This window comes from Lachnoclostridium sp. An196 (assembly GCF_002160135.1).
Taxonomy (GTDB): domain Bacteria; phylum Bacillota; class Clostridia; order Lachnospirales; family Lachnospiraceae; genus Hominiventricola; species Hominiventricola avistercoris.
Map to the genome: position 1 here is coordinate 340,160 of NZ_NFJZ01000002.1, position 57,671 is coordinate 397,830.

At 51.8% G+C, this 57,671-nt stretch carries 48 protein-coding genes, 1 tRNA gene and 1 pseudogene (2 of these 50 running past the window's edge); 41 read left to right on the forward strand and 9 right to left on the reverse strand.

The features are described from left to right. From B5F29_RS04075 to B5F29_RS04085, 3 genes are all read left to right on the forward strand, one after another. Positions 1–143, forward strand: partial view of a hypothetical protein gene (locus B5F29_RS04075; RefSeq protein WP_087153391.1) — the end only. The gene continues 913 nt to the left of window position 1, outside the view; 143 of the gene's 1,056 nt are visible here — the last part of the coding sequence; its start codon lies off the left edge, out of view; it ends in the stop codon at positions 141–143. Between the two features lie 14 nt (positions 144–157). Continuing rightward, the gene (locus B5F29_RS04080; RefSeq protein ID WP_087153392.1) at positions 158–1,294 is read left to right on the forward strand and encodes a toxic anion resistance protein; all 1,137 of its coding nucleotides are present in this window, start codon (positions 158–160) and stop codon (positions 1,292–1,294) included. Between the two features lie 110 nt (positions 1,295–1,404). Then, complete coding sequence (locus B5F29_RS04085) at positions 1,405–1,758, forward strand: Hpt domain-containing protein (protein ID WP_162608360.1); 354 nt, start codon at positions 1,405–1,407, stop codon at positions 1,756–1,758. Between the two features lie 3 nt (positions 1,759–1,761). Here B5F29_RS04085 and B5F29_RS04090 read toward each other — a convergent pair whose 3' ends face one another. Together B5F29_RS04090 and B5F29_RS04095 are read right to left on the reverse strand one after the other, a co-directional pair. Beyond that, a complete protein-coding gene (locus B5F29_RS04090; protein ID WP_087153394.1) occupies positions 1,762–3,129 on the reverse strand; it encodes a sensor histidine kinase in 1,368 nt (455 codons plus the stop codon). Beyond that, positions 3,126–3,821 (reverse strand): response regulator transcription factor, encoded by a 696-nt coding sequence (locus B5F29_RS04095; RefSeq protein WP_087153395.1) that lies wholly within the window; start codon positions 3,819–3,821, stop codon positions 3,126–3,128. The genes B5F29_RS04090 and B5F29_RS04095 overlap by 4 nt, the downstream gene beginning before the upstream one ends. Positions 3,822–3,983: 162 nt before the next feature. On the opposite strand from B5F29_RS04095, the gene B5F29_RS04100 reads away from it, so the two are divergent. From B5F29_RS04100 to B5F29_RS04125, 6 genes are all read left to right on the forward strand, one after another. Next, positions 3,984–4,907, forward strand: a complete 924-nt coding sequence (locus B5F29_RS04100) for an ABC transporter ATP-binding protein (protein ID WP_087153396.1) — start codon at positions 3,984–3,986, stop codon at positions 4,905–4,907. Next, positions 4,900–5,703 carry an ABC transporter permease gene (locus B5F29_RS04105; RefSeq protein ID WP_087153397.1) on the forward strand — a complete coding sequence of 268 codons (804 nt, stop codon included), beginning with the start codon at positions 4,900–4,902 and terminating at the stop codon, positions 5,701–5,703. The genes B5F29_RS04100 and B5F29_RS04105 overlap by 8 nt, the downstream gene beginning before the upstream one ends. A gap of 13 nt (positions 5,704–5,716) precedes the next feature. Then, entirely contained in the window at positions 5,717–6,523 is an 807-nt protein-coding gene (locus B5F29_RS04110) for an ABC transporter permease (RefSeq protein WP_087153398.1), read from the forward strand. Positions 6,524–6,575: 52 nt separating this feature from the next. After that, on the forward strand, positions 6,576–7,034 hold the full coding sequence (locus B5F29_RS04115; protein WP_087153399.1) for a hypothetical protein: 459 nt from the start codon (positions 6,576–6,578) through the stop codon (positions 7,032–7,034). Positions 7,035–7,125: 91 nt separating this feature from the next. Further along, positions 7,126–9,882: a translation factor GTPase family protein gene (locus B5F29_RS04120; RefSeq protein WP_087153400.1), complete on the forward strand. Its 2,757-nt coding sequence runs from the start codon at positions 7,126–7,128 to the stop codon at positions 9,880–9,882. A gap of 5 nt (positions 9,883–9,887) precedes the next feature. Then, positions 9,888–10,523: a YkgJ family cysteine cluster protein gene (locus B5F29_RS04125; protein WP_087153401.1), complete on the forward strand. Its 636-nt coding sequence runs from the start codon at positions 9,888–9,890 to the stop codon at positions 10,521–10,523. A 5-nt stretch (positions 10,524–10,528) separates the two neighbouring features. On the opposite strand, the gene B5F29_RS04130 is transcribed toward B5F29_RS04125, so the two are convergent. After that, complete coding sequence (locus tag B5F29_RS04130) at positions 10,529–11,743, reverse strand: LL-diaminopimelate aminotransferase (protein WP_087153402.1); 1,215 nt, start codon at positions 11,741–11,743, stop codon at positions 10,529–10,531. Between the two features lie 166 nt (positions 11,744–11,909). Between B5F29_RS04130 and B5F29_RS04135 the strand changes: the two genes are divergently transcribed. The 5 genes from B5F29_RS04135 to B5F29_RS04155 all read left to right on the forward strand — a co-directional run bounded on the left by B5F29_RS04135 (position 11,910) and on the right by B5F29_RS04155 (position 16,134). Continuing rightward, on the forward strand, positions 11,910–12,749 hold the full coding sequence (locus B5F29_RS04135; RefSeq protein ID WP_087153403.1) for an HAD family hydrolase: 840 nt from the start codon (positions 11,910–11,912) through the stop codon (positions 12,747–12,749). A gap of 125 nt (positions 12,750–12,874) precedes the next feature. Further along, complete coding sequence (locus B5F29_RS04140) at positions 12,875–14,986, forward strand: serpin family protein (protein ID WP_087153404.1); 2,112 nt, start codon at positions 12,875–12,877, stop codon at positions 14,984–14,986. A gap of 75 nt (positions 14,987–15,061) precedes the next feature. Next, a tRNA-Val gene (locus B5F29_RS04145) sits at positions 15,062–15,134 on the forward strand. Between the two features lie 77 nt (positions 15,135–15,211). Further along, positions 15,212–15,478: an acylphosphatase gene (locus B5F29_RS04150; protein ID WP_087153405.1), complete on the forward strand. Its 267-nt coding sequence runs from the start codon at positions 15,212–15,214 to the stop codon at positions 15,476–15,478. A 14-nt stretch (positions 15,479–15,492) separates the two neighbouring features. Further along, positions 15,493–16,134 (forward strand): DUF3786 domain-containing protein, encoded by a 642-nt coding sequence (locus tag B5F29_RS04155; protein ID WP_087153406.1) that lies wholly within the window; start codon positions 15,493–15,495, stop codon positions 16,132–16,134. A 57-nt stretch (positions 16,135–16,191) separates the two neighbouring features. On the opposite strand, the gene B5F29_RS04160 is transcribed toward B5F29_RS04155, so the two are convergent. Further along, positions 16,192–16,917 carry a FadR/GntR family transcriptional regulator gene (locus B5F29_RS04160; protein WP_242955571.1) on the reverse strand — a complete coding sequence of 242 codons (726 nt, stop codon included), beginning with the start codon at positions 16,915–16,917 and terminating at the stop codon, positions 16,192–16,194. Positions 16,918–17,317: 400 nt separating this feature from the next. Between B5F29_RS04160 and B5F29_RS04165 the strand changes: the two genes are divergently transcribed. Continuing rightward, positions 17,318–18,457, forward strand: coding sequence for a glycerate kinase family protein (locus B5F29_RS04165; RefSeq protein ID WP_087153407.1), 1,140 nt, complete (start codon positions 17,318–17,320; stop codon positions 18,455–18,457). A gap of 47 nt (positions 18,458–18,504) precedes the next feature. On the opposite strand, the gene B5F29_RS04170 is transcribed toward B5F29_RS04165, so the two are convergent. Continuing rightward, positions 18,505–19,287, reverse strand: coding sequence for an N-acetylmuramoyl-L-alanine amidase family protein (locus B5F29_RS04170; RefSeq protein ID WP_087153408.1), 783 nt, complete (start codon positions 19,285–19,287; stop codon positions 18,505–18,507). Positions 19,288–19,482: 195 nt separating this feature from the next. On the opposite strand from B5F29_RS04170, the gene B5F29_RS04175 reads away from it, so the two are divergent. Both B5F29_RS04175 and B5F29_RS04180 read left to right on the forward strand, forming a co-directional pair. Continuing rightward, positions 19,483–19,905 (forward strand): MarR family winged helix-turn-helix transcriptional regulator, encoded by a 423-nt coding sequence (locus tag B5F29_RS04175; RefSeq protein WP_206414166.1) that lies wholly within the window; start codon positions 19,483–19,485, stop codon positions 19,903–19,905. A gap of 14 nt (positions 19,906–19,919) precedes the next feature. Further along, the gene (locus tag B5F29_RS04180; protein WP_087153409.1) at positions 19,920–20,576 is read left to right on the forward strand and encodes a YczE/YyaS/YitT family protein; all 657 of its coding nucleotides are present in this window, start codon (positions 19,920–19,922) and stop codon (positions 20,574–20,576) included. Between the two features lie 3 nt (positions 20,577–20,579). On the opposite strand, the gene B5F29_RS04185 is transcribed toward B5F29_RS04180, so the two are convergent. Next, positions 20,580–21,473 (reverse strand): MerR family transcriptional regulator, encoded by an 894-nt coding sequence (locus B5F29_RS04185; RefSeq protein ID WP_087153410.1) that lies wholly within the window; start codon positions 21,471–21,473, stop codon positions 20,580–20,582. 410 nt (positions 21,474–21,883) lie between these two features. Between B5F29_RS04185 and B5F29_RS04190 the strand changes: the two genes are divergently transcribed. The 14 genes and pseudogenes from B5F29_RS04190 (at position 21,884) to B5F29_RS04270 (ending at position 38,185) form a co-directional block, all read left to right on the forward strand. Then, positions 21,884–23,419: an ATP-binding cassette domain-containing protein gene (locus tag B5F29_RS04190; protein WP_087153411.1), complete on the forward strand. Its 1,536-nt coding sequence runs from the start codon at positions 21,884–21,886 to the stop codon at positions 23,417–23,419. Between the two features lie 89 nt (positions 23,420–23,508). Then, entirely contained in the window at positions 23,509–26,073 is a 2,565-nt protein-coding gene (locus B5F29_RS04195) for a PEP/pyruvate-binding domain-containing protein (protein WP_087153412.1), read from the forward strand. 152 nt (positions 26,074–26,225) lie between these two features. Continuing rightward, on the forward strand, positions 26,226–27,560 hold the full coding sequence (gene gdhA, locus B5F29_RS04200; protein WP_087153413.1) for an NADP-specific glutamate dehydrogenase: 1,335 nt from the start codon (positions 26,226–26,228) through the stop codon (positions 27,558–27,560). Between the two features lie 209 nt (positions 27,561–27,769). After that, entirely contained in the window at positions 27,770–28,705 is a 936-nt protein-coding gene (locus tag B5F29_RS04205; RefSeq protein WP_087153414.1) for a hypothetical protein, read from the forward strand. 279 nt (positions 28,706–28,984) lie between these two features. Then, entirely contained in the window at positions 28,985–29,455 is a 471-nt protein-coding gene (locus B5F29_RS04215; protein WP_162608361.1) for a hypothetical protein, read from the forward strand. Positions 29,456–29,967: 512 nt separating this feature from the next. Further along, positions 29,968–30,633, forward strand: coding sequence for a hypothetical protein (locus B5F29_RS04230; RefSeq protein ID WP_087153417.1), 666 nt, complete (start codon positions 29,968–29,970; stop codon positions 30,631–30,633). 62 nt (positions 30,634–30,695) lie between these two features. Then, positions 30,696–31,142, forward strand: a complete 447-nt coding sequence (locus B5F29_RS04235; protein WP_242955575.1) for a zeta toxin family protein — start codon at positions 30,696–30,698, stop codon at positions 31,140–31,142. Then, entirely contained in the window at positions 31,135–31,326 is a 192-nt protein-coding gene (locus B5F29_RS04240; RefSeq protein WP_206414167.1) for a hypothetical protein, read from the forward strand. The genes B5F29_RS04235 and B5F29_RS04240 overlap by 8 nt, the downstream gene beginning before the upstream one ends. A 32-nt stretch (positions 31,327–31,358) precedes the next feature. Next, a pseudogene (locus B5F29_RS04245) lies at positions 31,359–31,595 on the forward strand (hypothetical protein); the annotation flags it as partial. Between the two features lie 70 nt (positions 31,596–31,665). After that, positions 31,666–31,911: a hypothetical protein gene (locus B5F29_RS04250; RefSeq protein ID WP_087153419.1), complete on the forward strand. Its 246-nt coding sequence runs from the start codon at positions 31,666–31,668 to the stop codon at positions 31,909–31,911. Positions 31,912–31,980: 69 nt separating this feature from the next. Then, complete coding sequence (locus B5F29_RS04255) at positions 31,981–32,742, forward strand: alpha/beta fold hydrolase (protein ID WP_087153420.1); 762 nt, start codon at positions 31,981–31,983, stop codon at positions 32,740–32,742. 21 nt (positions 32,743–32,763) lie between these two features. Next, positions 32,764–33,156 (forward strand): DUF6483 family protein, encoded by a 393-nt coding sequence (locus tag B5F29_RS04260; RefSeq protein ID WP_087153421.1) that lies wholly within the window; start codon positions 32,764–32,766, stop codon positions 33,154–33,156. 190 nt (positions 33,157–33,346) lie between these two features. Next, positions 33,347–33,775, forward strand: coding sequence for a MarR family winged helix-turn-helix transcriptional regulator (locus B5F29_RS04265; protein WP_087153422.1), 429 nt, complete (start codon positions 33,347–33,349; stop codon positions 33,773–33,775). Between the two features lie 27 nt (positions 33,776–33,802). Further along, positions 33,803–38,185 (forward strand): acyl-CoA dehydratase activase, encoded by a 4,383-nt coding sequence (locus B5F29_RS04270; RefSeq protein WP_206414169.1) that lies wholly within the window; start codon positions 33,803–33,805, stop codon positions 38,183–38,185. On the opposite strand, the gene B5F29_RS04275 is transcribed toward B5F29_RS04270, so the two are convergent. Both B5F29_RS04275 and treR read right to left on the reverse strand, forming a co-directional pair. Next, positions 38,148–38,807, reverse strand: a complete 660-nt coding sequence (locus B5F29_RS04275; RefSeq protein ID WP_087153423.1) for a YoaK family protein — start codon at positions 38,805–38,807, stop codon at positions 38,148–38,150. The genes B5F29_RS04270 and B5F29_RS04275 overlap by 38 nt on opposite strands. Next, positions 38,804–39,538 carry a trehalose operon repressor gene (treR, locus tag B5F29_RS04280; protein WP_087153424.1) on the reverse strand — a complete coding sequence of 245 codons (735 nt, stop codon included), beginning with the start codon at positions 39,536–39,538 and terminating at the stop codon, positions 38,804–38,806. The genes B5F29_RS04275 and treR overlap by 4 nt, the downstream gene beginning before the upstream one ends. A 252-nt stretch (positions 39,539–39,790) precedes the next feature. Here treR and treP point away from each other — a divergent pair, with 252 nt between their 5' ends. Continuing rightward, entirely contained in the window at positions 39,791–41,755 is a 1,965-nt protein-coding gene (gene treP, locus B5F29_RS04285; protein WP_087153425.1) for a PTS system trehalose-specific EIIBC component, read from the forward strand. A gap of 18 nt (positions 41,756–41,773) precedes the next feature. Continuing rightward, complete coding sequence (treC, locus tag B5F29_RS04290; protein ID WP_087153426.1) at positions 41,774–43,423, forward strand: alpha,alpha-phosphotrehalase; 1,650 nt, start codon at positions 41,774–41,776, stop codon at positions 43,421–43,423. A 74-nt stretch (positions 43,424–43,497) separates the two neighbouring features. Here treC and B5F29_RS04295 read toward each other — a convergent pair whose 3' ends face one another. Then, entirely contained in the window at positions 43,498–45,609 is a 2,112-nt protein-coding gene (locus B5F29_RS04295) for a glutamine synthetase III family protein (protein WP_087153427.1), read from the reverse strand. Positions 45,610–45,849: 240 nt separating this feature from the next. On the opposite strand from B5F29_RS04295, the gene B5F29_RS04300 reads away from it, so the two are divergent. The 8 genes in view from B5F29_RS04300 to B5F29_RS04335 are tightly spaced (at most 17 nt apart) and all read left to right on the forward strand, a layout consistent with a single transcriptional unit that may run on beyond the window. Continuing rightward, positions 45,850–46,329: a complex I 24 kDa subunit family protein gene (locus B5F29_RS04300; protein ID WP_087153428.1), complete on the forward strand. Its 480-nt coding sequence runs from the start codon at positions 45,850–45,852 to the stop codon at positions 46,327–46,329. Then, entirely contained in the window at positions 46,326–48,197 is a 1,872-nt protein-coding gene (locus B5F29_RS04305; protein ID WP_087153429.1) for an NADH-ubiquinone oxidoreductase-F iron-sulfur binding region domain-containing protein, read from the forward strand. Before B5F29_RS04300 ends, B5F29_RS04305 begins: the two co-directional genes overlap by 4 nt. A 13-nt stretch (positions 48,198–48,210) precedes the next feature. Further along, positions 48,211–49,902 (forward strand): [FeFe] hydrogenase, group A, encoded by a 1,692-nt coding sequence (locus B5F29_RS04310; RefSeq protein ID WP_087153430.1) that lies wholly within the window; start codon positions 48,211–48,213, stop codon positions 49,900–49,902. Positions 49,903–49,919: 17 nt separating this feature from the next. Further along, positions 49,920–50,972: a [FeFe] hydrogenase H-cluster radical SAM maturase HydE gene (gene hydE, locus B5F29_RS04315; RefSeq protein ID WP_087153485.1), complete on the forward strand. Its 1,053-nt coding sequence runs from the start codon at positions 49,920–49,922 to the stop codon at positions 50,970–50,972. Further along, positions 50,965–52,383, forward strand: coding sequence for a [FeFe] hydrogenase H-cluster radical SAM maturase HydG (gene hydG, locus B5F29_RS04320; RefSeq protein WP_087153431.1), 1,419 nt, complete (start codon positions 50,965–50,967; stop codon positions 52,381–52,383). The genes hydE and hydG overlap by 8 nt, the downstream gene beginning before the upstream one ends. A gap of 12 nt (positions 52,384–52,395) precedes the next feature. Then, on the forward strand, positions 52,396–53,595 hold the full coding sequence (gene hydF / locus B5F29_RS04325) for a [FeFe] hydrogenase H-cluster maturation GTPase HydF (RefSeq protein WP_087153432.1): 1,200 nt from the start codon (positions 52,396–52,398) through the stop codon (positions 53,593–53,595). Positions 53,596–53,608: 13 nt separating this feature from the next. Continuing rightward, positions 53,609–57,046 carry a J domain-containing protein gene (locus tag B5F29_RS04330; protein WP_087153433.1) on the forward strand — a complete coding sequence of 1,146 codons (3,438 nt, stop codon included), beginning with the start codon at positions 53,609–53,611 and terminating at the stop codon, positions 57,044–57,046. A 6-nt stretch (positions 57,047–57,052) separates the two neighbouring features. Continuing rightward, positions 57,053–57,671, forward strand: partial view of an Hsp70 family protein gene (locus B5F29_RS04335; RefSeq protein ID WP_087153434.1) — the 5' portion only. The gene runs 1,076 nt beyond the window's last position; the window shows 619 of its 1,695 coding nt (coding positions 1–619); its start codon is at positions 57,053–57,055; the stop codon falls past the right edge of the window.

A 57,671-nucleotide genomic window follows, 5' to 3' on the forward strand; every position in this document is an offset into this window, starting at 1 on the left:
AAAAGCATGGATTCCGGACCAGCACTTACGGGGCGGCAAGCCAGAGTTTTGAAGGAATAATAGAAGAAATGGCGCCGGAGGTGACCAGAGTGATGCAGGTGCCGGATTATCCGGCCATGAGGCGGATCATAGACAGTCTGTAGAAAAGGAGAAGAAAATGGGAGAGATTACATTGGCAGATCTGGCGCGGGCCAGAGGACAGCAGGAGACTGCGGATACGGAACAGGGAGAACTCACAGAAGTAAAATCGCAGATGCCTGTTTTTACGGAAGAGGAACAGAAGAAGATCCGTGAAATCCGGGAATCGATTGATTTGATGGATTCTCAGGCGGTGATACAGTACGGCGTAGGCGCGCAGCGGAACCTCTCGGATTTCGCGGATACGGTTCTGGGGAATGTCCGCAGTAAAGATACCGGTTATGTGGGAGGTCTTTTATCCGATCTGGTTATCCAGGTGAAGGGTATGGATATCACGAAGCCGGGAGACGGGGAAGGGATCCTGGATAAAATCCCGTTTGTACGCAACGCCCGGAACAGTCTGGAAAAATTCCGGGAACGCTATGCGAAAGTGGAAGTTCAGATAGACCGGATTGAAGGCGAACTGGAAAAAGCCCGGGTCAGCATGCTGAAAGATATCGGCATGTTTGATGCCATGTATGAAAAAAACCTGGAATATTTCAGGGAACTGCAGATCTATATTGAAGCAGGGGAAGAAAAACTGACCGAGCTGCGGGAAAAAACGCTGCCGGGCCTCAGGGCGGAAGCAGAGCGTTCGGATGATCCTATGGCGGCGCAGCTGGTGAATGACTTTGAGGAGACGGTGAGCAGATTTGAGAAAAAACTGTATGATCTCAAACTGAGCCGTACGATTGCCATCCAGACGGCGCCGCAGATCAAACTGATCCAGAATAATGACAAACTGCTGGTAGAACGTATTCAGACGGCTGTCATGAACACGATTCCTGTATGGAAAGGCCAGATCGTCATCGCATTGGGACTGTACCGTCAGGAAAAGACCTTGAAGATGCAGAAAGAAGTGATGAATACGACGAACGAGCTTCTGAAAAAGAATTCAGAGCTGTTGAAATCCAATACGGTGGAGACGGCAAGAGCATCGGAGGCCGGGATCGTGGAAATCGATACCCTGCGCAAAGTAAACGAGAACCTGATCTCCACGATTGAGGAGACTCTTCGGATCCAGCAGGAAGGAAGACAGAAACGACAGGCGGCAGAACAGGAACTGGCAAGACTGGAAGACGAGTTAAGAAACAAACTGATGGCCGCAAGAGAATAACAAAGAATCAGAACGCTTGATACGGCCGGGGGAGCTTGAAAGTTTCCCCGGCCTGTTATATGATGAAAGAAAACGGACCGCAGATAAATGGTCCGGGATCGGAGAGAAAGATGACGCCGGAAGAATTCTATAAAGAGATTGGAGCGGATTATCAGACCGCGTTGTCCAGGATGATGGGAAATCAGGGGCTGCTTGCGCGGATGCTGAAAAAATTTGAGAATGACAGGAACTATGAGGCGCTGGAAAAAGCCATGGAAGAAAATGACTATGAAGGGATCTTTGCCGCCGCCCATACGCTGAAAGGTGTGGCGGGAAATCTGGAGCTTACGCCGCTTTATGAAACGTGTACGCGTCTGTCCGACGCCACCCGCGGCGGGAAAAAAGACGGCGATGTGCAGGGCCTTTTTCTCGCGGTACGGGAGGCATATCGGAATGTGATGGAGAATGTGAAAAAGCTGGCATAGCTTTCATGATTTTATAGGCAGGAAAACTTTTACAGTCAGCCCGTGAGGGACAGTATCAGAAAACTGTATCTTTCCCTGATGGGCGCGGACGATCTGCCGCACCAGTTTTAACCCCAGTCCATGTTCAAGTTTTCCGCCGCAGTTTCGGGTGCTGGAAATGTCCTGTCCCTGGTTCAGCGCGGCAAGCAGCGCCGGAGAAAGTCCGATACCGTCGTCCGATACCGTGTAGAGATAATATCCGTCTTCCTCTCCGGCAGAAAGGATGATCCTGCATCCCTGCGGATTGTGAATCACACTGTTTCGGATCAGATTATCTAGCATTCGCAGAAGAAGGCTGCTGTCTCCGGAAAAAGGAAGGCTTCGTCCCGGCCGTGCCTCGGAAAATGTAATCTCATACTGCTGCGGCAGACCGCTGTTAAGCGCCTCACCGGCAGCCAGACGGCCTGTTTCTGCCAGATCGACATTTTTGACCTGGACAGGCTGAAGCGCGTATTCCAGTTTGGTGGTCAGATTCAGATCATCGATCAGCCTTTTCATTTTTTCACTTTCCAGGCGGATAATCCCGGCCTGTTTCCTGGCTTCCTGCGGAAGTACATCGTTTTCTTCCAGCTCGCTGGCGTATCCCAGTACGATGGAAAGCGGCGTGCGGATATCATGGGACACGCCGCGGATCCATTCGGCTCTTGTATTATCTTTCCGGCTCATATAGTCGGCTGCCCGGTTCAGACCCCTGCTGATTTCAGCCAGTTCCCCCTGCTCTTCCAGATGCCGCGGTTTGCCGCGGCTCAGATCCTGAATGCCCTGTAAGATGGGAGTCATGGCTTTCTCTACTTTGCGGGTATTGCGCAGGATCAGAAAAATAATCAGAAACAGATTGCACAGGAAGACTGCGGCGATTCCGCCTGCCATAACTTCTATATAGGGCCATTCCAGAGAATAGTAAAATTTTACCAGGGTCCGGGGCTGCAGACCGGCTACCATCAGGCTGCCGTCCTCCCGCGCCCATATCTTTACCGGATAACTGTCCAGATACCAGCGGCTGAAGGAGGCAATGTCCGCGCTTGTATAAGACCGCGGCAGATCTTCCGGCAGATCCTGCTGCCAGACAACATTCCCGTTCTCATCCAGCAGCATGGCCCACGCGTCGTTTTCCCGCAGTATGGAAAGGGCGGCATTGTCGGCGGTCCAGGCGCTGTCCTGCCATACCACGCCGTCTGAAAGATCCCGGACAGAGAGAGAGGTCCCGGAACCGCTCATACTCCCTATGACCATGACTGCAAAAAAGAGCGCGATATTGATACCCAGGAATAAAAATATGATTCCGATCATGGAAAGAATATAACGTCGGAAGAAACGCTGTACAGAATTCATGATGCGCCCTCCTTAAGATGGAGACGGTAACCGATTCCTTTTACCGTCACCAGAGAAACCGGCCTGGAGGGGTTTTCTTCTATCTTTTCTCTCAGGTGCCGGATGTGGGTGGAAAGGGTAGTCTCGTATCCTTGCCAGAACTCTCCGCATATGGTCTCGCACAAGGCTCCTGTAGTGACGATTCGCCCTGCGTTTTCATACAGTTTTTCAAAGAGCTGCAGCTCTTTCGCCGTCAATGATATTCGTTCTCCGTTTTTCCATACTTCCGCATTCGCCATATCCACGGTGGAACCGGCCAGCGCCACCTGCTCTTTCCGCTCCGGGTAGGCGCGGCTTAAGATGGCGCCTGCCCGCAGGAGCAGTTCTTTCGGCAAAAAAGGCTTGGGAAGATAGTCGTCCGCGCCGTTTTCCAATCCCTCAATGCGGTCTTCGGCTTCGCCACGGGCGGTGAGCATCAGGACGGGAACACGGCTTGCGCGGCGTATCTCTCTCAGGACAGAAAATCCGTCCATACCCGGCATCATCACATCCAGGACAACCAGATCCGGCTGCTCTTCACGCCAGAGGCGGAGCGCCTCGAGCCCTGACGAGGCGGTGAGAAGGTCATGGTAGCCTGCCCGCCGGAAAATAGAGAGAAGCATTTCCAGAAGCCCCCGGTCATCATCGGCCAGTAATATTCTATAATCTGCCATAAATCATTCCCCTTTATCATCCGTTGTTATCTGTATTATACCCTCCCCAATGTCATTCGGCTATTCTTCGGTGAAAATCTCAGAGATAAATCAAGGTTGGCTCAGCGTTATCTCAGAACAGAGATGCTATCTTATAGGCAGCACGAAAGGAGATATCTGATTATGAGCAATTATATCATCGAGACCCGCGGTCTCACGAAAAAGTATGGAGAGCAGACCAGCGTATCCAAATTGTCTCTTCATGTGAGAAAAGGGCGTATCTACGGGCTCCTGGGACGGAACGGAGCCGGTAAAACGACAACCATGCGGATGCTTCTGGGGCTGACGGAGCCGACTTCCGGAGACGTGAAAATCTTCGGCAAACCGCTTCGCGGCAATGAGAAAAAGATCCTGCCCCGTATCGGCTCCCTGATCGAATCGCCGGGGTTTTATCCGAATCTGACCGGGACGGAAAACCTGCGGATTTTTGCCGATCTGAGAGGGTTGAAAGGTCCGAAATATATCAAGAATGCCATGGAACTGGTCAATCTGCCTTATAAAGACAAAAAATTGTTTTCCCAGTATTCTCTCGGCATGAAACAGCGTCTGGCGATTGCCCTGGCCGTCATGCACAATCCCGAGCTCCTGATACTGGACGAACCGATCAACGGGCTTGACCCCATCGGTATCGCGGAGGTGCGTGATTTCATACGGAATCTGTGCGACGCCACGGGAAAAACCATCCTGATTTCCAGCCATATACTTTCCGAGATCTCTCTGCTGGCCGACGATATCGGCATTATTGACCATGGCGTTCTGCTGGAGGAAGAAAGTCTGGAAGAACTGGAGAAGAAGAATGGAAAATATTTTCGATTTACGGTGTCCAACGCGGCGGCGGCATCCGGACTGCTTCAGGACAGGATGGGTATCCGGAATATGGAAATAGACAGTTCCACGAAACTGACCGTCCGGGATTCCCGGTTGGATGCGGGCACGGCTGTCCGCCTGTTTGTGGACGAGGGGCTGACCGTATCCGACGCGCATCTCTATGAGGATACTCTGGAGGATTACTTTAAAAAAGTTACGGGAGGTGAGGGTATTGCTTAGACTGCTGCGATGTGAATTTGCCAAGCTGAAACGCAGGCCCCTGTTCTTCGGGGCGGCGGCTGTCTCGGCCCTGATCCCGTTGGGGTGCGCGCTGTTCCTGCCGGATTTCAAAGCGTTTACAAGCGGCGCGGAAGCGGTGGACAGGATGATGGCCTCTTTATTCCAGATGAGCGCGTATATGCTGCTCATGCCCGCGCTGGTGGTGCTTGCTTCCAATCTGCTTTTTGAGGAGCAGGACAACGACACGCTGAAAAATTTGATTACCGTTCCGGTGAACAAGTCTGCTCTGGCACTGGCGAAGATGGCCCTGCTGTTCTTATTTGCGGCGGCTTTCATGGCGGCAGGCGGCCTGGTCATCCTGGTGATTGTGCTGGCGGCAGGATGGGAACCGGTGGGATTCTGGAGGCTTTTCTGGGTAGGCATCGGTCAGGGGATCATGATGTGGGCCGGGTCGCTGCCCTGTATCCTTCTGGTGGTATTTTTGAATCGCAGTTATATTATCTCTGTGATCATCACCTTCTTTTATACAACGGTCAATTACATCTGCAGTATGAATGATGCGTTCATCATGCAGCCGTTTGGATTCAACCTGGGCACGCTGCTGCCCGGTCCCTTAAGTTTTCGCTGGTATTATCAGTATTTTGATACATCAAAGATCGGCGCGGAGACGGCGGCGCTGGTGGAGCGGATCAGTCCTTATTTTGTAACCGTCCCGCAGGCGTTTTTCATAGTCTGCATAGAAGCGGCGCTGTTTTTGACTCTGATCGCGTGGGTCTATAAGCGCCAGGGCTGTTAAGGAGGTGAGAAGCATGCGGAGTATTATCAAAGGCGAATGGCGGAAGCTGCGGCGGTGCCAGATCCTGCTGGTAGGGATCGTGGCCCTGGCTCTCTGCCCTGTGGTGCAATACGGTTCCCAACTGGTCATGAATCCCGAGCTGCGGGACCCCGGTTATAATTTTGTAAGTCTTTTCAACAGTGTCATATGGGGAAACACCCAGATCTTTCTGCCCATCTCGCTTGTGATGATCGGAGGATGGATCATAGACCGGGAAAACACGAATGATACCATGAAAAATCTGCTTACGGTTCCGGTCTCTTATCCCAGACTGATGGGCGGAAAACTGACGATAACCGTAATCCTGTCGTTGATATTTGGAGTATACAGCGTATTTGTGACGCTTCTGACCGGAACCGCGGCAGGCCTGGACGGATTATCCCCGGCGGTTCTTGCAGGCCAGGGCGCGCAGGTGATCGGAGCCGCTTTCAACACCTGCCTGGTGTGCATGCCGGTCATCCTGATATTCGGCCAGATTCGGGGAGCTTATCTCGGAGGATCGCTTCTGACCTTCTTTCTCGGATACTGCATCCTGTTTTTTAAAAGCGGTTTCCTGCTCTCCGCCTATCCCTTTTCCGCGGCGCTGGTTCTCACCGGGTTCGATATGCAGGAGTATAACGGCGCCACAGAAGCCCCCGGTATCCCGCTGGCGTTTTTGGGGATGGCGGCAGTCATTGCCCTGACCATGGCGCTTCTGCTGTTTTCTCATCCCGGCAGCAAAACGGGGACGGCTAAGAAGAAAAAGAAAAGAGGGCGCGGGAGACGGTACTCGGGCAGATAAAGTGCGTTACAATTTTTTAAAAGCGGACGAAAATACCGGGAGGAGAATGGACATGAGGAAAATAATACTTTTACTGCTGATGATGTGCTGTCTGATATCCATGACAGCATGCTCGAAAGATGAAATCATTGAACAATACAATCAGGCATTGCAGGCACTGCCCGATACCGGGCTGACAGATAAGAAGGAGCTGCAGGGGAAACGCAGTCCGGGTACAGACAGCTATGTGGGAACTTACGAAGCGAACTATGAAGATTTTTCCGGCGAAGAGGTCCTTTTCGGAGGCACCGCGCTTGAACGGGACGGCGGAAACGAAATAGAAATCTCCTGTCATATGGATACGGAAAGCGGAACATTGAAACTGATCCTGCAGACAGGGGCAGACGAGCCGGAGATCCTGTGCGATACGGAAGATTCATATTCCGGAACAATTGATCTGCCCTCGGCAAGCAACTATATTACCGTGGTGGCGGAGCACTATACAGGGACATTGGAATTAGTGGTTCAATAAGATAAAAAGCCCTGATAAGCTTTATCGACTTATCCCCCTTTCTGTGATATGATTACGGATATACGATCATAAAACGGAAAGGGGTATTTCTATGGGAAATACGTCTGATAATAAAGATACCAGACCGGCTGCGCAGCAGCCGGTCAACATCGGCATCCTCGCCCATGTGGACGCGGGCAAGACTACGCTCTCGGAAGCGATGCTCTACCGCAGCGGCGCGATCCGCAGCCTGGGACGTGTGGACAACAGGGACGCGTTCCTGGATACTTATGAGCTGGAGCGGAATCGGGGGATTACGATTTTTTCCAAGCAGGCGAGGCTTCGTCTGGGGGAAAAGCCGGTGACGCTTCTGGATACGCCGGGGCATGTGGATTTTTCCGCGGAGATGGAACGGACGCTGCAGGTGATCGATTACGCGGTGCTGGTGATCAGCGGAGCGGACGGCGTCCAGGGACATACCAGGACGCTCTGGAAACTGCTGAAGCGGTATCAGGTGCCCACATTTTTGTTTGTCAATAAGATGGACCAGCAGGGGACAGACAGGGGAAAGCTTCTGGAAGAACTGCGCCGGCTGCTGGATGACCGGTGCGTGGATTTTGGCGCCGGACAGGACCGGGAGACTTTTCTGGAGAACATAGCGGTCTGCGGGGAAGAAGCGATGGAGAGTTACCTGGAGACCGGAGAGATCCCGCAGGATGAGATCAACCGGCTGATCTGCCGGAGAGATCTGTTCCCATGCTGGTTTGGATCGGCGCTGAAACTGGAAGGGGTGGACGAATTCCTTCACGGTCTGGAAATCTGTATGGCTGTGCCCGAGTATGGAGAACAGTTCGGCGCCAGGGTATATAAGATCGGACGGGACGAACAGGGAAACCGTCTGACTTATCTGAAAGTGACCGGCGGAGCCCTGAAGGTAAAGGATCTCCTGAGCGGAGGCCGGGGCGAAGACGCGTGGGAAGAAAAGGTCAACCAGATACGCCTTTATTCCGGATCCAGATATGAGACGGCAGGAGAAGCCGCTGCCGGTACGGTCTGTGCAGTGACCGGACTTATCCATACCTATCCGGGAGAGGGGCTGGGAGCGGAAGAAGGTTCTAATCTGCCGGTTCTGGAACCGGTATTGTCCTGCAGCATCCTGCTTCCCCGGGGATGTGATCCTGTGCAGATGGTAGGAAAGTTAAGGACACTGGAGGAAGAAGAACCGGAACTCCATATCCGGTGGGATGAAAAGCAAAGAGAGATCCAGGCGCAGCTCATGGGAGAAGTGCAGATGGATGTGCTGAAGACCATGATCCGGGAACGTTTTGATGTGTCGGTGGATTTCGGAGAAGGCAGCATTGTATATAAAGAAACCATTGCGGATACGGTGGAGGGTGTGGGGCATTTTGAGCCTCTGCGCCATTATGCGGAAGTGCACCTTTTGCTGGAACCGGGAGAGCCGGGCAGCGGCCTGCAGTTTGCTTCGGCCTGCAGCGAGGACCAGCTGAGCAGGAACTGGCAGCGCCTGATACTGACCCATCTGGAAGAGAAGACGCATGTGGGTGTGCTGACCGGATCAGAACTTACGGATGTACGGATCACGCTGATTTCCGGAAAAGCACATTTGAAACATACAGAAGGAGGGGATTTTCGGCAGGCGACTTACCGCGCAGTCCGGCAGGGGCTGATGCAGGCGCAGAATGTTCTGCTGGAGCCTTATTATGAATTCCGTCTGGAGATTCCGCTGGAAAATGTGGGACGGGCCATGACAGATCTGGAAAAGATGCACGCGTCTTTTGAACAGCCGGAGACGGAAGGAGAGATGTCGGTTTTATCCGGATCCGCGCCGGTGTCTGCCATGCGGAATTATCAGCAGGAAGTCACTTCCTATACAAAAGGAAGAGGGCATCTTTCCTGCATGCCCGGAGGTTACGCGCCATGCAGGGATGCGGAAGAGGTGATCCGGAGTATTGGCTATGATCCGGAGGCAGATGTGGAAAATACGCCGGACTCCGTATTCTGTTATCATGGCGCAGGCACGGTCATACCCTGGTATGAAGTAAAAGAACATATGCATCTGGCGGATCTGACAGACAGCGGGGCAGACGGAGGGAAAGCAGAGGCAGAACCGGCTCCCCGCCGGAGAGAACGCGCGCCGCTGGGAACCGCGGAAGAAGAAAAAGAACTGGAAGAGATCTTTGCGCGTACCTTTGGCGCTCCCAAGAGGAGGCTTCCCGGCGCGGAAGACAGGGTCCGCGTCTATGGAGCGGAAGAAAAAAGTAATTCGGAATATGTCCCGGGAAAGCACAGATCTTCCAGGGCAAAAGAAAATCCGGAAGAGTATCTTCTTGTGGACGGCTATAACGTGATCTTTGCCTGGGACGAACTGAGCGAGATGGCAAAGACCAATATAGACGGGGCCAGGGGAAAGCTCATGGACGTACTGTGCAACTATCAGGGATTCCGAAAATGCAACCTCATACTGGTATTTGACGCGTACCGTGTGGAGGGGCATGTGGAGGAAACGGTGAAATACCACAACATTTATGTGGTTTACACGAAAGAAGCAGAGACGGCGGACCAGTATATTGAGCGTACAGCCCATACGATCGGGAGAAAGTATCAGGTGACTGTGGCTACTTCCGACGGTCTGGAGCAGATTATTATCCGGGGGCAGGGATGCCGCACTATGTCTGCCAGAGAACTGAAAGAAGAGACAGAACGCATCAGCAGGGAGATACGGGCAGAGTATCTGGACCGTTTTCCGAACAGCGGCAATTATCTGTTTGATTATCTGCCGGAGGAACTGGCGGAACATCTGAATGATGTGAGGCTGGGCAGAAAAAGCCTGAGCGGGGAAGAGGAGTGAACGATATGGAACGGGAAATTGATATGAAAGAAGTATCTGACGGCAGGCTGTATACTTCCAATGATCTGGTGAAGGCGGACTGCGGCGGATGCGAAGGCTGTTCGTCGTGCTGTACGGGGATGGGCAGTTCCATTACACTGGATCCCCTGGATGTTTTCCGGCTGTGCGCGGCAACCGGGAAAGATTTTGAATCCATGCTGGACCGGCAGATAGAACTGAATATTGTAGATGGTGTGATTCTGCCGAATCTGAAGATGGCAGGAGACGGGGAGCGATGCCCGTTCCTGAATCCGGAAGGACGCTGCAGTATTCATGAATACCGGCCGGGCATCTGCCGGCTGTTCCCGCTGGGCAGGATCTATGAGGACGGAGATTTCCGGTACTTTCTGCAGGTCCATGAATGTCCGAAGAAAAAGACGAAAGTCAGAGTCAGAAAATGGCTGGATACGCCGGACCTGAAACGCTACGAACAGTTTGTGCGCGACTGGCATTATTATCTGAAAGACCTGCAGAAGGAGACAGAGAAAGCCCCGGATCAGATCAGGGAGCTGAGCATGAGCGTGCTCAGACTTTTCTACATGCTTCCCTACGACCGGAACCGGGACTTTTATGATCAGTTTTATGAACGCTTCCGCAGGTGAAGAGATCAGTTCTTTCCTGCAAACAATTCCTCGAAACGTTTCATGGCTTCAGAGGTATTTTCATAGGTGCCGAAAGAAGTCAGGCGGAAATAGTTTTTTCCGTTCTCTCCGAATCCTGCGCCGGGGGTGCCCACTACCTGAATGTTTTCCAGCAGGTAATCAAAGCATTCCCAGGATTCCATTCCGTTCGGGCACTCAAACCAGATATAAGGAGAATTGACGCCGCCGAAGAAACGGATGTTCAGACGGGTCAGCGTATCAGCGATCACTTTCGCGTTTTTCTTATAATATCCGATATTCTCCTGGCATTCACGGATGCCTTCCTCGGAGAACACGGCTTCCGCGCCTTTCTGCACAATATAGGATACGCCGTTGAACTTGGTGCTCTGACGGCGGTTCCACATGGCGTTCAGAGACATCTCCTGTCCGTTTGACGCCTGGAATACCAGTTCTTTCGGGACGACCGTGTAACCGCAGCGGGTACCTGTGAATCCTGCGGTCTTGGACAGGGAGCAGAACTCAATCGCGCATTTTTTCGCGCCTTCCACCGCGTAGATACTTCTGGGCAGATCCGGCTCGGATACGAAGGCTTCGTAAGCGGAGTCGAACAGGATGACCGCCTGGTTGGCGATGGCGTAATCCACCCATTCTTTTAACTGGGCCTTGGTGTAACATGCGCCGGTAGGATTGTTGGGCGAGCAGATATAGATGATATCCGCGTGCTGTGACGGATCCGGCATGGGGAGGAAATTATTTTCCGTAGTCCCTGCGATATAGGTGACCTGATTGCCGCACATAATATTGGAATCCACATAGACCGGATAAACCGGATCCGGAATCAGAATCACATTGTCATGGCCGAACAGGTCGGTGATGTTTCCGGTGTCGCTCTTGGCTCCGTCGGAGATGAAAATGTCGCCCGGATCCACTTCGATGCCGTTCTTTTTATAATAGGCGGAGATGGCTTCTCTGGTTTCCGCGTAACCCTGCTCCGGGCCGTATCCGTGGAAAGTCTCGGTTTTACCCATGGCGTCCACACCCTCATGGAGCGCTTCCAGTACTGCTTTTCCTAGAGGACGGGTAACATCGCCGATTCCCAGACGGATGATGCGGGCGCCTTTTTCCGGATTCTTTTTGGCATAGGCCGCTGTGCGGTGGGCGATCTCTGAAAACAGATAGCTTTCTTTCAGGTTCAGATAATTTTCATTTAATCTTGGCATATGTTCAATCCTTTCTCAAAAGAAATATTTTATAACAACGGTTCATGGGTATTTTAACAAAGCGTCCGCACAGGTGTCAATAAAACCGCCGGAAAACCTTGTAATTTGAAAAAATATTGCCTATACTGAATCTGGCGGCAAATGTCGTATTTTGGAGGATGTATGAATGGAAAACAGAACAGAAAAAAATATCCGGCTGGTAGCGCTGGATTTAGATGAAACAACGCTGCGAACAGGAGGAAATCTGTCGGAATATACCCGTCATGCTCTGGAAGAAGCAGACCGGAACGGAATACAGATCGTGGCAGCCAGCGGGAGGGCGTTTTCCGCTCTGCCGAAAGCGGTGACAGACCTTCCGTTTGTGGAATATGCCATCGCGTCCAACGGGGCCAATATCTATGAAGTAAAAACCGGAAAACGGGTAATGGCAAAGTTCCTGGAAAAGGAGGCGGCAGGCCGGATCCTGGATATTGCGCGGGAAGAGGGGCTGCTGGTGGAAGGATTCATCGACGGAGTTCCCTATTCCCAGCGGAATTATGTGGAAGATACAGACAGATTGAACCGGACCGGACGCAATGCCCGGTATGTGCAGAGTACCAGAAGACCGGTGGAGGATATTTTTGCTTTTCTGCGGCAGGCGGAGTGCCTGGACAGCGTTAATCTGCTGGTAGAAGAACAGGAGAGAAAACCCGCTGTCCGCAAGAGGTTGGAAGAAGTGAAAGGCATCTATCTGACCACATCTGCAGATGTGCTTCTGGAGACGGCCAATAAAGACGCCGGGAAAGGACCGGCTCTTCGGGATCTGGCTAAGATGCTGGGAATCGGTCGGGAGGAGATCGCTGCCTTCGGAAATGCCGAAAATGACATCGATATGATCCGTTTTGCCGGAACAGGAGTCGCGGTAGCGAACGCGGCAGAAGAGGTCCGGGCCGCGGCGGACGAGGTGACAGAGTCCAATGACGAAGACGGCGTGGCACGGTGGATCATGAGATATCTGGGAAAATAAGTATTTTGTGTAGTAAATGAACAGAAGCATACGTTTTATATGTAGGAATCACTATTCAGGACAAAACAGAATGGTGATTCTTTTTTACTTCTAAAATCACAGCCGTTCGAAAGGGAGGATGCAAAATGAAGAAAAAATGGATGAAAAGAGGTTCGGCAGCGGCGCTGGCAGCGGTTGTGTGTCTGAACGGATGCGGTATGCGGGCCGGGCAGGAAATGGAAAACGGGGGATACAAAAGTCAGACGAACGTGAAGGAGCCTGAGGCGATCGCTTTTGACGATGTGGAAGGAAGGATCGCCCGCCGCGAAGAAAACCAGGTGCCGGAAAGTTTTCTGGAAGCGGTCAGGCAGTTTTCCTGGGGCTCGGCGGCGCTGCTGTTGGAGGAAACCGAGGAAAACAGAAACTATTCTCCTCTGTCTCTCTATTATGCGCTGGCGCTTGCTGCTCAGGGGGCGTCGGGAACGACGGAACAGGAATTTTTAGACCTGCTGGGTGTGGGTGACAGGGAAGAGCTGGCGGAATCATGTGGAAAACTGTACCGGCTGCTGTATACGGATAATGAAATCGGACAGCTGAAACTTGCGGATTCTCTGTGGATGTCCGGAAAAAGTAAGTTTAAAAAAGACTTTATACAGAAGGCGCAGGACGACTTCTATTCGGACTTGTTCCTGGTGGACTTTGGCGATGAAGAGACCGGAAAAGCCATGGGAGAATGGATCGTGGAACACACGAACGGCACTCTGGCGCCGCAGATTGCCACCTCCGAAGAGGATGCGCTGGCGGTGCTGAATACAGTTTATCTGTATGACGAATGGTCGAGCCGGTTCGGGGAGGAACAGAATACAGAGGGAGCATTTACAACTCTTTCGGGAGAAGAATCGGATGTCACTTACATGAACCAGGAGTTTGATTTCCTTCCCTGGCTGATCGGAGACGGGTATACGGGAACCAGCCTGGGACTGAAAAACGGCGGAAGCATGGTGCTGATCCTGCCGGAGGAAGGGACGGATATCCGGGAACTTTTCACTGCGGAAAAACTGGAGGAAATGTTCGGGGATACGGAAGGAGAGACCGGGAAAGTGAATCTGTCTCTTCCGAAGTTTACCTTTGGGGACAGCATGGAACTGATCCCGGCGCTGAGAGAGATGGGAATGGAATCAGCTTTCGGAGACGAGGCGGATTTCTCTAATATGACGGACGAAGATATATTGATCTCGCAGATCCGGCAGGAGACACATATCGGCCTGGAAGAGGAAGGGGTGGAGGCGTCGGCTTATACAGAACTGATGCTCACCGGGACTTCGATGCCGGCGGAAGAAGCGGCGCTGCAGCTCTGTTTTGACCGGCCGTTTCTGTACGGAATCCTGGACAGCACAGGAGTGCCCCTGTTTCTGGGACTTTGCGGGAACCCGGATGACGCGGGCGGGGCGGAACCCGGAGAGGGGACGCAGAAAAATACGTCGGAGCCAGGGACTGCAGATACCGCCGGGGGATCTGACGGGCTGCCGGAGCATATGGGCGGAGCGGAAGGAGTGGACTTCGGGTGTGCCGGTTCTGCCAGGCCGTCGGGAGGAGAGTTCCGGTTTTCTTTAGCGGAAGGTCATGAAAACGAGGTCTGGTATTACGACGAATTTTTCTCCATAGAACAGTACGCGGACGGAGCCTGGGGTCCGCTGCCGGTCCAGGGCGGTTTCTGCGGCGTTACTTCATACTGGAAGATCGGAGAAGATCCGGAGACGGACTGCCTGAATATCGTCTGGGACTCCATCTACGAAACATTGCAGCCGGGAATCTATTGTGTGAGCAAAGAGGTGTTTCCGGAAGGAGCAGAGGGCGGGCCGGATCTGGAAAATGGAAAGCAGGTATATGCGGTGTTCGAGATCGAAGATCCTATGGGACTGAGTCTGGAGATCCGGGACGTGACGCCGACGGGCCTTACCATGCAGTTTGCGAGAAAGGGAGGGAATCCCACAGGCGAGCTTGAGTACGGAAAAGAATACTGGCTGGAACGACTGGAGGATGGACGCTGGGTGCGTCTGGATGGAGACATGAATTGGGAAGCCGTCGCGTTTCTGATCGGGGAGAACGGAGGAGAGAAAGAAGAGGTAAACTGGGAAAGGTACTATGGAACACTGCCGGAAGGGAAATACCGGTTCTGCAAGGAAGTGACGGATTACCGGGGAGCCGGAGATTATGATACTTATGTATACAAGGCGGAATTTGAGATAGGGATATGAGACCGTTTTTTGAAGACCGTTTTTTGTCCGGTTGGCTGTTGAAAACGAGAAAAAGTTATGTTATAATCGGCGCATGGAGATATAGCTCAGCTGGGAGAGCATCTGCTTGACGTGTAGAGGGTCACAGGTTCGAGTCCTGCTATCTCCATGCGGAAACCCTTTGAGAAATCAGAGGGTTTTTTGTTACACAGGGAAAATGCTTCTTAAACGTGAAAGGGAAAATCAATGGTAAGAAGACATATTTTTTTCTATGGACGGGTGCAGGGCGTAGGTTTCCGCTGGCATGCCGTCAGCAAAGCCAGGCTTTTGGGTTTGACCGGATGGGTAAGAAATCTTTCAGACGGCAGTGTGGAGATGGAAGTCCAGGGAACACAGACCCGGATCGGAGAATTGCTGGGATATCTGTATGAGCAGAGATACATCAGGATCGAAGATATTAAATCAGAGGACATGGAACTGAAAGAAGAGTCTTCGTTTCGGGAACGCTGGTAGAAGGAGAGACTGACATGAGCGTAAATTACCATGCCTTTCAGAGCAGAGGCGTATTGTTTTCCGAATATGAAAAAGTGTGCAGACAATGGAAGGACGCGTTTGCCGGACTGGATCCTTCCCGGCTGGAAGAGATCCTGCATCTGGAGTCGGATCCGGAATACTTGTATGTGGATTATTTCCGGACGCCGTACCGGTTGAAGCTGGCAGACGGAAGCCTGGAGAAAAAGCAGGAAGACGGCTGGACTTCCGAGCTGTATTTTAACGAATCTATGGCGATTTATCACCTGTTCTTTTTTACAAAAGACCATCCGGTGATCTCCGGGAAATGGGTGCCCAGCCATACCATAGACGGGGTTGTATCAAGAACCCGTGTGCCGGATCCGCTGCTGGATCCTTTTGCCCGCCGGTATACCGGGCATTTACAGGAATTGGAAACGGCTTGTGAAAAAATGGGAGGAAAGAAGATTCCCAAGGGTGATGCGGGATATGAGTTTGAGGCTTTCCCTTGTATGCATCTTTGTCTGGTATTCTGGGATGCGGATGAAGATTTTCCTGCGCAGGCGCAAATTCTGGTGGATCAGAATGTGACGGATTTTCTGCACTACGAGACGGTTGGCTGCGTGATTTCGGATTTGCTGGAGAAGCTGGAAGTGTAAAAAAGGACTGCCCGGCGGCCTGAGAGGCCAAAGGGCGGTCCTTTTTTGACGAGAATTTTAGCGCTGGGGATCGTTTTCGGGCTGCAGGACGGACCAGGTATCGACAGAGTCGGTGATGACCTGATTAATCCGATCGTAGTCCCGGGCTTTGATCACGTCAAGGATAGATTTATGTACCTGATAGACAATTTCGCCTTTCTGATTTTTGTGACTGGCGATGATAGAAGGCTCCATAAAGTCTATAACGAAACCATACACCCGTTCCATCAGGGGATTTTTTGTACAGCTCCCCAACAGACGGTGAAATTCCAGATCATTTTCTCTCAGGTCCTGGGAAGTCGCACCGGTTTTCATCATTTCTTTCAGGCTGTTCAGATTGTTTTCCAGAGCGGTCCGTTCGGGCCCGTTTTCATCGTAGTGTTTTAATATCATTTCCAGCACGTCAATCTCAAATACATGGCGAAATTCATACAGATTTTCCAGATCAGGATTAGAAACAAAAAAGCTGAACAGAAGAGAGTCCATCAGAGAATTCCCGGGAGTTTCGCAAACATAGGTACCATTTCCGATTTTAATATCCACCAGTCCAAAGGCTGAAAGTATTTTCATGGCTTCCCGCACGGATCCGCGGCTCACATTCATACCTTCTGAGATTTCCAGTTCGCTGGGGAGCCGGTCGCCGGGTTTCAGTTTTTTTTCTATCAGGAGCTGTTTGATATTGTTGACAACAAGATCAACAGCAGATTCCCGCTTATTAGCACGAAATAATTCATTCACTTCCATATTTCGAATCCTCCCTCTATATGTAATCGATACCACTCAAATTATGTGCTTATTATAACATGAAAAAGTAAAACGTCAAACAACGATTCTATAGGTCTTTGAAAAAACACTCTCTTTTATAGAAAAGATGCACAACAAATAACTTATGAATAGATGCATTATTCATAAAAAAGTTTTTTAAAAGATTATTTATTTGAAAACTATTTATAAATCTGATATTTTGTGATATACATAAAACATCAGATGTTTAATGAATTTGGAAAAAGGAACAGTATCTGTACGAAGAATTGGAAAGCGGGAAAGAATTATGCAGACGACCGCAGAAAACATACAGTCTGTAATTGACGGCACACCCAGGAATGTGGTAAATAAGTAGTAAAACAGACAGGCGGGTAATAGGATGAAAATAGTGATTGCGATCGATTCTTTAAAGGGGAGCCTGAGCTCCATGGAGGCGGGAAATGCCATCAAAGAAGGCGTCTTGAAGGTGTCTCCGGAGGCACAGGTCCTGGTAAAACCACTGGCGGACGGAGGGGAAGGCACGACGGAGGCTTTATCGGAAGGACTGGGCGGAGAAATGGTGCAGGTGGAAGTGCATGGGCCGATGGATGTCCCGGTGACTGCCGCGTATGGCTGGATCAGGGAAAGCAAAACAGCGGTGATGGAGATGGCAGCCGCAGCGGGTGTCACTCTGGCAGGAAAGGAAAAACAGCCGCTGCATGCTACGACTTATGGGGTCGGCGAGATGATTCGCGACGCGGTGAAACGGGGATGCCGCAATTTTGTCATCGGAATCGGCGGGAGCGCTACCAACGACTGCGGGATCGGTATGCTGACGGCGCTGGGGTTTGAGTTTCTGGATGCGTCGGGAAATCCTGTGGGAATCGACGCGGACGCGCTGAAAGATGTGGCGCGGATCCGGACAGACCATGTCATGCCGGAACTGGAGGAGTGCAGTTTTCGCGTGGCATGCGATGTGACCAATCCTTTGTGCGGTTCAAACGGCGCTACCTTTATCTACGGACCTCAGAAGGGCGTGACGGAGGAGATGAAGGAAAAGCTGGATCAGGATCTGGGACATTTTGCGGAAGTGACGAAAAGATGCCTGAACGCAGACTGTGCCGACGTGGAAGGCGCAGGCGCGGCGGGCGGGCTGGGATACGCGTTTATGGCTTATCTGAAAGCTGATCTGAGACCGGGGATTGATCTGGTGCTGGAAGCGGTGGATATGGATGAGGCGATGAAAGGCGCGGATCTGGTATTTACCGGGGAAGGACGGCTGGACCATCAGACTGCCATGGGGAAGGCTCCGGTTGGAATTGCCGCGCTTGCAAAGAAGCATGGAGCGGCGGTGATCGCATTTGCAGGATCAGTGGCAGACGGTGCAGAGGCGTGCAATGAGAAAGGGATCGATGCGTATTTTCCCATATTGCGCCAGGTAGTAACGCTGGATGAAGCCATGGAGCCGCAGACAGCCCGCCGGAATATGATAAAGACAGCGGAACAGGTCATGCGGCTGGTAAGAGCTGTAAAGAAATAAGGATAGGGTTTGTTGCCGCGAAAATAAAGAGACAGAAGATGAGACCATCACTGCGGCATGTCTGTAACCGCCGCGGCGATGGTCTGTTCATTCATGACCGCTTCCGCAATATTTTCCGCAAGCAGGGACTGATATTCGGAAGTAGCCAGTTTCCTGCACTCTGATGAGTTGGAAAAGTATCCCAGTTCGATCAGGACAGCGGGCATTTCTGTGCGGAGAAGGACCCGGTAGTCGGCCGTCCTGGCGCCGCGGCTGACTGTCTGATCTATAGTATCCATCTGATCGGAGATAGTTTCTGCCAGGATCTGGCCGCCTGTACTGTCTTTGCTGTAATAGCATTCCAGACCCTGTACGGAAGCGTCGTCTTCGCAATAATTGCAGTGGACGCTGATAAAAAGGTCTGCTTTTGCATCATTTGCCAGTTGAGCCCGTTCTTCCAGCCCTATATAGGTATCGGCTGTTCTGGTCATAATCACCTGTGCGCCGGCTTTTTCCAGATTTTTGGCGAGAAGCCTGGCCACAGACAAATTCACATCTTTTTCCAAAATGTCCTGCGAGTTGGTTCCCTGGTCTTTGCCGCCATGCCCGGCATCCACTACAACTGTCAGAGTGTCGGAGGAGCCTGTATCCGATAAAATGCGGGAAGCGCCGGCAAATACAGGTTCTTCTTCCTGAAATTTCCGACTGATGAGAATCACGCTTTGCGCTATTGCACAGATTATTAAAAGCGACACGGACAAGAAGAAAATTCTGGCCGTCCATGCGCGGATAATCCTCTGCCGTCTTTTATCTTTTCTGGTTCTTCCTGCATGTCTTTTCCTTTGTTTCATAGAGGGCGTTCCTTTTCTTTTTCTTGTGAGTCAGGTCTATTGTACACCAGTAAGAGCTATTTTGTTTCTTAAATTTTATGAAGGTTTTGTATCTGAAAAGTATCTTCCCATGAAATGATTCTTGACAGGTGTAGAAAAACTTATATAATAAGCATTGTTATTATAAGAATTCTTATAGTGAGGTAGTTTATTTCTATGGAGAGTCTGCATTATTTATTGATGAAATCGCATTTAATGCTTTCCAGGAAGATTCTGGCGGAAGCGGCAAAAATCGGACTTACGGCAGGGCAGCCGAAAGTGCTGGATTTTTTACGGGTTCATGAAGAGGCAGATCAAAAAACGATTGCCTCTTATTGTGAAATCGAGCAGGCGACAGCCGGGAGTATTCTTCTGCGGATGGAGAAAGCCGGTCTGATTGTCCGCAGACAGCATGAAGGAAACCGCCGCTCCCTTTTTGTGTCCCTTACAGATAAAGGTAAAGAGGCGGCCCGGCAAACGGAACTTATTTTCCGACAGGCTGAAGAACCTGTTGCGGCTGTGCTGACAGAGGAGGAGCAGGAGATGCTTAAAGAACTTTTGATAAAAGTGAACAATGCGATTTCAGATCACACATCTTGAGGAGGACATAAATTATGAAAGAACAAAAAAATCTGAATCACATACTGGCACGCATCGTTCTCTTATGTGCCGGTTTGTCGGTTATGGCTATTGGCGTGGCGTTTTCCATTAAGGCGGCACTGGGGACTTCACCCATTTCCAGCGTACCTTTTGTAACCGGAACGATTTCCGGCCTTTCAGTGGGAACAACCACAGTCATTATGAACTGTGTGTTTGTGCTGATTCAGATTCTTATCCTGAGAAAGCGGTTTGATTGGTTCCAGCTGCTCCAGATTCCTGCATCTTTTCTGTTTGGAATAATGATCGATGTGGGAGGAGTTGTCCTTCGGATAATTCCCTGCAATAACTATCTTGAACAATGGGCGCTTTGTATTGCAGGGATTGTACTGCTTGCTTTCGGCGTGAGTATGGAGATCACAGCCCGCCTGATCACCAATGCCGGAGAAGGCGTGGTGTTGGCGGTCTGTAAAGTGCTGCCGGTTAAATTTGGCGATATGAAAGTTATATTTGATTTGACCCTTGTCTGTATCTCCATACTGATCGGGCTGCTTTTGCTGGGCCATCTGGAAGGAGTACGGGAAGGGACCATCGCAGCAGCTCTCTGCGTAGGACTTATCACGAAAAGGTTTAACAAACCTATGGCTCGTCTGGAAGAAAAATATCTGATGTAACAGTCAGTTCTTTTTTTTCAATATAAGATTATAATTGGAATCATAATACAATCCTAAATCCTGGCAGATCCGGTCATTCAGGCTCATAAGAGCTTCTCGATATTCTCTGTATTTTGGAGACAGTTCCACCATGGCGGGTATAAAGATGTCGTAATATCCGCAGTCCTTCAGGCGCTTCATAAACCGTCTCTGCGCGATGAACGCCGGATGATATTTCATGGGGCCGGTTTTCAGACGGACATTCTGCAGTGTTTTTTTCTTCAGCGCGGCATATTCTTCCGCAGTGGGATTCAGATACATCCGGATCTGATCGTCCATCTTCCGAATCATCTGATCCAGCGCCGGCCTGGGAGTCAGACGGTACATGGGCCATGTCATAAGCGTCATAAAAAGCGGGGGATGAAGCCGGGTCTGGTCCCAGAAGTCCAGAATCGTCCGGTATGCTTCCTGCTGTTCGGGCGTGGAGATCCGGATCTGCAGATAGGGCTGGAAATGCTGCATAAAATAGTAACCGTAATAACCGGGGACCATATCCAGCATGGCCTGACCGATGGTCTGATAGTCCACCTCCTGGTAAGCAGCTTCTATGTCATGGCCTTCGATAAATGCTTTCAGTGCATCCAGTTCTTTCGTCTCTGTCTGAAGAGACGCTTTTTTACTTTCATAGATATTTTCCAGGAGTTTTTCTTCTTTCCCTTCCAGAATTCGTTTGATATCGGGGATGCTGATCCCCAGTTTCCGGTAGACGGAGATTTCTTTCAGGCGCTGTATATCTTCTTCTGTATAGTTGCGGTATCCGTTGGAGTCCTTGGACGGCTTTATAAGTCCCTTTTCCTCATAAAATTTGACCGCGCGGCGGGTCAGATCCACCTGCCGGATGACTTCGTTGATCAACATGTATGGTGCCTCCTTTTCTGATTATGAGTTCAGTATATACGTGTACGCTGCGTACAGGTCAAGAAGATTCTGAAAAATTTCAGAAACCGACTTGCCATATCAGCTGCACTATGTTATAGTGGCGAAAGATGCGGTGGGAAGAATTTCACTGTAAATATGAAGAGAAAAGGGTGAAAAGATGAGGAGATAATCCGGATTTCGCGTAAACAGAAACATGATTACAGGACTGTCTGCAGACAGCCCCGGGTTTCTGTTGCCGGATGTCGGATGTATCGCCTTGTCTGCTCTGTTTTCGGATCATTTGCGGTCGGAGAACAGGGCGGCTCTTTGCGCGCAGACTGCTTCCGGGACAGAATCCGGAAGCAGTTTTTGTATGGGAACCTTGCGGACAGTCGGATGGGAGGGATTCGATGTTACAGATTCAAAATCTGACGATTACACATAAAAAAGACCTGCGGGAACTGGTGAGGGATTTTTCATTCTGCCTGAATCCGGGGGACCGGGCGGCGTTGATCGGGGAGGAAGGAAACGGAAAGTCCACACTGCTGAAGCTGATTTATGACGAGCATCTGACGGAAGGTTATGTAGAGTTCACAGGAACCATCTCAAAAAACGGGATGAAGCTGGGATATTTGCCGCAGGAGCTGGAAGCGGAAGAGAAGGAACAGAGCGTTTATGAATTCTGTTCCGGAAGGCCGGGGTTCCTGGAATGCTCGCCGAAAGAGCTGGCGCGTACGGCGGGAAAAATGGGCCTGGATCCGGGTTTGTTTTATTCAGAACAGAAGATGGGCAGCCTGTCCGGCGGCGAGAAGGTAAAGCTGCAGCTTGCCTGTATTCTTCTGGACGGGCCGGACGCGCTGCTCCTGGATGAGCCGTCCAACGATCTTGACCTTCCTACGCTGGATTTCCTGGAAAAACTGATTCTGGAGAGCCGGGTTCCGGTGCTTTATATCTCCCACGACGAGGTGCTGCTGGAGCGCACTGCAAATCTGATCATTCACATGGAGCAGGTGCGGCGCAAGACGGTGTCCAGAGTGACTGTGCAGCGGAGCGGTTATCGGGAATATGTGGAGCGCAGGCTGACGGTCCTGGAGAAGCAGGAGCAGCAGGCGAAAAATGAGAGAAAGGAATATGCAAAACAGCAGGAACGTTTTCGGCAGATCCAGCAGAAAGTAGAACACGGACTGCGGTCGGTCAGCCGCCAGGATCCGCACAGCGGTTATCTGATGAAAAAGAAAATGCGTGCGGTGAAAGCGCAGGAGAGACGTTTCGACAAGGAAGCGGAGACGTTCACCGAATTTCCGGATACGGAAGACGCCATGTTTATCCAACTGGGCGGACAGATGCAGATGCCGAACGGAAAGCGGGTTCTGGAATACGAAAAACAGGAACTGGCCGTGGAAGGGCGCGTGCTGTCCCGCCATATCCGGCTGGAAGTCCGGGGACCGGAGAGGGTCTGCATCATCGGGAAAAACGGGGCCGGGAAGTCCACGCTGCTGAGAGAGATCGCAGAACAGCTTCTGGCGCGTACGGATCTGCATGCGGGCTATATGCCGCAGAATTATGAAGACCTGCTCGATCTGTCACAGACGCCGGCGGAGTTTCTGGCGGTCAGCGGGGCGAAAGAGGAACAGGACCGGATCCGTACTTACCTGGGGAGTATGAAGTATACAGCGGATGAGATGGACCGCCCGATCCGGGAGCTGTCCGGCGGACAGAAAGCCAAGCTTCTGCTTTTGAAACTGTCCATGCAGACGTGCGACGTGCTGGTTCTGGATGAACCCACGCGCAATTTCTCGCCGCTGTCCGCGCCGGTGATCCGGAAGATACTGAACGCGTTTCCGGGAGCGGTCATCAGCGTGTCCCACGACCGAAAATTTATTCAGGAAGTATGCACGGCGGTCTATGAACTGGACGGGGAAGGACTGCACCGGAGAGAACCGTAAATTTTATGTTTTTTAAAAAGAAGGAGAGGCGGCGTTGCCGTCTCTTTTTTCGGCCTTTATAATAGAAGAAAAACAAGGGGGACGGCAGTATGGCGGCATTTGACAGGGTAAAATCCGGGATCCCGGCGATGGACCAGGCGTTGGATTATATACGTCTGGGTGATAATGTGGTGCTTCAGGTCAGCAGGATGGAAGAATTCTGTTTTTTTGTGGAGCCCTATGTGAGACAGGCGAAAGAGGACGGGCGCAATCTGATCTATTTTCGCTTTGCCGGACATGCGCCGCTGGTAAAAGAGGAGGATGCGAAACGGTACTGCCTGGACCCGGGAGAGGGATTTGAACAGTTTACGGTAAAGGTACACCGGATCATTGAAAAGGAAGGATATGACGCGTTCTACGTATTTGACTGTCTGTCGGAGCTGCAGGAGGTCTGGGCGGCAGATCTGATGATGGGAAATTTTTTCCGGGTGACCTGTCCGTTTCTGTTTCAGCTGGATACGGTAGCCATGTTCCCGCTTCTGAGAGGAAACCATTCCTATGAGGCAGTGGCGAGGATTCAGGAGACGACGCAGCTGTTTCTGGACATATATTCGGATGAAGAAAATATTTATTTACACCCGGTCAAAGTATGGAACCGGTATTCTGCGACGATGTTCCTGCCCCACAGGGCGGATCGGCAGACCGGAGAGTTCCGGACACTGACCGACGCTGTGGGGATGAGCAGGTATTATGCGGCGGTCAGCCGGTACCTGAATGAGGAAGACCAGAATCTGGACAGCTGGGAGCGGTATTTTCAGAAATGTTCCAGAGAGCGAGGCGAGATGGATCATCCGGAGACCTACCGGCGGCTCTGCGGCATGATGATGACGAAGGACGAACAGATCGGCCGGATGTTTGAGAAATTTTACCGGCTGGAAGATTATCTCCGGGTAAAAAAACGGATGATCGGCACGGGGAAAATCGGCGGGAAATCTTGCGGTATGCTGCTGGCGCGGAGCATTGTGGAAAAATGTCTGCCGGATCTTGCGGAGCGTTTGGAGCCCCATGATTCCTTCTTCATCGGGGATCATGTGTTTTATACCTACCTGGTTTACAATGGCCTGTGGGACCTGCACATCGCGCAGAAGGACGAGGACGGCTATTACCGTCTGAGCGACCAGCTGTCCGAGGGCATCATGAAAGGCGTGTTTCCGGAAAACATCCGGGAACAGTTCCGGCGGATGCTGGAGTATTTTGGCCAGGCGCCGATCATTGTGCGGTCCAGCAGCATCCTGGAGGATGGGTTTGGAAATGCGTTTGCCGGGAAATATGAGTCGGTTTTCTGCGCGAATCAGGGAAGCGGGGAAGAACGTCTGAAAAAACTGGAGGAAGCGGTGCGCATCGTATATGCCAGCACGGTGGATCCGTCTGCGCTGGAATACAGGGAGACCCGGGGGCTGGACGGTGTGGAAGAGCAGATGGCGATTCTGGTACAGCGCGTGTCCGGATCTCTGCACGGGAAATATCTGTTCCCGTCGGCGGCAGGAGTCGGATATTCTTATGACACTTATGGATGGAGCCAGAACATGGATCCGGAAAAAGGGATGCTCCGGATGGTGCTGGGACTGGGCACCCGTGCCGTGGACCGGACGGACCGGGACTATCCCAGGATCATTCACATCGACCAGCCGGAGCATACGTATCTGACCACAATGGATGAAAAGGTGCGGTTCTCCCAGCGAAGAGTGGATGTGATCGATCTGGAGAAAAACAGCCTGACGGAAGTACCGCTGGAAGAGATCATGGCGTGCACCCCGTACTGGTACCATAATCTGGTGCTGGAACATGATTATGAAGTGGAGCGCCGTCTTTATGACCAGGGCAGACGGCGGGATGTGTGTTTTGGTACCTGCCGGGGATATGTGAAGGACCCGCGGTTTATCTCCGACATGGGAAGGATCCTGGCGGTGCTTCAGAAGGAGTACTCTTATCCGGTGGATATTGAGTTCACCGTCAACTCCAATGAGAAGAAGGAGTATGTGATCTGCCTGCTCCAGTGCCGCCCGCTGCAGACTTTTTCCGAACGGACACGGGTAGAGATCCCGCCGGCGGCTGAAGATCAGACGCTGTTCCGCGTCTGCCATGCATCCATGGGAATCCCGCAGAAAAAGCGGATTGACCAGGTGATTTATATCGATCCGGCGGCCTACTATGCGTATCCGTATCCGCGCAAAGCTACGGTGGCGGCCATGCTGACAGACATAAATCTGAGTTTCCGGGACAGCGGGAAAAATATTCTGCTTATGGCGCCGGGACGCATTGGGACGTCTTCTCCGGAACTGGGAGTCCCGGTGAAATTTTCCGGGATCTCGCATTTCTGCGCGATTGTGGAGATGGATGAAGAAGGCTCCCTGTATGCGCCGGAACTGTCTTTCGGAAGTCATATGTTTCAGGATCTGGTGGAGGCGGAGATCTTTTACACGGCTCTGTTTCATGTGACCAGAGAGGATGAAGCGCTGCGAAAAGAGTTTTTCCGGAAGTATGCGAAAACACTCCCGCTGCCGGAACAGTTTGCGGAGCTGTCACATATGGTGAATATTTATGATTTTTCGGGAAGCGGGCTCATGCTGTATTACGATATCCGGAGCGGTGAAACGCTCTGTGCGGTTGTATAAAAGAGACAATATATTTCCTGAATTTGCACGCGGTACCAAAAAATTTAAGAAGTTTGGGTATTTATGCAAAAAATATTGCATATCCGGGAAATTCGTACTAAAATAAAAAGCTGAAATCCGTAAACACAAAATAACTGAGGAGATTGAGAAAAATGGGTTATGTTGATGAGGTACTCGCAAGAGTAAAAGAGAAAAACGCATCGGAACCGGAGTTCCTGCAGGCAGTGGAAGAAGTGCTGGAGTCCCTGCGTCCGGTGATCGAGGCAAATGAAGAACAGTATAAGAGAGAGGCTCTGTTGGAGCGTCTGGTAGAGCCGGACCGTCAGATCAAATTCCGTGTGCCGTGGGTGGACGACAAAGGACAGGTACAGGTGAACACCGGATACCGCGTAGAGTTCAACAATGCGATTGGACCGTACAAGGGAGGACTTCGCCTGCATCCGTCGGTAAACATCGGTATCATCAAGTTCCTGGGATTTGAGCAGATCTTCAAAAACTCCCTGACCGGACTTCCGATCGGCGGCGGTAAAGGCGGTTCTGATTTTGACCCGAAGGGGAAATCTGACCGCGAAGTAATGGCTTTCTGTCAGAGCTTCATTTCTGAACTTTATAAATACATCGGAGCAGACAAGGACGTACCGGCAGGCGATATCGGAACCGGCGCCCGTGAGATCGGTTATATGTTCGGACAGTATAAGAGACTGACCGGAAGCTATGAAGGCGTGCTGACCGGAAAAGGTTTAAGCTACGGCGGATCCCTGGCCCGTACGGAGGCTACCGGCTACGGACTTCTGTACATCACCCGCGAGCTGATGAAGTGCCATGGCATGGATATGAAGGATAAGATCTGCTGTGTATCCGGATCCGGAAACGTGGCAATCTACGCAACCGAGAAAGCGCAGCAGATGGGCGCGAAAGTTGTGACGGTGTCCGATTCTACCGGCTGGATCTACGATCCGGAAGGAATCGATGTGGAACTGCTGAAAGAGGTAAAAGAGGTAAAACGTGCGCGTCTTACCGAGTATGCTGCTGCAAGACCCAGCGCTCAGTATCATGAGGGCCGCGGCGTATGGCAGATCAAATGCGACATCGCTCTTCCGTGCGCAACTCAGAACGAGCTGCTTCTGGAGGATGCAAAACAGCTCGTTGCAAACGGCTGTATCGCTGTATGCGAGGGCGCAAATATGCCGACCACTCTGGATGCGACCGAGTATCTTCAGAAGAACGGCGTGCTGTTCATCTGCGGTAAGGCTTCCAATGCAGGCGGCGTAGCTACCTCTGCTCTGGAAATGACCCAGAACAGCGAGCGTCTGAGCTGGACCTTCGAGGAAGTGGATGCGAAGCTGGAGCAGATCATGGTCAACATCTACCACAACATCGACGACGCTGCAAAACGCTACGGCATGGAAGGAAACTACGTGGCCGGAGCAAATATCGCCGGTTTCGAGAAAGTGGCGAACGCAATGCTTGCACAGGGTGTATGCTAAGAGATTTTTTTGAATCATAATGAGAAAGTCCTGGGAACGGCTGGTTTCCGGGGCTTTCTTTTTGCTTTCAGGTGATTGAGAAACAGGTCTGTCATTTTACGGTCTGCGTGCAGTTCAATATAAACTTTACCCAGATTTTACATGGAAAAGATAGCGCGGGAAAACACATATGGTACAATGATACCAGATTCTATACAGGGAGAAGAGCGATGACGGTTTTCTGGGTTGTTTTGATTTCATTTCTTTTATTTGCCGTTTTTCTGTGTCTGGGCGTCAGCGGGTTCCGGCGTGCGAAGGAGTGGTATGGTACGGTCAGGACCAACGCCGTAGTGACGGATATCAAGTATCAGGAAACAAGGGAGAGCGCGGGCGTCATTTCGGACGCTTCCTCCTATACGGAGGTGAAGTTCCAGTTTATGTGCGAGGGCCTGGTCTGTGAGCGGACGAAAAAATATGATGGGATCATGGACGCGCCTGGTTACATAGGCCAAAAGATACCGATCCGTTTCAACCGCAACACAGGCGCCTGGATCCTGCAGAAGGAGCTGCGTCCATACTGGGTCTTTGCATTCATGCTGGCTCCGGTCTGTCTGTTTTATACGGTGCTTTTCCTTACGCAGGGCGAAAGGTTTCTGTCTTTGCTTGAAGAGTTTACAGTGGAATCGCCGAATATGGCGGGCGAGATCCTGTATGTGACGTTTGGGAGTGCCTGCTTTGCGGCAGGATGCCTGTGCCTTCGGTATTTTCTGCCGCATATGTTCAAACCGGTCCTTGCCCCGGCCTGGCGGCTGCTGAAATACATAACCGGTTCTTTTGAACAGGTGGAGGGCAGGTATGTGGGCAGCGTGTGCCAGAGCACCTCTGACAGCAGCAGTTATTTTCCCATGTTTGCGGTGCCGGGGGCGGAAGGGGAAGCCCGGTGGGTCTCCCTGGATGAAATGCCCAGGAAAAAATATAAGATCGGAAAAAACTATCCCTTGTACCGTGACCGGCGTTCCGGCAGATATTATCTGAAATCGTCGGGAACGGACATATCCGGCATGATCTTCGGCCTTCTGCCGCTGGTTTTCAGCCTGCTGTTTGTCGTCTCCCTTCTGGTATTCGGGGCTGGTCTGACCGTGATGGGTGTGCAGCTTGCACTATGATTTTGGGTGTGTACAAACCTTCCGCCTGATTCTGTAACAGGAATTGGACGGAAGTTTTACTGTATTTATTACGGAAATAGAGTATAATGAGCGCAAGGCGCGAATGAAGGCTTTCCGGTCCTGTTTGCCTTGGATGAAGTGTTCGGAGAGATGACTGACAGAATGTATATGAGGGAAAGCGGTCTGTGACGGGCAGGAAGAAAATCTGACTGCCGTCTGCTGCCATATCCGCAGGAAAGGGCCGGAACACAGCATCATCAATACCGGAAAAGAAGATCTGTGTTTGTTAACGATAGTTGTGGAGAGATAAGATTTATGAAGCAGTTTTTCGTTCAGATGATAGATAATTCCATGTCGTCACAATGGTGGAAAGAGATAATTGAACATTTTGTGAAAGCTGGCGACACATTTGAAATCCGCTGTTGGCGGGAAGAAGCTGCCGAGATTGGGGAAGCCTCTTTATATGGAACTGTCGTTGCTGATGGATATGAAGTGTCTGTCAAAGGTTCCGTGACAGAAGAACTACTTGGGAAATTATTGGCAGAAGCTCCCGCGGATAAGAGTATATATAATAAGATGACAAAGTATTTTACAATTCATGTAAGAAATGATCTATGTGATATCTGGAGCGAACATTATGGCACGGAGATGGTCATAGATATCATATCAGATGCAGATATAGAGTTTTTTGAACAGGTAATGGGACAATATCCCGGAAGTTTCAGCATCGGGGAGAGCAAGAATGGATAGGAATTTTTTCTTAACGACAAACCAGATAGGTTTTTCCAAGCGGCGGAAAGGAGATATTCAATTAGCAGAGCTATTATGGGACGATCCTGACGTTGCAAGAATAATGAATTTGCTTTGACAATTTACTTTGTTTTTACATTATTGAGATTGCAGGATTCCCTCAGCAATATATAATAAATTTATTAAAGCTGACAGGGAGGTATTATGCGCTATTTATTGATATTTTTCTTGATTTCAATTATCGTCTCATTGATTATTTCATTGCTCCTGGAAAAATTACTGGAGAATGGGGAAAAAATAGACGAGGGCTTTGCCTTTTGTTTTTGGAATCTAAGTAATAGAAGAAAATTTATCAGAACTTTCTGGCTGCTGCCGCTTTTAGCAGTAGTGATATGTTATCTCCACATTACATACAAATCATATTTACTTACATGTATTGTCGGGGTGATATTAAGTGCCATATTTATTCTTCAAGCTGTTTATTATTATAGAAAATGGAAAATGGAGAAAAAATGAATAATGCCCTGATCAATGCAAAACTAAAGGCCTTATATGACGAGTATACGCCGGCTTTCCTTTCCGCATGGTCTGATGCGTTTGAGGAGGCGGCCCCTTGCAGGATGAATGAGTTCGGCATTATTGATATTCGCTGTTATGATCCAGAGAATGGAGTTTTATTTATAGGCCGTGAGACAAACGGGTGGGACGATAAAGATTATGCGGATGGCTGCCTGTTCCGTGAATGGCTGTGTGATATTTCCCGGAATGGCATTCAAGGACGGGGACATATTTCAAAACATCCGAATATGTGGTACAACATCGGCCGTTGGGCACTTCTTCTGCAGAACCCTGAAGTGCCCATAGATTCTCTTGCGTATCTGAAAGAAAAAGCCGTCGATGCGCTGGGCACGATTGCCTTTACAAATATAAATAAGGTGAGAGGCAAAAATAAGATCGGCAAAGAATATTATAAGCTGGCAAATACCGACATTGCAAAAAAGCTCATACAAAAAGAAGTTGATATTTTGAAACCAAAGACAGTAGTTGCCTGCGGTACCTGGTGGCCGGCGGCTTCGCTTCTCTCAGACTGTAATTGCAGAATGATCCGCATGAACCATCCCGGAGCAAGAAAAAGTTCCAGAGCTATGCTGCAAGAATTAAAGGCGCAGTTGGGATAAGCGGATTATTCTCATTTATTGGGGAGTTGAGCAGAGCGACAAATCGGAATTAGGAGCAAATGATGATTATTTTAATAACAGGTGCGTCACACACAGGTAAAACTGTGCTTGCTCAAAAACTACTTGAAAAGTACAAATATCCTTATTTATCGATAGACCATTTGAAAATGGGTTTAATTCGCAGCGGTTATACCAAACTCACACCCGAAGATGACGACAAACTCACGGAGTATCTATGGCCTATTGTTCGCGAAATAATTAAAACCGCCATAGAAAATAGGCAAAACCTTATTATTGAAGGGTGTTATATCCCTTTTGATTGGGCAAATGATTTTGCAAAAGAATATCTTGATAACATCAGATATTTTTGCCTTATAATGAGCAAAAATTATATTAAAAATCATTTCGACAGTATTAAGAAGTATGCAAGTGCCATAGAAAATCGCTTAGACGATAAATGGTGTACTATGGAAATTCAGAGCGTGCTGTGCAATTTCACAAATGGGTAAATCAAATTGCGAAAGAATATGGAATGGACGTATGAAGGCCTGTCGTGGTGTTGGCGCATCTCTTTCTAAAGAAAAACTAAAAGAATGGGAATCTGAACACCTAAAAATGCTTTCCGAAATAGCGCCGGAAGAATTTGATATAAAGCATTATGCAGCACTCGTTGAACTGCAGGCTTGGAAGTAAGTAGATTATTATTTGGAGGTGTGCAGAGATTGTTTGAAGGATTTGATTTTGCGAATTTTTGGGAAGACAGTGCATATGCGCTGAAAGAATATGTCAGTGAAGCGCCTTCCGATGAACTGATAGCCAGCGTTGAGCAGGAACTAGGCTACAAGTTGCCGTGCGGCCCACAAGGGGAACCTAAAGTAGTGCATATCGATCAAGAACGGGATTACGAAATCACTCCTTTAGCAGATAGTTTTGAGAACTTTATTCGTGGCCTTGTAAACGAATATGATTTTGAGTTAGAAGATTAGCGATTTCTCATTACCAGACACGATAAACTCAGGAGGAAACTCGGAAATGAAAAAGATACAATTAAAACATGTACGCATTGTAGGCGGTATTTCCCCCATACTGGGCATTTTTCTTATTTTACTGGGCTGCTGGCTGAAGATTGTTTGGTTGATTTACGTTGCAATTTTTGTGATGCTCGCGGCGATTATTTTTCTGGCCGTTTTTAACCGCTGTCCACACTGCGGACGATTTTTAGGTCATGCCGGCGGAGCTGCATTCTGTCCTCATTGTGGGGACAAGCTGGATGAGTAGACTATGGAAGAAGCAGATATGTGATCTGCTTTATTTGATGAAAGAGATATAAAAAGCGGGGGAGGAATAATGGCATTTTTTCAATATGAGGGGAAATCTGTATTTTATACAGAATATGGAAGTGGAGAGACACTGATTTTTTTGCATGGCAACACGGCATCTTCTAAGATGTTTGAACTGCTTATGCCGTTATATGTGGAAAATTTCAGATGCGTTCTGATTGATTTCCTGGGAAACGGAAAATCTGAAAGAGTGGAAAGTTTTTTGCCGGACATGTGGTACGATGAGGCATTGCAGACGATTGCGCTTGCGGAGCATTTACAGTGCGGGAAAGTCAGCCTTTGCGGAACCAGCGGAGGCGCATGGGCGGCTGTCAATGCCGCGCTGGAGCGTCCGGATCTTTTCCGCACGGTGACGGCAGACAGTTTTGACGGGCGGACGCTCAATGATCATTTTGCCGGAAACTTGCTGACTGAAAGAGAGATGGCGAAGGCTGATCCTCAGGCGAGGCAGTTCTATGAATGGTGTCAGGGGGCGGACTGGGAAAAGATAGTAGATCTTGATACCAAGGCGCTGATGCGGTGTGCGGAAGAAAGGCGGCCGTTGTTTCATAGACCTCTGGAGAGCCTGAAAGTTCCGGTTTTATTTATGGGCAGCAAGGAAGACCAGATGTGCCGGAGTAATATGGAAGAAGAATACAGAGAAATGGCAGCGCTGATTGAGAATGCACAGGTACATATCTTTCCAAACGGAGGACATCCTGCGATCGCTTCCAATGCGGAAGAGGCGGCACGGCTCATAAAAGATTTTGTTTATATGCATGTTAAATAAAATATATAGAAGGTGGAAACCATGGGACTTGTTGACGAAAAAGATTATATTATGCGGTTAATTAAAGAAATGGTAAGGGTGCTGTTTTCTTTGCTGTTCGGGAAAGAGTATGTTTCGGTTGAGCCGGAAAAAGAGAACAAGTATGAGGTGTCGGGAAAACCATTGGGAAACTTTTTAGACATGATTGATGCGGGACAGATTAATGAAGCGGAAAATATGCTTCTGGAGAATATTGATTACACAGATAAGGAAGATGTGATGGCGGCAGCTCTTTTTTACCAGTATTTAGGGGAGAAAGACGATAAGTTTCTGGAGGATAACTGCTATTCTATGGAAGAAGTGATTTTCGGATTCCGGCAATTATTTGAAAATTCCGGATACGGAGATCTGCTTTATTTGATGAAAGAGATATAGGTAATTAGTTTAGATATATAACAACCCTGGCTGTGATACCTGTCACAGCCTTTTCCTTGCCCATTTTCATTCTCACAGGACGATGACAAGGAAATAAGAAAACTTTGGAGAAAACTTTGATTGATAGCAAGGTATTGATTTGAACGTCAAAACATGTTATACTCCTACTTACGTTCAAGGAGGTACGGACATGGCAGAATGTGAGATGTATGGAGTATTTATCAAGCAGATTCACGATGAACTGGAAAAACAGATTAACAATCAGCTCAGGTCGGAGGATCTGACTATGGCCCAGGTGGGAACGCTGGTGATACTGAACCGCACGTCGGAAAGCCGGATGCCTCTGAAGGAACTGGAGAGAAAGCTTCACGTGGCGCAGTCCACGGCGCTGGGCATTGTATCGCGTCTGGAGAGAAAGGGCCTGGTGGAGTGTTTTGGAGATCCGGCGGACCGCCGGGTCAAGATGGTGCAGATTACCGACAATGGCATACATTGCTGCCATATGGCGGTGAGGCATGTGAAGATGGCGGAGGAGCATCTTCTCGCCGGACTGGCCGATGAGGAGCGTGCCGTCTTTTATACCCTGCTTTTAAAACTCTGTAAATCATTTGACAGATGAATACAGCAAGATACGGAGGATAAAGTTTTGGAAAGAGAGAGACTTCAGATTGGGATTGACATCGGTTCAACCACGACGAAAATCGTGGCCGTGAATCAGGACACAGATGAGATTACATATTCCGATTACCGGAGACACAGCGCGCAGCAGGTGCAGAGCGTGATCGACTGCCTGAAACGCCTGAAAGAGCGTTTCCCGGCGGCGGAACTCCGCATGGCGCTGACCGGTTCCGGAGCGAAGAAGCTGGCGGACCGGCTGGGCCTGTCTTATGTGCAGGAAGTGGTCGCCAATTCGATTGCGATCCGGAAACTGTACAAGGAGGTGCGCACGGCCATCGAGCTGGGCGGCCAGGACGCCAAGGTACTGTTTTTCCGTAAGGATGACAAGACCGGCAGGCTGGATGTGGCGGACATGAGAATGAACGGAAGCTGTGCAGGAGGTACGGGCGCTTTTCTGGACGAGGTGGCGGCGATCCTGCGGATTCCGGTAGAACAGCTGAACCATACGGCGGAGCAGGGAGAATCGGTATATGATATCTCCGGACGCTGCGGCGTATATGCCAAGACGGATATTCAGCCGCTGCTGAACCAGGGAGTGTCCAAGGCGAACCTGGCGCTGTCTTCTTTCCATGCGGTCGCGAAGCAGACCATAGGCGGTCTGGCCCAGGGCCTGGATATCAAAGGCCCGGTGCTTTTCGAGGGCGGTCCTATGACCTTCAATCCGCAGTTGATCCGGGTGTTTTCCGAGCGTCTGGAGCTTCCGGATGAAGAAGTGCTGGTGCCGGAGCATCCGGAGATCATGGTAGCTTACGGGGCGGCTCTGTCCCTGCAGGAACTTTTTGCGGAAAGATCTGCGGAAGCGGATGTGGATGCTCTTTTGGCCAGTCTGGAAGAGATCCGTGAGAAAAGCCACGCGCCGACCGCGGGCAGGACGGCGGTCTTTTTTGAAAATGAGGAAGAAAAAAAGGAATTCATGCGCCGCCATGCTATTCCGAAAGATACCTGGCATCCGCAGCCGGGGCAGAAAGTACGGGCTTATCTGGGTATTGACTCCGGAAGTACCACGACGAAATTTGTCCTGATGGATGAAGAGGAGAATATCCTGGATTCTTTCTATGCTTCCAACGCGGGAGAACCGCTCGAGGTGGCGAGAAAAGCGCTGTTGGCCATGAGAGACCGCTGGAAAAAAGCCGGGGCGGAGCTTACTATCCTGGCGGCAGGTACGACCGGATACGGGGAACTGTTGTTTGAAAAAGCATTTTCTGCGGAATATCATGTGGTGGAAACCGTGGCGCACGCAAGGGCGTCTGCGAAATATGTGCCGGACGCCACTTTCCTTCTGGATATCGGCGGGCAGGATATGAAGGCGATCTGGCTGGACAGGGGCGTGATCACCAATATTGTGGTTAATGAGGCCTGCTCTTCCGGCTGCGGTTCTTTCCTGGAGAATTTTGCGGCGTCTCTGCATATTCCGGTGGAAGTGATCGCCCAGACCGCATTTTCTGCGGAGAGTCCGGCGGCGTTGGGGAGCCGGTGTACGGTATTTATGAACAGCAGCATCGTCACGGCACAGAGGAGCGGAAGGCAGCCGGAGGATATCATGGCAGGCCTGTGCCGGTCTATTATCGAGAACGTGTTTACCAAGGTAATCCGTGTGTCGAACCTGGATTCTCTGGGAGAGCGGATCGTGGTACAGGGAGGAACTTTCCGCAATGACGCGGTGCTTCGGGCGCTGGAGCAGTACCTGGGGAAAAATGTGACGAGAGCGCCTTATCCGGGCATGATGGGCGCCATCGGAGCGGCCATTCTGACAAAGGAGAACCGGGAGCGACAGATCGCCCAGGGACAGGAGCCGGTCAGCACTTTTATCGGCCTGGACGCCATGGAAGATTTTACTTATTCCAGGGCGGAAGAATCCACTTGCCCGTTCTGCGGCAACCATTGTAAACGTACGGTACTGCGCTTTTCCAATGGAAAGGCTTGGGTGACCAACAACCGCTGCGAGCGCGGCGAGGTACTGGGAGATCCGAAGGACGCGTCTGTGATGGCGCAGGTAAAGGAGCGCCAGAAAGAGAGAGAAAAGACGGCCAATCTGTTCAGGTTGAGGGAAAAGCTTTTATTCCAGGAATATCCCGTGGAAAATGCGGCGCCCGACAGAGGAGTGAAGATCGGAATTCCCCGCGTGCTGTCGTTCTGGGATACGGCGCCGTTCTGGACAACATTTCTGCGCAGCCTGGGCTTCCAGGTGCAGCTGTCTTCGCCAAGCACGAGGGCGATCTACGAGAGCGGACTGTCGGCGGTTACCTCCGATACGGTATGTTTCCCGGCCAAGCTGGTGCACGGACATCTGAGAAATCTGGCGAAGAAGGGCGTGGACCGGATCTTTATGCCGTCGATTACCACGGTGCCGTCGGAGAATACGGTGGATACCAGCCAGTCCATGTGTGCGGTGGTAAAAGGATATCCATTTGTGATCCGCAACTCGGACAATCCGGAAGAACGCTGGAATATCCCGTTCGACACGCCGCTGTTCCACTGGTATACGGCGAAAGACCGGGAAAAACAGATGACGGAATACATGGAGCAGACTTTCCGGATCCCGGCGGACGAGACGCGCAGAGCGCTCGAGGAGGGCGACCGGGCCATGCGTTCGTTCCATGAGCAGCTGAAACAGGCCGGGAAAGAGGTCATGGACCGGGTGAAAGCGGAGGGATCTTTTGCGGTGGTATTGGCTTCCCGCCCATATCAGAACGACGCCCTGGTCAACCACGATCTTCCCGAAATGTTTGTTTCTCAGGGAATCCCGGTGGTGACAGTGGATTCTCTTCCGGATTTGGAAGACGTAGACCTGAGCAAAAGCACCGTGGAAATCGTGAACAACTTCCATGCCCGGATGCTGGCGGGAGCGATCTATGCCGCTGGCCATAAAGAGCTGGAATATGTGCAGATCGTCAGTTTTGGATGCGGACATGACGCTTATCTGTCTGACGAGATCATCCGCCTGATGAAAGAAATCTCAGGGAAGACGCCTTTGGTTCTGAAACTGGACGAGAGCGACATCCAGGGACCTCTCCGGATCCGGGTGCGTTCTTTCCTGGAGACTCTTTCTCTGCGGAGAAATTCAGAGGAAAAGATGGAACTCCGGGCGCTGCCGGAACCGTATCCGGTGAAATTCACGGCCAAAGACCGCAGACAGCGTGTGGTGCTGATCCCCAACACTTCTCATGCGTTCAGCCGTATTATGGCCGCTGCTTTTGCCGGGCAGGGGCTCAGGACGGAATCGCTGGAACTGGGACGTGAGGAGGCAATCCGCTATGGCAAACAGTATGTACACAACGACATCTGCTTCCCGGCCCAGATGGTGATCGGAGAAGCACTGTCGGCGCTGAAGAGCGGGAAGTATGATCTGGACCATGTGGCGATCGGCATGGGCAAATATATGGGAGACTGCCGCCTGACTCATTACAGCCGTCTGCTGCGCAAGGCGCTGGACGACGCGGGATTTTCCCGTGTGTCGATCCTGACTAACGATGACCAGGATCCCCATGACATCCATCCGGGCTTCAAAATGAATCTGATCACATCTGTCCGGATCGCTTTTGCCCTTCCGATGATCGACGCATTGGAAGCGCTGCTGCGGAAGATCCGGCCGTACGAACTGCAGCCGGGAGCTGCGGATGAAGCGTTTGAAAAGGGTATGGACGCGCTGGTGGAAGGACTGGAATCCGGGGGCGTCTCCGGAGCGAAGAAAGGCTTCCGGAAAGCCATTGAACTGATGAAAGAAGTGAAGTATGACAGAAGCCAGGAACGGCCGAGGGTACTGATTGTCGGGGAATATCTGCTGAATTTCCATCCGGGCGCCAACCATGACATCGAGAATTATCTGGAACGGAATGGCTTTGAGATCATCGAAGCGCATATGACGGACGTGATCCGGAAGACGTATTTTACCAAAGACACGCAGATCCGCGAATACCGTCTGAACGCGCCGATTCTGCAGAAGGGATGGTACCGGATCGCGGACGAGGTATTCGAGGCGGCGCATGATGCCACTGATAAAATCGCGTCAGCGCATCCGCTTTATACGCCGCCCTGCCGGCTTCCGGAACTCGTAAAGGCCAGCGACTCTATCATCCAGCATACTTTTGATACCGGGGAAGGAGTCCTGATCCCGGCGGAGATCATTCACTACGCGGAACAGGGATGCCGGGCGTTTGTGATCCTGCAGCCTTTCGGATGCCTGCCGAACCATATTGTGGGGAGAGGTATCGCCAAGAAATTAAAGGCAATGTATCCGGATGCGCAGATCCTGCCTCTGGACTACGATCCGGACGTAAGTTTCGCCAATATCGAGAACCGGCTGCAGATGTTGATTATGAATGTGAAGAACCTGAATCCCGAAGCGTCATGATAAAACCGACGGCAAGGGGCAGCAGGCACGCATAGATGCTTTTGATGCCCCAGAGTTTCATACAGAACCAGCAGTAGACAACGCCTGCGTGAAAACACAGCAGCGTGCCGCCATAGAACAGGAACCGCGCCAGATGCTTTTCTTCCCGGCTGTAGAGATATTCCGTCAGCCCGGCAAAACACTGGCGCAGGTTGTTTGTGGAGAAAATAGTGGCGCTGTTGTACCCGGCTGCCTGAGTATAGGACAGCCATTGTACCGCCGTGGCGAAGAACATGGGGTAAAGCGCCAGTACGGGATTCACGTCGCCGGGAATCTGCGCCAGCAGCAGGCATGCCGCGAAGTCGATCAGGACAGACAGGTAACGAAGATCTGTCCTTTTCAGATATTTGGGCATCAGGGTAGCGAAGACGATCCCGGCAATATAACAGAACGTGGCTCCCAGCCGGATCAGAAAATCCGGAAAGGAGGCGCCAAGTCCGTCTATGGTCAAAAAAATAAGATTGGATGTTTCGGAGGAACCGAAGGTGTCGCTGCGCGTCATCAGGGCATAAACCCCGAAAAAGCCGCCCACTACAGCCATGGCGTGGTGGGCGGCAGTCTGTGTCATATCTTTGGTATTCATGAAGATTTTCTCCTTACTGCGTTATCCTGGAAACGAAAGTAATCGGGACGGTGGCGGGACTGGGTGTATTCAAACATGACCCCGTCACTGTTGTAAGTCTGGCTGGTGATAACCGCCAGGCAGTTGTAGTCGTCCACATTCAGTTCCAGATATTTTTCGTCGATCTGGGTGATCTTCTCCACCGTAACGGTTCTTTTGCTGTTGACGATCGTCATATGCAGCGTATTTTCCAGATAATTGTAGATGGAGCCTTCCGCGATCTCCCGGGTCAGGCCGGGAACGGTGCTTTTCAGAAAATAATTGTGATTGATGATCAGCGGCTTCTGGTCCAGGTAATGGAGCCTCTGCACATAGTAGAGTTCTGCGCCTTCCGGGAAACCGGTACGTGACGCGATTTTCCGGTCAGCCGTCAGTTCCATGAACTGCAGCACCCGGGTGCTGCCGCTGCGGCGGTTGCGCAGAGAGGACTCCCGGAAAGACTCGATGTTTCCCAGGGTGTAAGAAGCCTGTTCTACCGCCTGATAGATGTTGCGGACTCCTTTGCCGGGGAGCGTCTGTATATAACCGTCGGCTACCAGATTGGACAGGGCGCGGCGGACTGTGTTTCTGGAGCAGTCGTAGGTCTGGATCAGCTGATGCTCAGAAGGGAGTAACTCCTGATAAGGGTATTCGCCCTCTTCGATTTTTTCTTTTATATCTTTGTAGATAGATTCGTATTTACTTCTGGGCATATGCCGTGTTACTCCTTCCATGCTGTCTGTTTATGTTCCAGGATCCGGTCCGGGCACCGGATCCTTTCATTTTTTGGATCAATTCTGTCGGATCCTGGTACCATATTATAGACTATTATGGAGAAAGTCAAGAAAAAATACAAACTTGTTTAAACAAGTTAAAAAACAAAGAAAAGTATTGACTTGTTTAAACAAGTGTGCTATATTCAACTTGTTCAAACAAGTTTGACTCAAAACAGTAGGAGGGGAATCATGGCAAAGTATACAGAGGAAGTGAAAGAGCTTCTGGAACTGATCGGGGGCAAGGAAAACATTTCCGCAGTGTCCCATTGCATGACGAGGATGCGATTTGTCCTTGCAGATGAAAAGAAGGCAAAAACGAAAGAAATCGAAAAAATCAAATGTGTAAAGGGCACATTTACCCAGGCCGGGCAGTACCAGGTTATCATCGGCAACGATGTTTCCACATTTTATAATGAATTTACAGCTTATGCGGGCGTGGAAGGCGTGAGTAAAGAGGCTGCGAAGCAGGCGGCCAAAGGAAATCAGAACTGGGCACAGAAAGCCATGAGCAATCTGGGCGAGATCTTCGCTCCCATTATCCCGGCTTTGATCTGCGGCGGTCTGATTCTGGGCTTCCGGAATGTGATTGACAGCATCGCTTTTTTTGAGAACGGAACAAAGACGCTGGTGGATATTTCCCAATTCTGGGCGGGGATCGACAGCTTCCTCTGGCTGATCGGCGAGGCGATCTTCCATCTGCTGCCGGTAGGCATCGTGTGGTCGATTACAAAGAAGATGGGAACGACGCAGATCCTGGGTATCATCCTTGGACTGACGCTGGTATCATCCCAGCTGCTGAACGGTTTTTCTGTGGCGTCTACCCCGGCTTCGGAGATCCCGGTATGGGATTTCGGGTTTGCCAAAGTGCAGATGATCGGTTACCAGGGACAGGTGATCGCGGCCATGATGGCGGGATTTGTCCTGGTTTATCTGGAAAAATTTTTCCGAAAGATCTGCCCGGCGGTGGTGAGCATGATCGTCGTGCCGTTCTGCTCCCTGGTTCCGGCAGTATTTATCGCTCATATGGTAGTAGGTCCCATCGGCTGGACGATTGGCAACGCCATCGCGTCTGTAGTCTATGCCGGACTGACCTCTAATATCCGTTATGTGTTCGCGGCGGTCTTCGGCCTGGTCTATGCGCCGATCGTTATGACCGGTCTCCACCATATGACCAACGCGATTGACACACAGCTTGTAACCCAGACAGGCGGAACGATCCTGTGGCCCATGATCGCGCTGAGCAACATCGCCCAGGGTTCCAGTGTGCTTGCCATGAGCATGCTTCAGAAAAAGAATGAAAGAGCGCAGCAGGTGAACGTACCGGCATGTATCTCCTGCTACTTAGGGGTCACCGAACCGGCTCTGTTCGGTGTCAACCTGAAATATGTATTCCCGCTGGTCTGCGGTATGATCGGTTCTGCGGCAGCTGCAGTGATCTCTGTAGGATTTGGCGTGGAAGCCACCAGCATCGGCGTGGGCGGCCTGCCCGGCATCCTTTCCATCAAACCGCAGTTCTACCTGTATTTCCTGATGGCCATGGCGGCGGCGATCGTGATTCCTTTTGTCCTGACCCTGATCGTCGGCAGGAAGAGACTGTCCGGAGAAGAACTGTACGGCGAGGAAGAGGAAGCCAGGATGGAAGAGCAGGCGGAAGAAAAGGCGCGTGAAGAAGCCGGTGAAGAAGCAGAGGTTTCAGAAGTAAAGGAACTGAAGGCAGGGCTGACCGGAAAAGTGATTCCGCTGGACGAAGTGCCGGATGATGTATTCTCCCAGCACATCATGGGGGACGGAGTGGCTATCGAGCCGGAAAACGACACGGTTGTGGCTCCGGCAGACGCGAAGGTGGGCGTAGTGATGGAAGACAGCCGCCATGCCTGCGGGCTGATCTTCCCCAACGGAGCAGAGCTGCTGATCCATGTGGGCGTAGATACAGTGGATATGAACGGCGACGGTTTTGAACTTTTCGTAAAAGAAGGAGACCAGGTACGTGCCGGACAGCCGCTGATCCGCTTTGATAAAGACAAGATCCGCGCGGCGGGCCATCCGACTGTGACCATGTTCATCATCACCGAGCAGGGAAATGCCGGAAATATAGAGTATCTGACCGGCATGGACGCGGTGGCAGGAGAGACGGCGGTTATTCGTTTTGAATAGTGAAAGGAGAAAGACAGCATGGATTTTAAGAAGAGCGCAGTATACCAGATTTACCCGAAATCTTTCTGTGACAGCAATGGAGACGGACTCGGGGATTTAAAGGGAGTAACCGGAAAACTGGATTATTTAAAAGAACTGGGTGTAGATTACATCTGGATGACGCCGTTCTTCGTGTCTCCCCAGAACGATAACGGCTACGATGTGGAAGACTATTACAACATTGATCCAAGATACGGAACGATGGAAGACTTTGAAGAACTGTCCAGAGAAGCGGCGAAGCGAGGTATCCGCCTCATGCTCGATATGGTCTTTAATCATACTTCAGACCGTCATGAGTGGTTTCAGAAAGCGCTGTCCGGGGATCCGAAATATAAGAATTTCTATATTTTCAAAAAGGGCAAAGATAACGGCGAGCCTCCCACCAACTGGGAGAGCAAGTTCGGCGGGAACGCCTGGAAATATGTAGAAAAATTTGACGAATATTATCTGCATTTATTTGATGTTTCTCAGCCGGATCTGAACTGGGACAATCCGGAAGTGCGTCAGGAGCTTCAGAAAGTAATCCGTTTCTGGATGGGAAAAGGCGTGAAAGGATTCCGTTTCGATGTGGTAAACCTGATCAGCAAGGACAGGTACGAGGACGATTATGAAGGAGACGGACGCCGGTTCTACACAGACGGCCCCAGGATCCATGAATACCTTCAGGAACTGAATGCGGCCACGTTCGGCACGGATGCGGAAATCATTACGGTGGGCGAGATGTCCAGCACTTCCATGGAGAATTGCTACCGGTACGCGTCGGAGGACGGCAGGGAACTGTCCATGGTGTTTAGCTTCCATCATCTGAAGGTGGATTTTGTGGGAAATGAAAAATGGGTGATCGTGCCTTATGATTTCCAGAAACTGAAACACATCCTGTTCGACTGGCAGACCCATATGGCAGAACATCACGCATGGAACGCAGTATTCTGGTGCAATCATGATCAGCCGAGAGTAGTGTCCCGCTTTGGCGACGAGGGCAGATACTGGAAAGAATCCGCGAAAATGCTGGGAACGGTGATCCACTGTCTGAGAGGCACGCCGTATATCTATCAGGGAGAGGAACTGGGCATGACCAACGCGCATTTCGACCAGATCTCCCAGTACAAGGATGTGGAGAGCCTGAACCATTTCCGGATCCTTCAGGAAAAAGGGCTGCCGGAATCCGCGGTATATGAGATCCTGAAGATTCATTCCAGGGACAACAGCCGGACCCCCATGCAGTGGGACGGCGGCAAATATGCCGGATTTTCAGACGCGGAGCCGTGGATCAGCGTAAATCCTAACCATGTACGGATCAACGCGGAGTCTGAGATGCAGGATGACGATTCGATCTTTCGCTATTATCAGAAGCTGATCCGGCTGCGCAAAGATTACGATGTGGTGGCATATGGAGATCTGGAGCCCCTGGATGAAAAACATCCGTCCGTCATGGCTTACCGCAGGACATGGAAAGATCAGGAGCTGCTGGTGATCAGCAATTTCTACGGCAAAGAAGTGATCTGGGACGCAGGACGCGGGCTGAACGGTTACACACGGCTGCTTGGAAACTATGAAGATTCCCGTTTGAATGGCACGAAGGCAGAGCTTCGGCCTTATGAGACGGTTGTGCTCTACAGACAGTCATAGCCGCCAACAATTCAATAAATTAAAAAAATGCCGCTGAATCATTTGTTGACGATGATTCAGCGGCGCTTTCTGTCTTATACTTCAAACATCAGATCGCCATAGGACGGCATCGGCCATGCCTCTTTGTCTACCAGCATTTCCATCTTGTCCACCGGACGGCGAAGAGCTTCCATGGCAGGAAGCACGTAGTCATGATAGAAGTGGGCCCGTTTTTCATTGCTTTCAATAGTCCCCGCTTCCGCCGTGACCTCGCGCAGAATTTTGACGGCGCCGTTGGCCTCGTTCAGCAGAGAAGAGATGCCGCTCAGAAGCTCTGTCTGAACGGAAGCGTCCGCTCCGATGGCGCGCAGCGATTCGATAATCTGCGACAGGGTGCCTGTGTATTTGATCACGGCGGGCAGGATCTGTTTGACCGCCATATCGATCATGGTCAGCGCTTCGATGTTAAGCGCTTTGTTGTATGTTTCATATTTAATCTCGGCGCGGGAGAAAAGCTCCGATTCGCTGAAGACGCCGAACCGCTCGAACATACGGATGGATTTTTCCGTTACCAGGGCGGGGATCGCGTCCACCATGGATTTCAGGTTCGGAAGTCCGCGCCGTTCCGCCTCCTGTACCCATTCTTCGGAATAACCGTTGCCGCCGAAAATGATCTTGCGGTGCTCCGAGATATACTGCAGCATCAGATCCTGCAGGGCCGTGTCGAAATCGTCCGCTTTTTCAAGCACGTCGCAGGCGTCTGCAAACGCCTCTGCCACGATGGTATTGATAACGACGGTGGAAGGCGCGATGGAATCCCGGGAGCCTACCATACGGAATTCAAATTTATTGTTGGTAAAAGCGAACGGCGAAGTCCGGTTGCGGTCGGTGGCATCTTTGGTCAGATCGGGAAGCGTTTTGACTCCGGTGTGCAGTTTCCCGCCCTTCAGGCTGTGGGTGGCGTTTCCGGTGCTCATGAGCTGGTCCAGGATCTCGTCCAGCTGTTCGCCCAGGAATACGGAGACGATGGCCGGAGGCGCCTCGTGCGCGCCCAGACGGTGGTCGTTGCCCACGTTTGCCGCAGATTCCCGCAGCAGATCCGCGTGCGTGTCAACCGCTTTCAGGATGCAGGCGAGGATCAGCAGGAACTGTTTATTTTCATGAGGGCGTTTGCCCGGATCCAGCAGGTTGATGCCGTCGTCGGTGGTCAGGGACCAGTTGTTGTGCTTGCCGGATCCATTAACGCCGGCGAAGGGTTTTTCATGGAGCAGACAGACCAGTCCCTGCTGCGCGGCTACTCTTTTCAGCGTCTGCATCATGATCTGGTTATGGTCGGTGGCCACATTGGCCTCCGCGTAGATGGGGGCCAGTTCATGTTGGGCGGGAGCCACTTCGTTGTGCTGGGTTTTGGCGGGAACTCCCATTTTCCAGAGTTCTTCGTTGACCTGCTTCATATAAGCCGCGATCCTCTGGCGGATGGTTCCGAAGTAATGGTCGTCCAGCTCCTGCCCCTTGGGCGGCATGGCGCCGAACAGGGTACGCCCGGTATAGATCAGATCTTTGCGTTCCAGATATTTTTCACGGTCGATCAGGAAGTACTCCTGTTCCGCCCCGATGGACGGCGTCACCTTCCTGGATGTGGTGTTGCCGAACAGGCGGATCAGACGGAGTGTCTGTTCCTGGACCGCTTCCATGGAACGCAGAAGGGGCGTCTTCTGATCCAGAGCCTCTCCGGTGAAGGAACAGAATGCCGTAGGGATACACAGGATGGGACCTGCGGCGTCTTCCCGGATGAATACCGGAGAAGTGCAGTCCCAGGTGGTATAGCCTCTGGCTTCAAAAGTGGTCCGAAGGCCGCCCGACGGGAAAGAAGACGCGTCCGGTTCTCCTTTGATCAGATCCTTTCCGGAGAATTCCTCCAGGACGGAGCCGTCTGCCCGGGGAGGAGTGATAAACGAATCATGTTTTTCGGCGGTGAAACCGGTCAGCGGCTGAAACCAGTGGGTATAATGGGTGGCGCCTTTTTCGATGGCCCATTTCCGTATGGCGGAAGCTACGATGTCTGCCACAGCGGGATCCAGTTCCTTGCGGCCGTCGATGGTCTTCCGGAGCTCGTGATAAATACTCTTGGGAAGATACTGGCGCATGGCTTTGTCGTTGAATACATTGGTTCCAAAAATATCCATGATGGTATGATTGTTTTCCATAGATCGATAATTCTTCCTTTCCTGACATTGACTTTACCATTAAAGATACATGATCCTTCCCAAAAGTACAATAGTTATTCCTGTGTCCCGGATAAGTTTTTGTTCGGGATTCTGCATACAGAAAAATGTTGAGATAAAAACACAAATAAGTTATAATAATTGTGACATTTGCCTAAAAGAATATGGAGAGGGCGCACGGAAAAATGAAAAATACTGCAAAAAACATAAGGAGGTAGCAAGATGTTAAGTCAATCTTACTATGACAAGGCAGATGAGATCATCGAACTCTACGGGAGGAAACCCAGTTCCCTGATCCCGATTATGCAGGATATACAGGGGGAATACCGCTATCTGCCCAGAGAACTGCTGACCTATGTGGCGAAAGAGATCGGGGTGAAGGAGGCGAAAGCGTACAGCGTCGCGACATTTTATGAAAATTTCTCTTTTGAGGCAAAGGGAAAATATATTATCAAGGTCTGCGATGGGACAGCCTGTCATGTGCGAAAATCTGTACCGATTCTGGAAGCGCTGCAGAAAGAGCTGGGCCTGAGCAAGAAAAAACACACCACGGACGATATGATGTTCACCGTGGAAACGGTTTCCTGTCTCGGGGCCTGCGGACTGGCGCCGACAATGACGGTAAACGATGAGGTGCATCCGAATATGACGCCGGAGAAGGCGCTGGCCCTGCTGGAGAAGCTGAGAGGAGGAACGGCATGAAAATTGAAAACAGAGAAGCATTAACCAATGTCTGTCAGAAGACGCAGGAAGAGATCGCCTCTTATACCTGCCGCGTCCTTGTCTGCGCAGGTACCGGATGCGTGGCCTCCGGATCCCAGAAGATTTATGACCGGATGAAAGAACTCTGCGAAAACGTGGAAGGCGTGTCTGTGGAATTTCAGAAAGAAGTGCCTCACCTGGGAACAGTGAAAACAGGATGTCAGGGGATCTGCGAACTGGGACCGCTGGTGAGGATCGAACCGGCGCATTATCAGTATGTAAAAGTACAGCCGGAAGACTGCGGAGAAATCTTTGAAAGAACGGTTCTGCACGGGGAGCCTGTGGAGCGTCTGTTCTACCATCGGAATGAAAAGATCTATGAAAAACCGGAAGAGATTCCCTTTATCGCCGGACAGACCAGGATAGTCCTGGAAAACTGCGGAAAGATCGATGCGGAATCCCTGGAAGAATACATAGCGGCAGGAGGTTTTTCGGCGCTGACGAAGGCGTTCTTCGACATGACGCCGGAGCAGGTGGTCGAGGAAGTGGACCGCTCCGGACTGCGGGGACGCGGCGGCGGAGGATTTCCGGCAGGACGCAAGTGGAAGCAGGTGGCGCGGCAGCCGGAGAAGGTACGGTACGTGGTCTGCAACGGAGACGAGGGCGATCCGGGAGCGTTCATGGACGGAAGCGTGATGGAAGGCGATCCGTATAAACTCCTGGAAGGCATGGTGATCGCCGCTTATGCGGTGCAATCCCATGAAGGATACATCTATGTGCGCGCGGAGTACCCGCTGTCTGTGGCGCGCCTGAAACATGCCATCGGAGAGATGGAGAAAGCGGGGCTGCTGGGAGACAATATCCTTGGCAGCGGCTTCAGCTTCCATATGCATATCAACCGGGGAGCCGGAGCGTTCGTATGCGGCGAAGGAAGCGCGCTGACGGCATCCATCGAAGGAAACCGGGGCATGCCGCGTGTGAAGCCGCCAAGGACCGTGGAAAAGGGACTCTGGGAGAAGCCGACGGTGCTGAACAACGTGGAGACGTTCGCCAACGTGCCGGGCATTATCCTGAAGGGGGCCGACTGGTTCCGCACGATCGGTACGGAAGGCAGTCCGGGTACCAAGACGTTTTCCATCACGGGAGTGATCCAGAATACGGGGCTGATCGAGGTGCCCATGGGAACGACGCTCCGGGAGATTATCTACGACATCGGCGGCGGCATCAAAGGCGGCGGAAATTTCAAAGCAGTACAGATCGGCGGCCCGTCCGGCGGATGCCTTACCTCCGAACAGCTGGATGTGGGACTGGATTTTGACTCCGTGAAAAAATTCGGCGCGATCGTGGGCTCCGGCGGTCTGGTGGTCATGGACGAAAACACCTGTATGGTGGAAGTGGCCCGTTTCTTTATGAGTTTTACCCAGAGAGAATCCTGCGGTAAATGTGTGCCCTGCCGGGAAGGGACCAAACGGATGCTGGAGATTCTGGAACGGATCGTGGCGGGAGAAGGAGAGCTTTCCGACCTGGATGAACTGCAGGAGATCGCGGAGATGGTCAAGAACATGGCTCTCTGCGGACTGGGCAAAAGCGCCCCGCTGCCGGTCCTGAGCACGCTGAAGACATTCCGCGATGAATATGTGGAGCATATTGTAGATAAGAGGTGCCGGTCCAAGACCTGCCAGGCGCTGCGGAAATATGTGATCAATCCGGAACTCTGCATAGGCTGCCACAAGTGTTCGAAGAACTGTCCGGTGGGCGCTATCAGCGGAAAAGTAAAAGAGCCCCACGAGATTGATACGAAGATCTGCATCAAGTGCGGAGCCTGCAAGGACAACTGCGCGTTCGGCGCAATATATGTAGACGCATAGGAGGGATGCTTGTATGGGTACTATGACGATAGATGGAAGAAAAATAGAATTTACCGATGAAAAGAACGTGCTCTCCGTGATCCGGAAGGCAGGGATCAATCTGCCTACCCTGTGCTATCATTCGGAGGTGTCCACCTTTGGCGCCTGTCGTCTCTGCACGGTGGAGGACGACCGGGGCAGGACGTTTGCCTCCTGCTCGGAAGAACCCAGGGACGGAATGGTCATCTACACCAACAGCGGCCGGATTAAAAAGTACCGGAAACTGATCGTGGAGCTTTTGCTGGCGGCACACTGCAGAGACTGTACGACCTGTGTGAAAAACGGGGAATGCGTGCTGCAGCAGCTGGCCATCCGCATGAATATTACGTCGGTGCGTTTTGAAAACACGAGGACGATCCAGCCTCTGGATACCAGTTCGCCGTCTCTGGTAAGGGATCCCAACAAGTGTATCCTCTGCGGAGACTGCGTGCGGGCATGTGAAGAGATCCAGGGGATCGGGGCGCTGGGCTTTGCGTTCCGTGGTACGGACGCCATGGTCATGCCGGCGTTCAATAAACCCATCGCAGAGACCGAGTGCGTGAACTGCGGTCAGTGCCGGGTATACTGTCCCACAGGAGCCATATCGATCAAAATGAACCTGGACGAAGTCTGGGGAGCGTTGGCGGATCCGAATACCCGTGTGATCGCCCAGGTGGCGCCCGCAGTCCGCGTGGCTGTAGGAGACGCATTCGGGCTTCCCAACGGGAGGAGCGTCATGGGAAAAATCGTAGCCGCGCTGCACCGGATGGGATTTGACGAAGTGTACGATACCACGTTCAGCGCAGACCTGACGGTTATGGAAGAAAGCAAGGAATTCCTGGAGAGACTCGGCCAGGGGCAGAATCTGCCGCTTCTTACTTCCTGCTGTCCGGCGTGGGTAAAATTTGTACATGATCAGTATCCGGAATTTATTCCGAATATTTCCACCTGCCGTTCGCCGCAGGAGATGTTCTCGGCGGTGATCAAAGAGCATTACAAAGGGTATGAGAAGAACCAGGGCAAGAAAACCGTCGTTGTGTCGATCATGCCGTGTACGGCCAAAAAGATGGAGATCCTGCGGCCTGACAGCGTAAACAACGGGGAACGCAACACCGACTGGGTGATCACGACTACGGAACTGATTCGTATGATCCGCAGCGCCGGCATCGAGTTTGCCGACCTGAATCCGCAGTCCTGCGACATGCCGTTCGGACTCGGATCGGGCGGCGGCGTGATCTTCGGAGTCACCGGCGGCGTGACCGAGGCGGTACTGAGACGCCTGGTGGATAAACATGACAAAGAGTCTCTGGATGCCATTGCAGAATGCGGAGTCCGGGGCGAAGAGGGCATCAAGGAATTTACCGTGGATTACAAAGGGATTCCCATCAACGTCTGCGTGGTCAGCGGCCTGGCGAACGCAAGAACCGTTATGGACCGGGTGAAAAACGGAGAGGCCAATTACCAGATCATCGAAGTGATGGCGTGCCGGAGAGGCTGCATCATGGGAGGCGGACAGCCTGTGAAGCCGGGAGACCGGACCAAGGCGGCCAGGGCAAAAGGCCTGTACAATGCGGACAGCGTCATGATCATTAAGAAAGCGGATGAGAACCCGACGGTAGAGGCGCTGTATGACGGTCTGCTCAAAGGAAAAGAGCACGAACTGCTGCACAATACGATTCCGTGGTAAATATTTTTAACAGAAACATGAGAGAATGGATCGAACAGCCGGCGGCGGGAGACCTGCCGCCGGAAAAAGAACTGATAAATCTGCTTCTGACAGAAGATGAGGAACTCCTGTCCTGCCTGTATGCCCGCGCCCGCCGGATGCGGGAGGAGCATTACGGGAGAAAAGTCTATATCCGGGGACTGATCGAGTTCACAAATTTCTGCAGAAATAACTGTTATTACTGCGGGATCAGAAGAGATAACAAACAGACAGAACGTTACCGTCTCAGTGAACAGCAAATCATGGAATGCGCCCAGGAAGGATATTTCCTGGGCTTTCGCACATTTGTACTGCAGGGTGGAGAAGACCCCTGGTACAATACGGAACGGGTGGAACGGCTGGTCCGGATGCTGAAAGAACATTTTCCGGACTGTGCGGTCACGCTGTCGGTGGGAGAGTGTTCCAGAGAGACGTACAGAAGATGGAGAGAGGCCGGGGCGGACCGCTACCTGCTCCGGCATGAAACCGCAGATCCCGGGCATTATGGAATGCTGCATCCGCCGGAGCTTTCCTGGGAGAACCGGATGCGGTGCCTGAACGATTTAAAGGAACTGGGATACCAGGTGGGCTGCGGATTTATGGTGGGCTCGCCCGGACAGACGGCGGCGCACCTGGCCAGAGAACTGCGGTTTCTGAAAGAATTTCGTCCGCATATGGTGGGGCTGGGACCGTTTATCCCGCAGAAGGACACGAAGTTTGCGCAGGAAACGGCCGGGACGCTGTCCATGACTTTAAAATGTCTGGCGCTGGTGCGCCTGATCCTGCCGGACGTACTGCTGCCCGCCACCACAGCCCTGGGGACCATCGCCGGAAACGGGACGGAGCTGGGGATCCTGGCGGGGGCCAATGTGGTCATGCCCAACCTGACTCCGGCGGAAGAACGGCGGAAATATACGCTTTATGACCATAAAGCATGTACCGGAAGCGAGGCGGCCGAGGGACTTGCAGAGCTGAAAGGACGTATGGAAAAGATCGGTTATTATGTGTCGGCCGAGCGAGGCGACTGGAAAGGGGAAAAGAACGATGTATGATGTAAAATCGATGAAAGCGGAGGAATTCATCTCGGATGAAGAGATCCGGGAGACGCTTGCCTATGCAGACGAGAACTGCGAAAACCTGGAACTGGTGGACGCTCTTTTGAAAAAAGCGGAAGCCCGCAAAGGACTGAACCACAGGGAGGCGTCGGTGCTTCTGGCCTGTCAGGACCCGGAGCGGATCCAGAGGATGTACCGTCTGGCGGAGCAGATCAAGAAAGATTTTTACGGAAACCGGATCGTGATGTTCGCGCCGCTCTATCTTTCGGATTACTGCGTGAACGGATGCGTATACTGCCCGTATCATGCGGGCAACCGGCTGATCGCCCGCAAAAAGCTCAGCCAGGAAGAGATCCGCAGAGAGGTTATCGCGCTGCAGGATATGGGACATAAGCGCCTGGCCATCGAAGCGGGGGAAGACCCGGTCAACAACCCCATCGAATATATCCTGGAGAGTATAAAGACGATCTATTCGATCCAGCATAAAAACGGCGCGATCCGCCGGGTGAACGTGAATATCGCCGCGACTACAGTGGAGGATTACCGGAAGCTGAAGGAGGCGGGGATCGGCACGTATATCCTGTTCCAGGAGACTTATCATAAAGAAAGTTATGAAAAGCTGCATCCGACCGGACCGAAGCACAACTATGCATGGCACACCGAGGCGATGGACCGCGCCATGGAGGGCGGTATCGACGATGTGGGCCTGGGCGTCCTGTTCGGCCTGGAGATGTACCGTTATGAATTCGCCGGCCTCCTGATGCATGCAGAGCATCTGGAAGCGGTGCACGGCGTCGGACCTCATACGATCAGCGTACCGCGTGTGAAGAGAGCGGAAGGCATCGATCCGTCCGCATTCGACAACGGCATCAGCGACGACATTTTCGCGAAGATCTGCGCGCTGATCCGCATCTGCGTGCCGTATACCGGCATGATTATTTCCACCAGAGAATCCCAGGCAGTACGCGAAAAGGTGATCCGGCTGGGCGTGTCCCAGATCAGCGGCGCTTCCAGGACCAGCGTGGGCGGATATGCGGAGGAAGAGCCGGAAGACGAATGCTCCGAGCAGTTTGACGTCAGCGACAAGCGGACGCTGGACGAGGTGGTGCGCTGGCTGATGGACCTGGGGTACATTCCTTCCTTCTGTACGGCATGCTACCGGGAAGGAAGGACCGGGGACCGTTTTATGAGCCTCTGCAAGAGCGGGCAGATCCAGAACTGCTGCCATCCCAACGCGCTGATGACCCTGAAGGAATATCTGATGGATTATGCGTCGGCGGAAACGAGGGAGGTCGGCGAAAAGCTGATCCAGGCGGAACTGGCCAATATCCCGAGGGAACGCACGCGGGAGATCTGTGCGGAGCATCTGAAACAGATCGAAGAAGGGCAAAGAGATTTTCGTTTTTAAGGAGGAGAAAGGATGGGGCTGAACGACACTCCCATGGCGTACCGGGTCCATATCGGATTTTTCGGGAGGCGGAACGCGGGAAAATCCAGCGTAGTAAATGCGGTGACGGGACAGCAGATGTCCGTGGTGTCGGATGTGAAAGGAACGACCACGGATCCTGTCTATAAATCCATGGAACTGCTGCCGCTGGGGCCGGTGGTCATCATCGACACGCCGGGATTCGACGACGAAGGCAGCCTGGGGGAGCTGCGGATACAGAAGACCAGGGAAGTCCTGCAGAGGACGGATGTGGCCGTGCTGGTGGCGGATGCCCGGGCGGGACTCGGCGCGTGCGAGAAGGAACTGGTGGAGATGTTTCGGGAGAGCGGGATTCCGTATCTGCTGGTGTGGAACAAAAGCGACCTGCTGGAGGAAACGCCGGAGGACGGGGAGAACTGCATCAGCGTCAGCGCCCTGTACCATACGAAGATCCATGAGCTGAAAGAGAAGATCGGTTCTCTGGCGCCGCAGAAAGAAGAGCGGATGCGCCTGGCGGCGGATCTGGTCCGGCCCGGGGATACGGCCGTGCTGGTGACGCCCATCGATTCGGCGGCGCCGAAAGGCAGGCTGATTCTTCCCCAGCAGCTTGTCATCCGGGATCTGATCGACGCGGACGTATGTACGGTGGTGGTGAAGGAGAATATGCTGGCGGAGGCATTGCAGAAACTGAAGGAACCGCCGGCGCTGGTCGTTACCGACAGCCAGGTGTTCGGGCTGGTGGCAAAGGAAGTTCCGCAGGAGGTGCCGCTGACTTCGTTCTCCATCCTGATGGCGCGTTATAAAGGGCTGCTGGCGGATGCCGTCCGGGGAGCCGCCGCCATGAAAGCGCTCCAGGACGGGGACCGGGTCCTGATCGCGGAAGGATGCACGCACCACCGGCAGTGCGGCGATATCGGCACGGTGAAGCTGCCTGCCTGGCTGAAAGAATATACGGGGAAAGAACTTCGGTATGAGTTCTGCTCCGGCATGGAGTTTCCGCAGGATCTGGGGAAATTCCGCTTGATCCTGCACTGCGGAGGATGTATGCTGAATGAAAGAGAGATGCGGTCCCGGCAGCGCCGGGCTGCAGAACAGGGGATCCCCATGACCAATTACGGGGTGGCGATCGCATGCATGAAAGGAATTTTGAAACGGAGTATTTCCATGTTCCCGCATCTGGCGGAGAAATTATAGCGAGGAAGAGTCTATGGAACGAGAACTGGTACTGCAGATCCTGGGGCTTACGGAGCTGACGGATGAAGAAACTGTAAAAAGAGCGTATCACACAAAGCTCCGGGCCGTGAACCCGGAGGACAACCAGGAAGGCTTCCGCCGTCTCAGGGAGGCGTATGAGTCCGCGCTCGCGCTCTTAAGAGACGCGGAAACGGAAGACGCGGAACGGGAAAAGACGCCGGTAGATCTCTGGCTGGAACGCGCGGACGCCGTTTATCAGGATTTCCGTACCAGGGGAGATCTGGACGCATGGGAGGAAATCCTGGAAGATCCGGTCTGCCAGGATCTGGATACGTCGCTGGAAGCGCGGGACGGCATGCTGGGATATTTGCTGTCGCATTTCTTCCTGCCCCGCAGGATATGGCAGCGGCTGGACCGGGAGTTCCAGATCGTTCAGGACAAAGAATCGCTGAAAGAGCGGTACCCGGCGGATTTTCTGGATTATGCGGAATTCTATACAGAACATGATTATTATATCGATTTCGACCAGATGCGCCTGCGGGAAAACGCGGACGCAGAGTCCATGAATGTGGACGGTTACATACAGGCGTATCAGGGACTCCGCGCGGCCTGCGACCGGGGCGAATGGAAGGAGGCGGTGCGGCAGGCGGATGAGATCGAAGCATATGGAGTCTTTTATCCATGGGAAGCCGCGGAGCGTCTGAGAATTCATGCGGCGTTATACCGGACTGCGCTGGATGCGCCGGAGATGACGGAAGAAGAGAGCAGGAAGCAGAGAGACGCACTCCTTGCGGAGGCGGCGGAACTGACAGAGTACTGGCCGGATTCTCAGTATATTATGACGCAGGCGGGGAATGTGCAGTGGACATACGGAGATCATGAAAAGGCTTTTGCCTGCTGGCAGAAAGCTCCCGATAATTACGAGGCGCGCTGCGGCTTGATTCGTTACTGGCTGGAGAATGCACGTGATGCGCAGAAGGCAAAAGAATCGGTGCTGGATCTGATGGAAGAGAGCAATGATGAGCATCTGTCCGAATATCTGGCAGAAGCGAATCGTTTCCTGATCGCCGGATATGAGGATAAGATCCGCGTGCTTCCGGAAGGAAACGAACGCAGAGAAACGGAACTGGAGATTGCCTGGTGCTTTTTCCAGAACCGGGAGTTTGAAAAATCTCTGGAGATTCTGGAAAGGATGCCTTTTCGTGAATATATTCCGCAGAATATTTCCGGATCTTTTGGGACGACGCCGGATGAAAATCTTATATACAGCTATTATAACCTGAAGGGACGCGTACTGGCGGCTATGTCCCGTTTCCAGGAGGCTGTACCGGAACTGGAAGTATGGCTCCGCATGATTCTTGCAACGGAGGACGACGGGACTCAGGAAGCGGCGAAACGTTTCCGCCGGAAAGGCTCCGCATATCTGATGCTGGGATGGAGCAGGTATCAGACCGGAGCATATGAAGAAGCGGCCAGACTTCTGGAGAAAGGGATTCCCGAGCTTACTGTTTTATCAGAGAAACTGAGCTGCATGAACTCTCTGGCGGAAGTCTTCCTGGCCATGAATGCCTGCGAAAAGGCCATTGATGTCTGCGGGCAGATCCTGTCGCTGGAGAAAAACTATTATCCCGCCTATCTGAACCGGCAGGAGGCGTATTTCCGCCTGCAGAACGGACAGCAGGTGGTGGACGATTATTATCGGGCAGTGGAGATCTATCCGGGATATTACAAACCGTATCTGCTGGCGGAGAAGGTATTTTTCTTCTGCCATCAGTATGAGGACGTTCTGGATGTGATAAAGCGTGCAGAAGAAAACCAGGTGGAATTCAGCGACCAGATGAAATTATACTGTCTGAAAGCGCGCCGCAATCTTGCCGGAGGAGAGGAAGAGAGAAGAGAAATATTCGCAGATCTTTTATCTCTTAAGGCGGCGGTGGACAGAGAAAAGACGGATCTGGAGGATATTTCAGAATTAAAGTACGAAATGGCGCTGATTAAATGGGACGATGGCCGGCTGGAAGAAGCTCTGGGTTATCTGAACAAGGCGATTCATGAAAATCCGTCCCGGCTGCAGTATTTTATGGTGCGGGGAGAGATCCTGAGAGACGCCCATGAGCCGTATGAAGCGCTTCAGTCCTACGAACAGGCAAAAGAGGATTATGAAGACACGCCTGCCTGGCATTATGGCAAGGGGTGCTGTTACGGCGATCTGGGTAATGAAGAAATGGCGCTGCAATATTTTCGGAATGCGGCGGAGGCGGATCCTTCATTTCGGGATGTGAATGAGAAAATAGCGGATATTTATATGCAGCGTTATCGCTGCTTTGGAAATGAAGACGACTTTGAACGCGCGGTCCGGTATATGGACCGGGAGGTGGAAAACTGGGAAAGCTGCTATACGCTGGTTCACCGCGGACTGCTATACATGGAGGCTATGCGGTTGCCCGAAGCAATCTCTGATTTTGAAAAAGCGCTGACCTATAATTCTGACGATTGGGCCTCCTATAACAATCTTGGATATTGTTACAAGCATCTGAAGCAATTTCAAAAGAGTATCGAGATGTATGAAAGATCTCTGGAGTGTCTGGATAAGACCGGTGAGAAGAAGCTCCTGCCTTACAGCAATATGGCGGACTGTTATGAGATCCTGCGCGATTACGGGAAAGCGGTGGAATGCTACAGGAAAGATCTGGAATGGTTTCCAAAAGAACTGTCTTTTTACAAAGAAATAGGGAATCTGTACCGTTATATGGGCAGATACGAAGAAGCGGCTGAAGCATATAAGAAAAATATGGAAGACAAGGAATATTTGCTGTGTCTTGGCGATGTCTGCGTGGCGAAAGGGAAAATGCTTCAGGCCAGATATTATTACCGGAAATCGCTGCAGTGTGACCCGGAACGCAGCTATCAGAGATATACAGACTGCGCGGACCGTCTGTTCCATCATTTTGGCGACAACGACGGAGCTATGTGTCTCCTGAAGAAGGCGGAAGAAATGAATGGCCGTTCTGTCTGGAAGACCTGGGACGACCAGCGCATCCGAAACCTGATGCTGCAGGCCAGGATCCAATATCTGGAAAAACGTCCGGGCGAGGCGGCAAGATGTGCCCGGCAGGCCCTGGATCTGATGCTGCGGGGTTACATTTCGGAAAGAATTTATGTATCCTATCCGGCGGAACGTCCCCAGAGACTCAGCAAAGTAGGAGAGTGCTATCTGTATATGGGAGACAAAAAGAAAGCGCTTGCATATTTCAGCCAGACACGGAGCGGGCTGCGCTGTAAATACTGCAGGGAACCGGAGTGCTACGAGGGTCTGGTCGGAGAGATGATCTTCCAGATGGGAGAAGAAAACTGGAGCGAAGCGCTTGCCTGCGGAGAGGAAGCTCTTAAGATTTGTCCCAACGATCTGGAACTTCAAAGTACCGTTCAAAGAATTCGAGGAGAGATTTGACAGCATATGATAGTAGGAATTGATCTTGGAACTACCAACAGCCTGGTGGCTTATTATACAGAAGAAGGTCCCCGTGTGATCCCGAACCGGATTGGGAAGCGCCTGACTCCGTCGGTGGTCAGCATCGGCGAAGACGGACAGGTTTACGTGGGCGAATCGGCTGCAGAGCAGATGCTTCTGAATCCGGACAGCGGCGCGTCGCTGTTCAAACGGAGCATGGGGAGCGGGAAGAAATTTCGATTGAGAGACAAGGAGTTTGCGGCAGAAGAACTGTCTTCTTTTGTCCTGCGTTATCTGAAAGAGGATGCGGAGGCGTTTCTGGGGGAACCGGTGACGGAGGCGGTGATCAGTGTCCCGGCGTATTTTAACGATGCCAGGAGGCGGGCCACCAAGCGCGCGGGAGAGCTGGCGGGGTTGAAAGTCGAGAGGATCATCAGCGAGCCGACGGCTGCCGCTATCGCTTATGGGCTCTGGCAGAAAAAAGACCATGCGCGGTTCCTGGTCTTCGACCTGGGAGGAGGCACTTTCGACGTATCGATCCTGGAACTGTACGACACCATTCTGGAGGTCCACGCGGTGGCGGGAGACAACTTCCTGGGCGGAGAAGATTTCACGGCAGTGCTGG

Bases quoted from the DNA above. Each gene is read 5' to 3' on its own strand.
- B5F29_RS04260 (WP_087153421.1), top strand. From the start codon at position 32,764: ATGGGACTTGTTGACGAAAAAGATTATATTATGCGGTTAATTAAAGAA.
- B5F29_RS04230 (WP_087153417.1), top strand. From the start codon at position 29,968: ATGAATAATGCCCTGATCAATGCAAAACTAAAGGCCTTATATGACGAG.
- B5F29_RS04150 (WP_087153405.1), top strand. From the start codon at position 15,212: ATGGTAAGAAGACATATTTTTTTCTATGGACGGGTGCAGGGCGTAGGT.
- B5F29_RS04175 (WP_206414166.1), top strand. From the start codon at position 19,483: ATGGAGAGTCTGCATTATTTATTGATGAAATCGCATTTAATGCTTTCC.
- treC (WP_087153426.1), top strand. From the start codon at position 41,774: ATGGATTTTAAGAAGAGCGCAGTATACCAGATTTACCCGAAATCTTTC.
- gdhA (WP_087153413.1), top strand. From the start codon at position 26,226: ATGGGTTATGTTGATGAGGTACTCGCAAGAGTAAAAGAGAAAAACGCA.
- B5F29_RS04305 (WP_087153429.1), top strand. From the start codon at position 46,326: ATGAAAATTGAAAACAGAGAAGCATTAACCAATGTCTGTCAGAAGACG.
- B5F29_RS04115 (WP_087153399.1), top strand. From the start codon at position 6,576: ATGAGGAAAATAATACTTTTACTGCTGATGATGTGCTGTCTGATATCC.
- B5F29_RS04180 (WP_087153409.1), top strand. From the start codon at position 19,920: ATGAAAGAACAAAAAAATCTGAATCACATACTGGCACGCATCGTTCTC.
- B5F29_RS04095 (WP_087153395.1), bottom strand. From the start codon at position 3,821: ATGGCAGATTATAGAATATTACTGGCCGATGATGACCGGGGGCTTCTG.
- B5F29_RS04300 (WP_087153428.1), top strand. From the start codon at position 45,850: ATGTTAAGTCAATCTTACTATGACAAGGCAGATGAGATCATCGAACTC.
- B5F29_RS04295 (WP_087153427.1), bottom strand. From the start codon at position 45,609: ATGGAAAACAATCATACCATCATGGATATTTTTGGAACCAATGTATTC.
- treP (WP_087153425.1), top strand. From the start codon at position 39,791: ATGGCAAAGTATACAGAGGAAGTGAAAGAGCTTCTGGAACTGATCGGG.
- B5F29_RS04235 (WP_242955575.1), top strand. From the start codon at position 30,696: ATGATTATTTTAATAACAGGTGCGTCACACACAGGTAAAACTGTGCTT.
- B5F29_RS04110 (WP_087153398.1), top strand. From the start codon at position 5,717: ATGCGGAGTATTATCAAAGGCGAATGGCGGAAGCTGCGGCGGTGCCAG.
- B5F29_RS04265 (WP_087153422.1), top strand. From the start codon at position 33,347: ATGGCAGAATGTGAGATGTATGGAGTATTTATCAAGCAGATTCACGAT.
- B5F29_RS04140 (WP_087153404.1), top strand. From the start codon at position 12,875: ATGAAGAAAAAATGGATGAAAAGAGGTTCGGCAGCGGCGCTGGCAGCG.
- B5F29_RS04090 (WP_087153394.1), bottom strand. From the start codon at position 3,129: ATGAATTCTGTACAGCGTTTCTTCCGACGTTATATTCTTTCCATGATC.
- B5F29_RS04190 (WP_087153411.1), top strand. From the start codon at position 21,884: ATGTTACAGATTCAAAATCTGACGATTACACATAAAAAAGACCTGCGG.
- B5F29_RS04165 (WP_087153407.1), top strand. From the start codon at position 17,318: ATGAAAATAGTGATTGCGATCGATTCTTTAAAGGGGAGCCTGAGCTCC.
- hydE (WP_087153485.1), top strand. From the start codon at position 49,920: ATGAGAGAATGGATCGAACAGCCGGCGGCGGGAGACCTGCCGCCGGAA.
- treR (WP_087153424.1), bottom strand. From the start codon at position 39,538: ATGCCCAGAAGTAAATACGAATCTATCTACAAAGATATAAAAGAAAAA.
- B5F29_RS04255 (WP_087153420.1), top strand. From the start codon at position 31,981: ATGGCATTTTTTCAATATGAGGGGAAATCTGTATTTTATACAGAATAT.
- B5F29_RS04120 (WP_087153400.1), top strand. From the start codon at position 7,126: ATGGGAAATACGTCTGATAATAAAGATACCAGACCGGCTGCGCAGCAG.
- B5F29_RS04205 (WP_087153414.1), top strand. From the start codon at position 27,770: ATGACGGTTTTCTGGGTTGTTTTGATTTCATTTCTTTTATTTGCCGTT.
- B5F29_RS04085 (WP_162608360.1), top strand. From the start codon at position 1,405: ATGACGCCGGAAGAATTCTATAAAGAGATTGGAGCGGATTATCAGACC.
- B5F29_RS04155 (WP_087153406.1), top strand. From the start codon at position 15,493: ATGAGCGTAAATTACCATGCCTTTCAGAGCAGAGGCGTATTGTTTTCC.
- B5F29_RS04160 (WP_242955571.1), bottom strand. From the start codon at position 16,917: ATGGAAGTGAATGAATTATTTCGTGCTAATAAGCGGGAATCTGCTGTT.
- B5F29_RS04125 (WP_087153401.1), top strand. From the start codon at position 9,888: ATGGAACGGGAAATTGATATGAAAGAAGTATCTGACGGCAGGCTGTAT.
- B5F29_RS04170 (WP_087153408.1), bottom strand. From the start codon at position 19,287: ATGAAACAAAGGAAAAGACATGCAGGAAGAACCAGAAAAGATAAAAGA.
- B5F29_RS04310 (WP_087153430.1), top strand. From the start codon at position 48,211: ATGGGTACTATGACGATAGATGGAAGAAAAATAGAATTTACCGATGAA.
- B5F29_RS04130 (WP_087153402.1), bottom strand. From the start codon at position 11,743: ATGCCAAGATTAAATGAAAATTATCTGAACCTGAAAGAAAGCTATCTG.
- B5F29_RS04195 (WP_087153412.1), top strand. From the start codon at position 23,509: ATGGCGGCATTTGACAGGGTAAAATCCGGGATCCCGGCGATGGACCAG.
- B5F29_RS04275 (WP_087153423.1), bottom strand. From the start codon at position 38,807: ATGAATACCAAAGATATGACACAGACTGCCGCCCACCACGCCATGGCT.
- B5F29_RS04240 (WP_206414167.1), top strand. From the start codon at position 31,135: ATGGGTAAATCAAATTGCGAAAGAATATGGAATGGACGTATGAAGGCC.
- B5F29_RS04330 (WP_087153433.1), top strand. From the start codon at position 53,609: ATGGAACGAGAACTGGTACTGCAGATCCTGGGGCTTACGGAGCTGACG.
- B5F29_RS04080 (WP_087153392.1), top strand. From the start codon at position 158: ATGGGAGAGATTACATTGGCAGATCTGGCGCGGGCCAGAGGACAGCAG.
- B5F29_RS04135 (WP_087153403.1), top strand. From the start codon at position 11,910: ATGGAAAACAGAACAGAAAAAAATATCCGGCTGGTAGCGCTGGATTTA.
- hydG (WP_087153431.1), top strand. From the start codon at position 50,965: ATGTATGATGTAAAATCGATGAAAGCGGAGGAATTCATCTCGGATGAA.
- B5F29_RS04100 (WP_087153396.1), top strand. From the start codon at position 3,984: ATGAGCAATTATATCATCGAGACCCGCGGTCTCACGAAAAAGTATGGA.
- hydF (WP_087153432.1), top strand. From the start codon at position 52,396: ATGGGGCTGAACGACACTCCCATGGCGTACCGGGTCCATATCGGATTT.
- B5F29_RS04250 (WP_087153419.1), top strand. From the start codon at position 31,666: ATGAAAAAGATACAATTAAAACATGTACGCATTGTAGGCGGTATTTCC.
- B5F29_RS04185 (WP_087153410.1), bottom strand. From the start codon at position 21,473: ATGTTGATCAACGAAGTCATCCGGCAGGTGGATCTGACCCGCCGCGCG.